The organism is Sphingobacterium zeae, assembly GCF_030818895.1.
GTDB classification, from domain to species: Bacteria; Bacteroidota; Bacteroidia; order Sphingobacteriales; family Sphingobacteriaceae; genus Sphingobacterium; species Sphingobacterium zeae.
The window spans coordinates 3,575,632-3,633,302 of record NZ_JAUTBA010000001.1; the positions used below are offsets into that span (position 1 = coordinate 3,575,632).

The 57,671-nt window shown below is 43.2% G+C and carries 47 protein-coding genes (2 of these 47 only partly in view); 8 read left to right on the forward strand and 39 right to left on the reverse strand.

Annotated features, from left to right (window positions below):
• A protein-coding gene (locus QE382_RS15095) for a DUF6850 family outer membrane beta-barrel protein (RefSeq protein WP_307186629.1) crosses the window boundary here: on the forward strand, nt 1–649 show its 3' portion. It extends 899 nt beyond the left edge of the window; only the last 649 of its 1,548 coding nucleotides appear in the window; the start codon falls outside the window, past its left edge; it ends in the stop codon at nt 647–649.
• Nucleotides 650–731: 82 nt separating this feature from the next.
• Here the strand turns inward: QE382_RS15095 and QE382_RS15100 are convergent, their stop codons facing one another.
• From QE382_RS15100 to QE382_RS15110, 3 genes are all read right to left on the reverse strand, one after another.
• Nucleotides 732–1,841 (reverse strand): glycoside hydrolase family 88/105 protein, encoded by a 1,110-nt coding sequence (locus QE382_RS15100; RefSeq protein WP_307186630.1) that lies wholly within the window; start codon nt 1,839–1,841, stop codon nt 732–734.
• Nucleotides 1,842–1,946: 105 nt separating this feature from the next.
• A complete protein-coding gene (locus tag QE382_RS15105) occupies nt 1,947–3,965 on the reverse strand; it encodes a RagB/SusD family nutrient uptake outer membrane protein (protein ID WP_307186631.1) in 2,019 nt (672 codons plus the stop codon).
• A gap of 20 nt (nt 3,966–3,985) precedes the next feature.
• Nucleotides 3,986–7,342 carry a SusC/RagA family TonB-linked outer membrane protein gene (locus QE382_RS15110; RefSeq protein WP_307186632.1) on the reverse strand — a complete coding sequence of 1,119 codons (3,357 nt, stop codon included), beginning with the start codon at nt 7,340–7,342 and terminating at the stop codon, nt 3,986–3,988.
• A 408-nt stretch (nt 7,343–7,750) separates the two neighbouring features.
• On the opposite strand from QE382_RS15110, the gene QE382_RS15115 reads away from it, so the two are divergent.
• Genes QE382_RS15115 through QE382_RS15125 form a run of 3 tightly spaced genes read left to right on the forward strand, consistent with a single transcriptional unit; the run spans nt 7,751 to nt 11,413 of the window.
• Nucleotides 7,751–8,722: a TolB family protein gene (locus tag QE382_RS15115; protein WP_307186633.1), complete on the forward strand. Its 972-nt coding sequence runs from the start codon at nt 7,751–7,753 to the stop codon at nt 8,720–8,722.
• Between the two features lie 56 nt (nt 8,723–8,778).
• The gene (locus tag QE382_RS15120) at nt 8,779–10,797 is read left to right on the forward strand and encodes a tetratricopeptide repeat-containing sensor histidine kinase (protein WP_307186634.1); all 2,019 of its coding nucleotides are present in this window, start codon (nt 8,779–8,781) and stop codon (nt 10,795–10,797) included.
• Nucleotides 10,790–11,413, forward strand: a complete 624-nt coding sequence (locus QE382_RS15125; RefSeq protein ID WP_307186635.1) for a response regulator transcription factor — start codon at nt 10,790–10,792, stop codon at nt 11,411–11,413. The genes QE382_RS15120 and QE382_RS15125 overlap by 8 nt, the downstream gene beginning before the upstream one ends.
• Before the next feature lie 33 nt (nt 11,414–11,446).
• Here the strand turns inward: QE382_RS15125 and QE382_RS15130 are convergent, their stop codons facing one another.
• From QE382_RS15130 to QE382_RS15150, 5 genes are all read right to left on the reverse strand, one after another.
• Nucleotides 11,447–12,094 carry a hypothetical protein gene (locus QE382_RS15130; RefSeq protein ID WP_307186636.1) on the reverse strand — a complete coding sequence of 216 codons (648 nt, stop codon included), beginning with the start codon at nt 12,092–12,094 and terminating at the stop codon, nt 11,447–11,449.
• A gap of 183 nt (nt 12,095–12,277) precedes the next feature.
• A complete protein-coding gene (locus tag QE382_RS15135) occupies nt 12,278–12,733 on the reverse strand; it encodes a DinB family protein (RefSeq protein WP_307186637.1) in 456 nt (151 codons plus the stop codon).
• Nucleotides 12,734–12,779: 46 nt separating this feature from the next.
• Nucleotides 12,780–13,352: an NAD(P)H-dependent oxidoreductase gene (locus QE382_RS15140; protein WP_307186638.1), complete on the reverse strand. Its 573-nt coding sequence runs from the start codon at nt 13,350–13,352 to the stop codon at nt 12,780–12,782.
• Between the two features lie 58 nt (nt 13,353–13,410).
• Nucleotides 13,411–14,556: a hypothetical protein gene (locus QE382_RS15145; RefSeq protein WP_307186639.1), complete on the reverse strand. Its 1,146-nt coding sequence runs from the start codon at nt 14,554–14,556 to the stop codon at nt 13,411–13,413.
• 10 nt (nt 14,557–14,566) lie between these two features.
• Nucleotides 14,567–15,445, reverse strand: coding sequence for a TssN family type VI secretion system protein (locus tag QE382_RS15150; RefSeq protein ID WP_307186640.1), 879 nt, complete (start codon nt 15,443–15,445; stop codon nt 14,567–14,569).
• Between the two features lie 119 nt (nt 15,446–15,564).
• Here QE382_RS15150 and QE382_RS15155 point away from each other — a divergent pair, with 119 nt between their 5' ends.
• A complete protein-coding gene (locus tag QE382_RS15155) occupies nt 15,565–16,515 on the forward strand; it encodes a hypothetical protein (protein ID WP_307186641.1) in 951 nt (316 codons plus the stop codon).
• Nucleotides 16,516–16,597: 82 nt separating this feature from the next.
• Here QE382_RS15155 and QE382_RS15160 read toward each other — a convergent pair whose 3' ends face one another.
• From QE382_RS15160 to QE382_RS15280, 25 genes are all read right to left on the reverse strand, one after another.
• Nucleotides 16,598–18,457 (reverse strand): hypothetical protein, encoded by a 1,860-nt coding sequence (locus tag QE382_RS15160; protein WP_307186642.1) that lies wholly within the window; start codon nt 18,455–18,457, stop codon nt 16,598–16,600.
• A 14-nt stretch (nt 18,458–18,471) separates the two neighbouring features.
• Nucleotides 18,472–18,903 carry a GPW/gp25 family protein gene (locus QE382_RS15165; RefSeq protein ID WP_307186643.1) on the reverse strand — a complete coding sequence of 144 codons (432 nt, stop codon included), beginning with the start codon at nt 18,901–18,903 and terminating at the stop codon, nt 18,472–18,474.
• 10 nt (nt 18,904–18,913) lie between these two features.
• Nucleotides 18,914–20,299 carry a DUF5458 family protein gene (locus QE382_RS15170; RefSeq protein WP_293880438.1) on the reverse strand — a complete coding sequence of 462 codons (1,386 nt, stop codon included), beginning with the start codon at nt 20,297–20,299 and terminating at the stop codon, nt 18,914–18,916.
• Nucleotides 20,300–20,304: 5 nt separating this feature from the next.
• Nucleotides 20,305–20,751, reverse strand: coding sequence for a hypothetical protein (locus QE382_RS15175; protein WP_293936189.1), 447 nt, complete (start codon nt 20,749–20,751; stop codon nt 20,305–20,307).
• Between the two features lie 120 nt (nt 20,752–20,871).
• Nucleotides 20,872–23,379 carry an ATP-dependent Clp protease ATP-binding subunit gene (locus QE382_RS15180; RefSeq protein WP_307186645.1) on the reverse strand — a complete coding sequence of 836 codons (2,508 nt, stop codon included), beginning with the start codon at nt 23,377–23,379 and terminating at the stop codon, nt 20,872–20,874.
• Nucleotides 23,379–25,772 carry a type VI secretion system protein TssR domain-containing protein gene (gene tssR, locus QE382_RS15185; RefSeq protein WP_307186646.1) on the reverse strand — a complete coding sequence of 798 codons (2,394 nt, stop codon included), beginning with the start codon at nt 25,770–25,772 and terminating at the stop codon, nt 23,379–23,381. Before tssR ends, QE382_RS15180 begins: the two co-directional genes overlap by 1 nt.
• A 13-nt stretch (nt 25,773–25,785) precedes the next feature.
• Nucleotides 25,786–26,742: a PKD domain-containing protein gene (locus tag QE382_RS15190; RefSeq protein ID WP_293952517.1), complete on the reverse strand. Its 957-nt coding sequence runs from the start codon at nt 26,740–26,742 to the stop codon at nt 25,786–25,788.
• Nucleotides 26,743–26,787: 45 nt separating this feature from the next.
• Entirely contained in the window at nt 26,788–27,282 is a 495-nt protein-coding gene (gene tssO / locus QE382_RS15195; RefSeq protein WP_209579778.1) for a type VI secretion system TssO, read from the reverse strand.
• Nucleotides 27,283–27,285: 3 nt separating this feature from the next.
• Nucleotides 27,286–27,813 (reverse strand): hypothetical protein, encoded by a 528-nt coding sequence (locus tag QE382_RS15200; protein WP_293880450.1) that lies wholly within the window; start codon nt 27,811–27,813, stop codon nt 27,286–27,288.
• 479 nt (nt 27,814–28,292) lie between these two features.
• Nucleotides 28,293–28,700 (reverse strand): hypothetical protein, encoded by a 408-nt coding sequence (locus tag QE382_RS15205; protein ID WP_307186647.1) that lies wholly within the window; start codon nt 28,698–28,700, stop codon nt 28,293–28,295.
• Between the two features lie 121 nt (nt 28,701–28,821).
• The gene (locus QE382_RS15210; protein ID WP_293880454.1) at nt 28,822–29,526 is read right to left on the reverse strand and encodes a hypothetical protein; all 705 of its coding nucleotides are present in this window, start codon (nt 29,524–29,526) and stop codon (nt 28,822–28,824) included.
• A gap of 156 nt (nt 29,527–29,682) precedes the next feature.
• Nucleotides 29,683–30,711, reverse strand: coding sequence for a hypothetical protein (locus QE382_RS15215; protein ID WP_307186648.1), 1,029 nt, complete (start codon nt 30,709–30,711; stop codon nt 29,683–29,685).
• Between the two features lie 237 nt (nt 30,712–30,948).
• Complete coding sequence (locus QE382_RS15220) at nt 30,949–31,212, reverse strand: hypothetical protein (protein ID WP_307186649.1); 264 nt, start codon at nt 31,210–31,212, stop codon at nt 30,949–30,951.
• 5 nt (nt 31,213–31,217) lie between these two features.
• Nucleotides 31,218–31,817, reverse strand: a complete 600-nt coding sequence (locus QE382_RS15225; protein ID WP_293952511.1) for an SH2 domain-containing protein — start codon at nt 31,815–31,817, stop codon at nt 31,218–31,220.
• 51 nt (nt 31,818–31,868) lie between these two features.
• Nucleotides 31,869–32,810 (reverse strand): hypothetical protein, encoded by a 942-nt coding sequence (locus tag QE382_RS15230; protein WP_307186650.1) that lies wholly within the window; start codon nt 32,808–32,810, stop codon nt 31,869–31,871.
• Between the two features lie 64 nt (nt 32,811–32,874).
• The gene (locus QE382_RS15235; RefSeq protein ID WP_307186651.1) at nt 32,875–35,856 is read right to left on the reverse strand and encodes an OmpA family protein; all 2,982 of its coding nucleotides are present in this window, start codon (nt 35,854–35,856) and stop codon (nt 32,875–32,877) included.
• Between the two features lie 9 nt (nt 35,857–35,865).
• On the reverse strand, nt 35,866–36,336 hold the full coding sequence (locus tag QE382_RS15240; RefSeq protein ID WP_293880466.1) for a DUF4280 domain-containing protein: 471 nt from the start codon (nt 36,334–36,336) through the stop codon (nt 35,866–35,868).
• 2 nt (nt 36,337–36,338) lie between these two features.
• Nucleotides 36,339–37,349: a hypothetical protein gene (locus QE382_RS15245; protein ID WP_293880468.1), complete on the reverse strand. Its 1,011-nt coding sequence runs from the start codon at nt 37,347–37,349 to the stop codon at nt 36,339–36,341.
• Nucleotides 37,346–37,507 (reverse strand): hypothetical protein, encoded by a 162-nt coding sequence (locus QE382_RS15250; protein ID WP_307186652.1) that lies wholly within the window; start codon nt 37,505–37,507, stop codon nt 37,346–37,348. The genes QE382_RS15245 and QE382_RS15250 overlap by 4 nt, the downstream gene beginning before the upstream one ends.
• A 62-nt stretch (nt 37,508–37,569) precedes the next feature.
• On the reverse strand, nt 37,570–38,904 hold the full coding sequence (locus QE382_RS15255) for a T6SS phospholipase effector Tle1-like catalytic domain-containing protein (protein ID WP_307186653.1): 1,335 nt from the start codon (nt 38,902–38,904) through the stop codon (nt 37,570–37,572).
• 5 nt (nt 38,905–38,909) lie between these two features.
• On the reverse strand, nt 38,910–39,872 hold the full coding sequence (locus QE382_RS15260; RefSeq protein ID WP_307186654.1) for a DUF2931 family protein: 963 nt from the start codon (nt 39,870–39,872) through the stop codon (nt 38,910–38,912).
• Nucleotides 39,873–39,959: 87 nt separating this feature from the next.
• Complete coding sequence (locus QE382_RS15265; RefSeq protein WP_293880476.1) at nt 39,960–41,831, reverse strand: type VI secretion system Vgr family protein; 1,872 nt, start codon at nt 41,829–41,831, stop codon at nt 39,960–39,962.
• Between the two features lie 85 nt (nt 41,832–41,916).
• Nucleotides 41,917–42,312, reverse strand: coding sequence for a type VI secretion system tube protein TssD (tssD, locus tag QE382_RS15270; protein ID WP_209579760.1), 396 nt, complete (start codon nt 42,310–42,312; stop codon nt 41,917–41,919).
• Between the two features lie 82 nt (nt 42,313–42,394).
• Nucleotides 42,395–42,790 (reverse strand): type VI secretion system tube protein TssD, encoded by a 396-nt coding sequence (gene tssD, locus QE382_RS15275; protein ID WP_120257239.1) that lies wholly within the window; start codon nt 42,788–42,790, stop codon nt 42,395–42,397.
• A gap of 273 nt (nt 42,791–43,063) precedes the next feature.
• Nucleotides 43,064–44,170 (reverse strand): FAD-dependent monooxygenase, encoded by a 1,107-nt coding sequence (locus QE382_RS15280; RefSeq protein WP_209579759.1) that lies wholly within the window; start codon nt 44,168–44,170, stop codon nt 43,064–43,066.
• Between the two features lie 109 nt (nt 44,171–44,279).
• Here QE382_RS15280 and QE382_RS15285 point away from each other — a divergent pair, with 109 nt between their 5' ends.
• Entirely contained in the window at nt 44,280–45,236 is a 957-nt protein-coding gene (locus QE382_RS15285; RefSeq protein WP_307186655.1) for a helix-turn-helix domain-containing protein, read from the forward strand.
• A 59-nt stretch (nt 45,237–45,295) separates the two neighbouring features.
• On the opposite strand, the gene QE382_RS15290 is transcribed toward QE382_RS15285, so the two are convergent.
• On the reverse strand, nt 45,296–45,697 hold the full coding sequence (locus tag QE382_RS15290; protein ID WP_307186656.1) for a winged helix-turn-helix transcriptional regulator: 402 nt from the start codon (nt 45,695–45,697) through the stop codon (nt 45,296–45,298).
• A gap of 108 nt (nt 45,698–45,805) precedes the next feature.
• Between QE382_RS15290 and QE382_RS15295 the strand changes: the two genes are divergently transcribed.
• Nucleotides 45,806–46,597, forward strand: coding sequence for an alpha/beta hydrolase (locus QE382_RS15295; protein ID WP_209579755.1), 792 nt, complete (start codon nt 45,806–45,808; stop codon nt 46,595–46,597).
• Between the two features lie 122 nt (nt 46,598–46,719).
• On the opposite strand, the gene QE382_RS15300 is transcribed toward QE382_RS15295, so the two are convergent.
• The 5 genes from QE382_RS15300 to QE382_RS15320 are packed head-to-tail and all read right to left on the reverse strand — an operon-like array spanning nt 46,720 to nt 55,720.
• Nucleotides 46,720–48,891 carry a S9 family peptidase gene (locus tag QE382_RS15300; RefSeq protein ID WP_307186657.1) on the reverse strand — a complete coding sequence of 724 codons (2,172 nt, stop codon included), beginning with the start codon at nt 48,889–48,891 and terminating at the stop codon, nt 46,720–46,722.
• Nucleotides 48,881–50,902 carry a redoxin domain-containing protein gene (locus QE382_RS15305; protein WP_307186658.1) on the reverse strand — a complete coding sequence of 674 codons (2,022 nt, stop codon included), beginning with the start codon at nt 50,900–50,902 and terminating at the stop codon, nt 48,881–48,883. The genes QE382_RS15300 and QE382_RS15305 overlap by 11 nt, the downstream gene beginning before the upstream one ends.
• The gene (locus QE382_RS15310; protein ID WP_307186659.1) at nt 50,874–51,038 is read right to left on the reverse strand and encodes a hypothetical protein; all 165 of its coding nucleotides are present in this window, start codon (nt 51,036–51,038) and stop codon (nt 50,874–50,876) included. Before QE382_RS15310 ends, QE382_RS15305 begins: the two co-directional genes overlap by 29 nt.
• Before the next feature lie 11 nt (nt 51,039–51,049).
• The gene (locus tag QE382_RS15315) at nt 51,050–52,501 is read right to left on the reverse strand and encodes a RagB/SusD family nutrient uptake outer membrane protein (protein WP_307186660.1); all 1,452 of its coding nucleotides are present in this window, start codon (nt 52,499–52,501) and stop codon (nt 51,050–51,052) included.
• A 12-nt stretch (nt 52,502–52,513) separates the two neighbouring features.
• Entirely contained in the window at nt 52,514–55,720 is a 3,207-nt protein-coding gene (locus QE382_RS15320) for a SusC/RagA family TonB-linked outer membrane protein (protein ID WP_307186661.1), read from the reverse strand.
• A gap of 731 nt (nt 55,721–56,451) precedes the next feature.
• Between QE382_RS15320 and QE382_RS15325 the strand changes: the two genes are divergently transcribed.
• Nucleotides 56,452–57,671: the beginning of a SusC/RagA family TonB-linked outer membrane protein gene (locus QE382_RS15325; protein ID WP_307186662.1), read on the forward strand. 2,071 nt of this gene lie beyond the right edge of the window; the window shows 1,220 of its 3,291 coding nt (coding positions 1–1,220); it begins with the start codon at nt 56,452–56,454; its stop codon lies beyond the right edge, outside the window.

A 57,671-nucleotide genomic window follows, 5' to 3' on the forward strand; every position in this document is an offset into this window, starting at 1 on the left:
GTTATCGGCCATTGATCTAAAACGTGGCGATTACAATCATCACTTCGATTTAAACCTGCTGTATTGTGATATTTCCAATACCGAATACCAGCAATTGCAGCGTACGGACGATCGCAGTTATGAAACTATTTTTGAAGGCAGCTTGAATACAGCACTACGCAGCCAGGCTACTTTGGGGTATATATTGGCCAAAGAAACCAGCGCCTATCGCTCAAACTGGTTTGCCAAGGCCACCGTAAGTTATTCCGGCTGGGACAATCGCTATGCCCTACCGCAGGGAAAAGAAATCGTCGACCGCATGGATATTGGCATCCGCTTTAACAAAGCCCTGTCGCGCTGGGTCTTTGATGTGGCATCCAACTACAATTTTGGCGTAAAAAACGAATGGAGTTATACAGATAAAAGCTATTCGAGCAATTTTGTTGCAAACAGCATTGCCCTGCCTATATACCAGTATTTAACACGCGATCGGGTAGTCAATGCCCTGAGCATACAATACCGGCTTGCCCACTTCGGAAAGAAAAGCAATCAACTTTATCTGGAGGGATCGGGCAGCCTGGAAACAGCGCTGTCTACACCGAATGGATACGGTGACAACGGAAAATCCCGTTATGCAGCCAGTTTGACAGTGGGATTATTGACATTTTAGCTCCTTAGAAAATGGCGGAATACCTCCCTGAGGTTCCGCCACTTCTATATTAATTTGCCCCTAAATTTACTGCTTGCCCATCCTATTTGTCGTTTGCGTCCAGTAACGCATTGATACACCACATATAAGCCGCCTGCCCATGATAATCGCCCGTATGTCTAGGACGATCGTAATAATACTGTTTATCGTTCTTTTTGTTGGTACCCACGCAGATTTCCGATACCGCTCCTTGCCCGTCAACATATTTTGCAAGCGCCAGCCAAGCTCTTCGGGCAACGGGACCATATTGCTTTTCCCTTAGCCATCCGTGCTTTACCCCGGTTATGATCGCATAAGCAAACATTGCCGAGCCCGAAGTTTCTGCCCAACAGTCGGCTTCATCAATCAACTGATTCCACATGCCACTTTTGCGCTGCTCTTTTTTCAAACTCTCCATCATGGTAAGATAACCCTTCAAAATACGGGGCCGGTCAGCATGGTCTTTCGGAAGCATACGCAGTAATTCGGTCATACCCGCAGCCATCCAGCCATTACCGCGGCCCCAATAGTAAGGAACATCTGGCGCATGGTAAAACAATCCGTTGGGGCGTTGTAATTTATCTAAATAAAGCACCATTTCTTTCGCCGCGCGGTCGAGATATTTTGATTCACCGGTTGCTTTAAATGCAGCCGTCTGTACAATGGTAATCATATACATATCGTCAATCCACATCCGGGTCTGCCAGGAATATCCCTGCTGCGCCCAGTTTTTAGCCTCCTGCCCCGCATTTTCTGGTACCTGCCATTGCGTATCCGCATAAGGCAAGCCCAAGTCGAGGTAACTTTCCTCCGTGGTCAGTTGGTAAAGACGCAAAGGTAGACTTCCAAACATATTTAAGTCTACGTGATTTTTCGGTGGCAGCAACTGCGGCTCGCTGGATACAAGTTTAGAAAATCGATCTTTCATTGCTTGCATCAGCTTTGCATCATTTGTTACACGGGCATAGTTTATTGCACCCGTCCAATAAAAGGTCTCCGGATAGCTGATCCATTTACCGGCATGTAGCATATGTTTGCCCGCGATAAAACGATGCGCGATGCGATGTCCTACCTCCATTGGATCTGCCTCGGCCGGAAAATTTACCAGATTCGACTGTGCGATTAGCAGTTGAACTGGAAGGATCAATAAAAATAAAAGAGTCTTCTTTATCATATGAATTATTTTTATGTACTTATAAACTGATTTTAATTGTCAAATGGGTATTAAAAAATTCCGAACTTATTGCGCTCATGCACAAACGTCTTGGGCCCTCTGAGTCTATTCCACTTTAGATTCATCCGCAACAGCATCCTCCCATTGATCCCATACTGGCGTAGCCGGATTGTAACCATCGTAGCCATAGTTTTGCTTTAACTGTCCTTTAATATTTGAGGTAATAGCTACATTTGGGATAGGCCAATACATATTCTTTTTATCCATTGTATAGTTGACATCACTTAGGCCTGTTGCATTGACATGAATGATGCCTTTGTTGTATAAGCTATAATGCACAATGCGTTGATACCAGTAGCTACCGCCACTGGCATCTGTACCGCTTTGCTTATCAAAATTATCCAGATGGTATACATTCCCCCATTCATCTGGTTTACCGCTACGTGCCAGGCAAAGCGATACCCGTTTCAATTCCACATTACGCCATTCCTCCCAGTAGAGCTCGCGAGCTCTTTCATTCATGATATCTCCAATGGTCACTGGCCCATCATAGAGCTCGGTACATTTTGCCCGCTTACGTATGGCATTTAAGTCGTCTTTAATTGTCCCGTCAGACGGATTGATATAATATTTGGCTTCGGCACGCAGGAGATAAGCTTCTGCCAGGCGATAGAGGTACCAATCTGCGATGCTACCGTTGGTCGCCCCCCGTGAACCGTCCGAGCCGCTGATATTGGCCTCGCTTACCGGGTCGTCAAGAAAAAATTTATAATGTGGCACATCGTACCAGCGACGGATGGTATCACTACAAAGGAGTTTGCCTGTCGCTGGACCGTTGAGTAAAAGTGGTTTACCAAAATCAGTGGAAGCCTTATTATTGACCTTGTAATCTGCCATGCGTACCCAGTTTCCCACTTTGGAACTGTGGCGCAGGTCGCCCTCATCTTGCTTTCCATTGACAGCCCATACTCCGTGGGACTGGAAAGAAGTGGGGCGAAAAGTTCCAATGCCACGACCAAAGGCCCGCATGTAATCATATTTTGCATTGTAATCCCCACTGTTGCGTTTGATATTCAACAAAGCCTGTTTTCCATCTGTCGTTTGTATTCGCGAGTCGAACACAAAGGGATATAATATTCTCATAGTGAGCATTTTAACGAAAGACTCCGCATCGGCACCACGGTTGGGCATCCCCATGATCACCTCGCGGTTGCTGGCGATCAGTTTGTTTTCGGGGCGGTGCATGTCCCAGATCACGTTGCGCGTAATAGGCCAGGTCTGCGCTTCCCCGCCATCATTAAATGTACCGAAGCTTTCAGTCATCAAAGCATAGCCCGACTGGTCAATCAGGATACCGGTTTGCTCTCTGGCCTTTTGGTACTCCCCTATGGCCAGATAATATTTTGCCAGCAACATGCGGCAGGCCCCTTTGTTGATCATACCGATCAGGCTCATGTTTTTCTGATCCGGTACCCATTGGACGGCAAATTCCATGTCCTTGGTCATCATCTGCAAAATGGCGTCGCGCTTGGTACTTCGGTAATTCTGTTTGGGCACATCTATGATGGTTGTCACCAAAGGGACATCTCCGTACTCAAACACCAATGCCATATAGCGAAAAGCCCTATGGAAATAAGCCCGTCCTTTGTAAGCATTCCGATCTTCCTCGCTCAGGGTTTGAACCTGATCCACGTACTTGATAATGGTATTGGCATAACTGATCCCTTTATACGTTTCCTGCCACAAATACCATAGGCTGTTGGATCGGTCGAGATTCTGTAAGCTGGAGTTGTCACTGGTTGGTGTCAGCATATTGGCAACATCCGCCATCATGCTGCGTTTGTCCGTATTGCTGGCCACCATCAGTTCAGAAAAGATGTATTCTGTGCCAAGCGTCAGCATCTCGTTATGATCTGTGGCCCAATACCCCTTAAGATGGCGGTCGCAGATAGCCATTGCAGAGCGTAAACCTGACTCGGTATTAAACGTTTCGTTTGGTAAATAAATTGACAGCGGGTCGGGCTGCAAAAATTCTTTCGAGCAGCTGCTTATCGCCAGTGTACTGGCAAGCAAAAAGGCAATACTCCTGCCCAGGCTTCTGGATTTGTTTCGTATATCATTCATGTACATTACAATTAATCAGGTTATAAAGATAAATTCACACCGAAAGTAAAGACCCTTGAGGCCCATCCACTCGGGTTGTTGTCGGGATGGAAAGTCTCTGGATCGCCGTATTCCCAGTCCTTTGTCCACGTCGCCACATTCCGCACCGTACCATACAGCTTCACCCGGTTGAGGTTATATTTGGAGGTCAGATGTCTTGGCAATGTATAGCCTACCGAGATGTTGTCGAGCCGGATAAACGAGCGGTCGTATAACTGCGCTGCGCCCTCTGCTCCGATCGGTCCCTTAGCCTCGATACGGCCATAGCGATCGGTCGGATTTTCCGGTGTCCAATATTCCTTTGCGGGCAGATTAGCCAGTCCATAAGCCATACGTCCGCCATCATCATCGTTATTCAGGTAATTGCCCGACAAGCTTTTGTGTCCCATCGCCGAATAGATATTAAAAGAAAAACTAAGGTCGTTCCATAGGATAAACTCGTTGCGCATCGACCAACGGAAACGTGGATCCGTCTGCCCTAAAAAAACCTTGTCATTATTATTATATACAGGTTTCGTTATATCGCCGTTCACAACATCATCTGCGGTATACACATTGGCTACTTTCGGATCACCAGGCGCCTGCCCATATTGAGCAGCCTCGGCCGCCTCATTGGCCTGCCAAATTCCTGTCACCTGATAATTCCAGATAGCACCAATGGGCTGTCCAATAAACCAATTATTCGAAATCTCATCCATTTCCTTACGGCCGATCACATTACCATTGGAATCCAGCACATCTTGGTAGTTTTTATAAAGATGCACGATCAGATTTTTATTGTAGGCGAAATTGAAGGTGGTCGACCACTGTAACTTTTCTTTCCGCAGGTTGACGGTGTTCAAGGTCAGCTCAATTCCTTTGTTGTCCACCTGCCCCAGGTTGGTGGTAATACTTCCAAATCCCGTAAAATTGGGTAGCTTCTGCTCCATGATCATGTCGTGGGTTTGCATCAGATAATACTCCAGTGTTCCTGAGATGCGATTTTTTAAAAATCCGAAGTCCAGACCAAAATTCCAGGCTGTGGTCTTTTCCCACTGCAGATTTGGATTGGCCAGCCGATCCACCATCAGGTAGCGGTATTGAACCAGTTCACCGGCCGAGTTGAGGTAGCCATGCATCTTGCCACTGCCCGAATACAGGTTGGCCAACGCCAGATTCGGATCGGCCAGTTGTCTGTTTCCATTTTTACCATAGGAAACGCGCAACTTACCATAATCCATTACATCGCCCCATTTAAAGAATTTTTCTTTGGTAAAGTTCCAGGCTAAGGCCACGGAAGGAAAAGTCGCATAGGGGTTGGAAGTACCAAAAGCTGAATAACCATCCCGCCGGATGGACGTCGTGAGCATATAGCGGTCATCGTAGGCATAAAATAAACGGGTCAATAACGCATCCGCTGTCTGATGGGTATCGTAGCTATCAAAGCTGCTGTTTTCCTTTGATCCATTTTTGGTGTTGTGAAAGCCCAGCGCATCCGAAGGCAAAATATTGCGCGCTTCAATGCGATCTTTCCAGGACTGCTGTTCTTCTGCTTCTTGCACCAAAGTTACCATCAGGCGATGCTTATCCACAAAAGTCTGTTCCCAGCTGATGGTGTTATTGAGCGACCAGTCGAAGCGCTTGGTCTGCTCGCGGTTTGCACCACGATCGGCCGGATTAGAACCCGGTAGTTCGGCCGACATAAAGTAACGGTCATGGAAATACTGCAAGCGCGGCGAGGCATTAAATGAATACGTGATATTAAAGGGCAGTTTAATTTTAGCGTTGAAAATAGAGTTAAAAACCGTATATCCTTTGTCCAGCTCCAGGTATTTCTTCTGAAAGTCATAATTGTACCCCCGCTGGCTGAACTGTTCGCCAAGCGGATATTGCAGCGGATTGCCGTTGGCATCTGCATAATCTGCGTACGGGCTGTTGCGCAGGATTTGATCCATATCGATATCAATATTCCCGTCCGAGCGGTCCTGGAAATTTACGTTTGCACCCAGCTCCAGCCAGTCGGTCACCTTTGCATTGATTTTCATATTGGCCCGCACAGCCTTGTAGGTATCGCTCACGACAGTACCCTCATTTTTGAGGTAGCCCATAGACAGGTAATAGTTCACCCGGTCGCTTGCTCCGCTGATGCTAGCATTGTAATCCTGGTTAAAGCCAGTACGAAAGGTATGATCGGCCCAGTCGACCGTTTTTCCATCCAGAAAGTTCTGCAGGGCATTTCCTTGCAGCCCCAAACGGCGGCCCCAGATGCTCCGGTCAGACTCGCCACTTTCATTGGTCGATTGCGCACGCCAGGCCCCAAGCGACAAGGAGCCCGGCAGCTGCTCCGGATTGAGATAAAAGCCATAAGGCACCGTCAGGTTACCATTAGCATCCCGGGTCTGATAAGCCTCATATAAGCCCGTGGTTGGGTTAATGCCGTAGGTATTTTTGGTATACCACTCCTCACGGTGCTGCAAATAGGCAGCTGGGCTGAATCTTTTGCGGTATTCACTCAACTGTGTTGCACCAGCATTCATCGTCATATTGATCGTCGGTTTGCCCTGCTTCCCTTTTTTCGTGCTGATGATAATTACGCCACTGGCCGCTTTTGAGCCGTAGATAGCTGCAGCGGAAGCGTCCTTCAGCACATCAATCTGCTCAATGTCATCTGGATTGATTTCAGAAAGTTCGCCATAGAAAATCATCCCATCAAGCACCAGCAGGGGGTTGTTGTGGCCACTGTTGCTATCGTATACCGACCGCTTACCCCTTACCTCAATAGAACCGCCCCCTTTTGCCGAAGCGTCATAGCCGATATTCAGTCCTGCCGATCCACGCAGAATATCCTGTACGGTCTTGGGGTTTTCGTTGGCAATGCGATCCGGATGGATTTGTGTCACCGAGCCCGTTAGGTCTTTTTTCCGCATGGTACCGTAGCCCACTACCACCACTTCATCCAACTCACCCGTGGTAGATTTTAGCTCCACATTGACGACGTTGGTTGCTGTAAGGTCGACCTCCTGGCTCTTGTATCCCAATAACTTAAATACTAACTTTTTGCTTGCGATAGGTATGGTAATGGTATAGGTTCCATCCGCCTTTGAAGCGGTACTTACGTTGCTACCAGCCACATTTACGGTCACGGCAGCGAGCGGCTGGCCGGTATCATCTGTTATTTTACCTGTAATCTCACGATTTTGCATAACCTCGTCCAAGGCCTTTAAAACGGGGACATTGGCCCTTACTATCGCAGCAGGACTCGATAAAGCGACAAGACACCACAGGCAGGAACAGGGTATCCATTTGCTGGTGGCAAAACCATAAAACAGATTTTGTTTTAGTTTACAATTGTTTCTCATAAAGAAATACTCACTTTAGATGAATCAGTAATTTTATAATTGGCTTCCTTTATTCAAGGAATCTTAATTGTAAAAGTGAAGATTAGGAATTAGAAAAACAGGACGATATTGTATCAAAAAATTGCGACTTTGTCTCAATAACGAAAATTTCGATCAAAAAAGTGCCTAGCGGGATACCTGCGACCTTTAGCGATCCATTCCAAGACATCATACTTTGAAGTTATCAACATTTAACTACAACGTTTTCGTTCTTTAACTATAACGTTTTCGTATTTTTCGTATGACAAAATGCTTTTCAAAATTCGGTGACCCTACTTTTTGCTAAAAAATGAATAAAACCCTAGTTTTCGTGGATTGATTTAACATCATCAACCGTGTAATTTTGGATTATACCAAAAGAAAAGAACGATGAAAAAGTTATTTTGCATAGCTGTACAGCTATTTACTTTATTGATTGTCAGCTCTTGCTCAAAGGATAGTGTGGACAATGGTAGCGGATCGAGCACTTACCCCGCTGCATTGAAGGGAACGATTTATTACGATTGGGCGACTGAAGGGGTGCTGAAGATGAGCTTACCCGATGGCATCGGTGGATCTTTTATACCAGACGACTCAAAGCTCAATAATTTTGATATTTCGCGCGATGGAAAATGGAAACTAACCGCAGTAAATGCAAGCAGACTCGGCCAATACGATGTAAAGTTTACGATCAGTGATATGAACAGTGGCAACATCGTTGAAGAATTTATTTATAACAGTCCTGCTGGCAACACCTACTGCAAAGGCTACTTGTCCCCCGACAACAGCTTGATCATGGTTACGTCAAATGACTTTCAGGACGGGGTGACCATTTTAAAGCGAAACGGCGAATTTGTCGCACGTATTGTAGATATCAATGGTGAACGGCTGGGTTTCAACGAATCCCGGGTATGGCTACCAGGAAATAACATTGTCTTGACACATGGAAAGTATATTATAAAAATCGCTCCCCCTTATAACTCTGGAGCCTTGGTGAAGGAAATGAACTATCAGGACTGGGGCAAGCTGACGGTCAACCAGGCGGGAACACAATTTGCGCTTAACATCGGCAATCACATCTACACCATGGATGTAGACGGAAATAACCTCAAGCAGGTCACTTCAAGTAATTTTAAAGAATCGATACCAGAATTCTCACCCGATGGAAAATACCTATTGATTGGTACCAATTATCGGTCTACGGGAACACTTGGATACCTATGGGACCTGAAAATTATTCCGAATGATGGTAAGCAGCACGATGTTGGTTTAGAAATCAATAGTGCTTCCGAAGTCCTTCCTGTCATTTGGAAAGGAAAAGACAGAATTGAAAGCGCTGATGGACAGATGATTTGGCGGTAATAAGAATTATTTTGTATTTTGAGAAATCAATATTCTGTTTCCCGTGCATGCATAAAATGTTACTATTTATCGCAGTGCTCTGTGCACTGCCACGCTTCAATGCCCTTGGCCAGCAAAAGAATCAACTTGAGCACTATAGCGATAGCCTATATCAACAACTACTGCGTGTGGACGATCAGGCGAGCAAGGCCCAAGCCCTGTATGAATTGAGCTTTTTTTGGTGCGATTACGATAGTACCCAAGCGCTCAAGTATATCGCAGAAGCCGAACAGGTATTAGGGCCCATGCGCAAATCCAGCTACTATAGGGGGTTATCTTATTTCTACCGCGCTGCAGTCTACTTTGACTCAGCACCTTTAAAGGCAAAACAGCTTTACTTACAGGCCGAAGATCAGCTTAAAAAGATCGATCAGAAAAATAATGTCTCCGCCCAAAAGCACCGTGCAAGGCTTTGGGGAAGTTATGGCGCATTACTTCAGCGCGAGGGAAAGTCGGACGAATATGTACATGTGCTGCTCAATAAAGTGATACCGATAGCGGAACAGCTTCAGGATAATATCCTGCTTGGCAATAATTACCAGAATATTGCCATGGTGCTGATGAACCTCCAGGCATATGGCAAGGCCGAACAATACTACGAGAAGGCTTTTCATCTGCTACAGGGGAGAAAAGATTCCGATGAACAGCTTTTGACATTATACGTCAATGCTGCCCGCAATGCGTTGTTTCGGCAGGATGGTATAGAAGCCAAAAAACGACTCGATAAAGCTGAGAAAATAAGCGTCCGTATTCCCAATTCATCCTATATACCCATTTACCACACTGTTACAGGAAGCTATTGGGCAGCAAAAAAGAACATGTCCAAGGCTAACATCCATTTTGAGCATGGTCTTGCTGCTGCTAAAAGACAGCAAAATAAGGATATGACGGCATCCATTATTTTTGATCAATTCACTGCGTTAAAAGAAGCGGGACAATATCAGGCTGCCCTGGACAAGCTGTTGGCCGTACTTCCTTATGTACAAAACAAAGAGTCCCTCAGAAACAAGCAAATGGTGTATGATAACCTCGCGACCACAGCCGTTAAATTGGGACGATGGCGAGAAGCTACCCACTGGTACGAAGCGCACAAAAAACTATCCGATACCCTTTATCAGGATAAGGGCAATGCGCGAATCATGGAACTGGAAAAAATATATCAGACGGCAGAAAAAGAAAAGGAACTATTGCGTATAAAAACAGAGAACCAAGGGCATCAGCTCGCCCTTCAAAAGACGCGCTTGTGGGTCGGTGTTCTTGCTTTCGCTATGCTTATTTTATCCTTTTTATCTTTCACCTGGTACACCGCCTTCCTCAACAAGAAAAAGTTGGCCACCCACAAAGAGATGCTTTTAGAGGAGGAAATTAAAAATCGTAAGCAACAAGAAAAATTAAATCTTTATAATGCGATGTTACAGGGACAGGAAAGAGAGCGAAGCCGCATCGCACGGGATCTGCACGACGGATTGGGCGGAATATTGGCGAGTACCAAACTAAAACTTTCGGCGGTTGCGGCAAATGCCAATTCTCAGCAAGAAGCTGCAAAAACGACGGATCTCCATATAATCATTGAACAACTGGATCATTCCGTTGACGAACTCCGGCGGATAGCGCGCAATATGATGCCAGAGTCTTTGCTATATTTGGGTCTGGAAGTCGCCCTCAGGGATCTTTGCAATGCCATGTCACATCCCGACCTTCAGGTCGATTTTCAAGCTTCAAATCTACGAGAACACTACCCGCAAGATTTTCTGATCGCGGCGTACCGGATTTTACAGGAATTACTGACCAATGCTATAAAGCATAGTGGAGCTTCGCAGGTGTGGGTACAATGTAGTCAGGTGGCGGATAAATTCCATATGAACGTAGAGGACAACGGCAAGGGTTTTGATCCCCAGCATGCAACAATGACCAAGGAAGGGATTGGTATTTCCAACATTCGTAACCGGGTCGACATCTTAAATGGACAATTAGAGATTGATGCAGCAGTAGGAAACGGCGCATCATTCCATATTCAACTTAATATACATGGATAAGGTTATTTCAGTTATTATCGTAGACGATCATCCACTCGTATTGAATGGATTTGAATTTATTTTAAAGAACAGCGCAGACATCGTTTTACTGGGCACATTTACCTCGTCGTGTGATGCTTTAGCTTTTCTTCAAACCCAATCTGTCGATATTGTTTTGGTCGACATCAACATGCCCGGCATGAATGGTATCGATACCACTGCAATCATAAAAAAGGATTTTCCCAACACACAGGTTATTGCGATCAGCAACCTAAATGAAGGCAGCATCGCCCTTCGTATGCTGCAGGCGGGAGCCCTGGGGTATCTTCTCAAAAATGTATCTGCCGAAGACTTAATTCAAGGTATACATTCCGTTCATCAGGGTGAACAGGTGCTCAGCCGAGAAATGAACTTCATATTAAAAGGTAATCAGCAAGATTCTGTTCCAAAGATTACAGAAAGAGAGCGCGAGGTACTCAAATGGATGGCGCAAGGTTATACCACACCCAAAATTGGCGAATTGATGTTTATCAGCCCATTGACTGTCGAAAGTCACCGTCGAAATCTGCTACAAAAATTTTCCGTCAGCAATTCGGCTTCCTTGATCCACAAGGCTACTGAAATGAAGTTTATCTAATAAGCAACGCGCTGTCGTTGGACAGCGCAAACATCAGTGGCACACCGGCACATAAATCAGGTCTACACCGCCTTCATAGACATTGAATACCGGCCGTGATTCCCATACAATGGTGCAGCCCTGTTGCCCATTGCCCCCCTGTTGGTCGCCCGATCTAAGAAGCTCAAAATGTGTATTTAAGATAGATTCTGCAGGTACACCGCCACCGGATTTAAGATATTTAATTTTGACGTCCAGCATCAGCTCGTCGTCAAAAAGTCTTCCCTTCCACGTGATCTCCTTAGCACTGGCGGTCAGCGATCCATTGACTTCTCCGTTGTCGGCGACGGATAACTCGCCCGATTTGGCGGTAAACCGCCACGAGCGCCCGGTTTGCTTCCCTGGAATAGCAAAAGAAAATCCCTCTTGGCCAGACAGTTCCATGAGAAGCACCAAGGTGGAGCTATCGCCTTTTATTTTATCGATACTAAAAGACCCTTTTCCCTTTACCGGCGCTAAACGATCGTATCCATGTAAATACATGGTCGACTCGGTACTGCCCAGATAGGCCTGTCTATTCATGCGTTCATTGAACGTCAGCTGATAGGAACCAGAATCTTGGGATTTACCACAAGCTATCGTTGTAAACAATAGCGGGAGGACTAACGCTTTTGTGCTGTATTTCATATCTAAATATTTCATAAAACTTTCGTTCGTTGTAAGCTGATTTGCGAAGAAAAATTCGCTGCATTACTCAGCTCTATTACAAAACTAATCGTTAGTCCATTTGAAGACAATCCACGAAAACCATGAAAATTAAATCATGAATACTGGCACATCAATATGCAAGTTGGCCTGCAAAGCGTTCTAAAATTGGGGACTTCGTTAGATAAACTTCCTAATGCTCATCATATAGCCCATGTGGAGCCCTTCATGGAAATTATTCCATTCGAAGGCATCGTATATTGAAGCGACGTGGAAGCCCGTCCCCGTGGTACGGGAGTTATAGTGAAGAAATATGTTGTTGTTAAAATCCAGGATAGTCGGCTCAATTTGTTCAACAAGCAAACTTTTAAGCAGATCCGCTTCCTGTTGGGATACCGGTACTGTTGGTTTTGTACCCGACTGGTACTTCAGGAAAACTTCTTCTGGAATATGCCCTTTTACATCCGATCCGATATAAATTAATTTATGCTGTGTGGCAATGATGTGACCGATGTTCCAGATCAGGTTGTTTCCAAAGCCAGCAGGAATGAGGTTGAGCTCTTCTAGGGAATAGTGCTCAAAAAATTTGAGGTATGCCATACGGCTCGTTTTCCAGGCATTAAAGAGTGATTCCATGTTGTAAAGCTATTTGTAGTACATTTAAAAGATGATTGTAGCACATTTATACGAGATCAATCCGGCCAAACCGTGCGAGTTTATCTGCCCATTTCGCACTGTAGGAGTTGTTCAGTTGATGCAGTTCGCCCATGGCGGATGTTCGCACAGGCGAAATATGGCAGCGTTCGAAGACATCCTTCTTCACGCTCATAAAATTTGTCTTTTTGTAAAGGTTATATTCAGCAAAGAGATCTTGATCCAATATACTTACTATTCGGGCAGATTTACCATAGAAATTGTTATCAATGCGGTTAACATCCAGACTGCTTTGATAGGGCAAGAACAGGCGATCAAAAAAGCCTTTGATCTTGGAGGGGATATATGAACGGTAAACGGGACAGAACAATACGATATGTTTCGCCCAATGAAGACGACGCAAAGCAAACTGCAGATCGGCTTCCACAGAAGTCCAATGCAACGAAGGAAGTTGAATATTGTAATTAAAAAGTAGATCTGCGATCCGCAGATCATGTACAATGCCATCCGCCTGCATTACACCTGTTCGGTAAGCATCCATCAGGAAGTCAGTAGACGCTGTTTTAAAAAGATCCCCATTGATTAATAAAACGTTCTTCATCTTTTGCTAACATAAGCAAAAAAAATGAAACGCAAACCGATCTCACCCAATAAATCTACTAATCCAGCAAAGACCAGGTTCGCTTCGTCTGTACCTCCTGCACAACTTTTTGCTCAGCAACGACTATATTTTCCCGTCGTTGACCAATATATTCCAACGTCGCCAATTTACCCCATAACGAAACCATTACCTGCATAAAATCAGCCACACATTCCATCGCTTCTGCAATTTCCAGATGATCGTAACGCAATTCAATAAGGTTTGATAAACGTTCCTCAAAATTTCCGGGTGTCACATCTTTCCACTCATAGAAATATTTTAGCATTTCCTCCCGTTCAGCAGATTCGATCAGCCGTACAGCATTAAAAAATACATGCGCAAAATCCGAAAAATATTTTAAAAGATAAATGGGTGCCTTTTGCGGAAGGATAGATCGGTATTCAAAAAATGAAGTGGCCATATACGCTAAGATACGTTCAGTAATAAAGCGGATATTAAGCCCCAGCTCGGTGATCTTAGGTTTGTTCACTGTTTTATCCATGATGCGATATGCGGCTGACTGAAACTCATTCAATGCTCGGTAAAAGCGGTTGTGAAAATCCATCAACTGTGGATGACTTTCGATATAAACGCAAGGCATAATGTATTGCGAAACCAATAAAGTTTCCTGTCCGTCGTTTACAAGCTTGCCGATAGGCAGAAAAGAATTACTCACCTGCCGTTGCTGTACTGCGGACTTCGTCACAATATCGATCGTATATTCTTTTTTTACAAACGGGTAACGAAGGGGTGATTCCTCCGGATTAGGTTCGCCAAAAGCCGATTTTCTAAATGAATGTACATATAAAACTACATAATGCTCGCCGACAGCAATTTTCGACACATCCATAAAGGCACTAAAATTCGCCTCTACCGCACCTTGCTGATAGGCAATATTGATTCGGTTCCCATCGCTGGTGACCGCATTGCAAAACCGAACTTCAACCTCCAGATAATTTGTATTTTTTTTCAGCAGCGAAATATCAAAAGAACGATCATACCCCGCAAAGGCTGGCAACAATCCAAAATTCGCATGATGGAGCCCCACTGATATGCCGTCGCGGACGAGATCTTGGGTATAGAGATCCGTATGAACAAAATCACCACTGGAGAGTTTCATCCCATCCACCCAATTGATACCTTCGTAATTTAATGGTTTTTGCATAAGCTTAATGTTATCCTATCGTTTCTGAAACACGCTTGGCGTGAATAGTCATTTTTTCTGTAATCTGATTGCCTGAAATGTCTGCATTGGGGTCTATATATACATTTCTTCTAAAGATAGACCTCTTCACAACAAATATCCAGCGCTGGTATTCTCCCTGATCGTCCACGAAGCGAACCGGGGCGCTTGGAAATTTGGCATTATAATCTTCAATAAATTTTTGAAACCATAGACCGAAGTTCATTTTTTCTGGCGCTTTAACCTTCACGCGCAACGGCTCCACATCTTTGCTGTCCTTATAGAGTTCCAGTTCCAATACCAATAGCTTATCAAAATCCAAATGATCCAGACTGATTTCTTCTGGAAACCGTGGGTATTCCCATACCCGATGAATTTCCATAGGGATAGATAACAGCGCAATGTACGTCCACCAAAAGAACATAGGAACCATAAAAATGGAAATACTGGTGGCTGCCCACCAGCCCAATCGGAATGGGCTCATCCAGTCGAAAAATAGCTTATAAATATATAGTCCAAGTAAGAGCATGACAAACATGACGAAAAACACGAATAACTTTTTGTTTTCCAAAGTATTTAAATCCCACTTACTCAGCAGATACACCCAAAGCACCCCTAGTCCCAACGCGTACATCATGGTGATAAAATAGCCCCAAGGCATATAGCCAAAGCCCAAAAACCCGAAAAAACCGGGCAATGCCAGCACTAGTCCTCCTATTAGGATCGAAATAATTAACTTCTTATTGCTAAGAAGAGAATTCTTCTTATTCCAGACCGACAATACAATTGTCGAAATAAATACTAATAAAGGCGCAAGTATGTACCTCAAAAAAACTGTTTGTACTTCCATTTCAGCTGTTGCAGTATTCACAAACTAATATACTATCTTTAAATAAACAATTTATAATTAAAATCCCCGGTCAGCGTGAAAACAATCTACTGGGTTAAAACAATCTATTGGGCTTATATGTTCAAGGAAAAATGATTTCTATGAAAAAAAAGGACGGTTTATTCACCAGCAATAGCATGACATCAGATATCAAGGCCAGCCAAAAGGCGGCTGATCTTATTCAGCACGGCGTAGATCCAGATCATATTATCTTTACCTGTGACGGTTCAAGCCGTCGCCCATTCTCCACAGAAATTCAATCTGTCAGCCCTTATATCTCCGAGACGAGCAATGAAGAATTTGTACGCATCCATATGAACCGTGAAGGCTTTTATGACATGCTCCCCGAAGGCCTCTTTCATACCCTACATGCTGGCAGTGAAATTCTTGACGAAGATGTGATGATCCAGGATGTTCGAAACAAGCGTCGCCAGGAGCAAAATGCCCGTCAGTTCTTCGCTCCATTCGAAAACGAACTGTTCTATTTACGGACGCAGCTGGATCAATATGAAAGCCGTCTTGATATGCAGACAATGTATCAGGATATGAGCAACTTACTACTCTCCAATTTTCCCGAACTACACCGCCTGAGCCCGCGCCAGCGTGTGATCTGGATGCATTTTATCCCTGAAATCCACAATCATAAAAACGATATGGCTTATGCTCAACAGCTGTTGCGCAACCTGCTCAACATGCCCATTGAAATCCATCGTGCAACACATGACCGCAAAATCGACTGGCAAGAAATCGGGCTTCCACCCAGTACATTGGGCTATTGCCAGCTCGGAGTCGACAGTTTGACCACGATGAACTTTGAGCGCAATGAGAGCTATCTTAACATCACAATAGGGCCGTCTTATCCCCAACTTTTAAAGAACTATCTGCCCAACGCCAAAGACGAATATATCATTCATCTGGTGCTGGACAACCTTTTCCCGGCTCATTTAAACCGACAATTGCGCTATGACCTCCTTCCAGAGGTGAAACATAGCTATTTAAGCGATGAGCAGGGCAACAACCCCACTGTATTGGGACACACCTCATACCTGTAGTCAATATACCTGTAGTCGACATAACTGTAGTCTACTTTATTGTAGCCTACGCAACAGACCAGCGTACTTGCTATACAATAACTTATAGCATCTTTAGCAGCAGACGATAGTGCACCTCCATGCTGCTTCGCACCTGTAGCTTACTCATCACCTGTTCCAATAACTCATTCCATTCCGACGCTTCCAGATCAAAGCTTCCATCAGGCTCCACATAAATGTCAGTGGTTTTCTGAAATCCTCTTCTTGGATCAGCATCCATCATTACTCCAGACTTAATTTCAATACGTTTAACCACCTGTCCGAGTTCCAATTTAATGAAATTGATAATATCATTCTTACTAACGATGCGATCTCCGGTGGTCACATTGTATTTAAAGGCCTGCAAACTATCCCTTCGGTTAAGACGCGAACGTCCGCCTCTACTTGTGGTAAGAAACACAAGCTGTTCATAATTTTTTACCGCACCCAACTGGATCTGCAAAGGCGTACCGACAGCAATGCCGTTCGCTAGCTCCGCTTGGGTCATCCACATCTTTGTAAAAAGAAGGTCGCCATCATTTTTTGGATTCATCACAATGTACTGCTTGAAATCATTCTGCCGGAGATGCAGGGCCTTTCCCTTCTGCTGTATCATTGCTAAGTTTTTGTCCAAATCACGCAATATAGCATTCAAGAAATCAGCATTATAAGATGCAAAAGCAGCTTTTTCATCCCGTATCAGTTCAAACAGGTAATCCAGCAAATCTTTGGCAGTACGATTATCAAGCCTTTCGACTCCACCCTGCCGCACGGTGTAAAAGCCTGCTTCGGCGTGTACACCAGATCTGTTGTAAGGAACTTCACTATATTTTTCCCCCTCCTGATCCAATACCTCTTCCACCGTCAGTAGTTGTTCAAGCTGCGCGGTTTCGATACCAACAATGTTTTTAAGGGCTTTCACCCGATGCTTACCTTCGACCAAGCGCTTATTGACAACGGGAAATGCATTTATTTGTACATGGAGTTCATCAAGCAGCTGCACCGGCATGGAAGTCGGCATGTCAATACGAATCCAATCCAGATCCTGCTCGAGGCGATCCGTCATCTGCTGTTCAAAATGCGCTACAATTTCCTCCGGTAGCGAACTCGTTTTCCCAAAACAAGCCACATCCGGCTCATCGTCCAAGGTCAGAAAATGCTGCTGATAATAGCCCTCTATGTCCTGGCTTAAGTTAAAGAGGTAATTTTTTCGGTCAAACAGTTCATCCACTAAGCGATCTGACCGTTTTAAAAATCTATTTTGATGGTGTTTTATGGGAATTCCATTCAGGTGCCATTTTCCAAGGTTTAGCACTTTGTAGATCTCCCGGTTGACCTGATAATTGCCCCAGTCGAAATAGAAATTTAAACCCGCAAAGGCTTTCCTACGGTCGTACTCCAAACATTTTATACCCAGAAAGACGGAATGTCCAGTATTGATGTGCAGCGATTTTCCTAATGAACGTTTTACATTGGGCTGTATTTCAAACAGCTGCCTAGGGGTAGCCATATAACGGATCTTTCCATGAAATAGATGCACTTCTTCCAAACTGGAAAAATTCATTTCCACCATTTTTTCCTCTTTTGAAGCGCCTACAGAAGAAATTTTTTTCTTCATGTTCATATGCAGGTAAGGGCTTATACGCGCCTCAGCTTCACTGGGTTGGTACAGCAAGATCGCATGAGCTGGTAGTGGCGCTACCAGATAGTCCGGTGCCAAGAGACGACCGATCTTATCAAAGATCCGATTCTCAAAATCGCGCACATCATTCGACACCTGAAAGATCTCACTGCTCAGCACTTCCATCAATAAAAGGACCACTGGATCAAAGTCAAATACCTTTTGGATTCCCCAAAGCTCCTGGGCCTTCTTAATGATCCTATTGCGAATCTCTTCCTTACTGGAGTAAAAAATATCGTTCATCTGCTCTTTGCTCACTACCTAGCTAAAGGACTTAAAAATAACGAAGTACTGAATGCATAGCGCTCCCCAGTCTCCACCATCTTAGCCTCCACATAAATCATTACTTTCTTTTTGATCTCCGCGACCTTCCGCTTTGGAAAGAATGTTTCCACTTCAGAAATATTGACCTTGACCACCACCTGTGCGATGCGCCACTCATAACGCGTAATGCAATCGAGCAGTGATTTTCTAAACTTTTCTTCCCATAGACTCTCACTGACGATCAATTCAAAATCCAAGTCCCAAATGGCACATCCAAAATCGGCGTTAAAGCGATGCTCTCCCTTTCGGGTAAATATGATCAGCTCCAGATAATTTGAAATGGATTTACCCAGATCAGACTCTTTCAACCGCTGATTCTCCACTGGGAGGTTTAACTGTAAAGGTTTATCCAGGTAAAATTCCATATAAACTCATTTATTGCTGATTGTACTCACTAGCCCATGTTGTGCTTTCATCTTCCCCCTTGTAGCCATCCAATTTGACCATAAAACTTTTGGCAGGAAAGAATGGAGTAATATGGATATCAAGATGAATTTTATCTTTTTGCTGATCATCACGTTCAAATCGCATGATTTTGAAGCGCTCAATCAATCTATCTGGCCCTTGAATACTGTCCAAAAATTTCACAATCTGCGCACGCAAATCTTTTTCCGTCTTGGTCGTCCAATTTTCAAACGCTCTGCGGTTCAGAAAATCAAAAAGGACTTTCGTCACATAATCGAATACACGCACCACAGAGTAAGTCTGCAAGCCAATATTATCACCATTAAATAACGTTTTGGCGGAGAATGCCATCACCTTCCCATATTCATTCACCATTGGAACCAATCCAATACGTTCGAGATGCGAAATTTCACTTTTCTTAAGGTCAAACTTTACGCCATCAACCTCATTGATTGTACCGTGTTTTTTTCCCGCAGTTACCTGCGACATCAATGTATAATACATTTTTCCCGCCAGCGCAGCAGAGCCCGGTACAGTCAGATCTTCCTCCTCGCCTACAGTGGTATTTTTCTCCCGTCCAATCAACCAGTTGGTCGTCATGATGACGTTGGATTTATATGCTTCTGCGCTGGTGTAATTACCAGATGTGAAGAGGTCGATCACATCATCCGGCTGTTCGAGATCCGCAAAATCGGTGACGAGCATCGCTTTATTCGCATTGGCAATCTTTGCCCAACGATCCAACACCTTATTGGACCCCAAGTAGCCCGGTAATACCAATAGCGAATAGTTGTCGCGCAGGTCTAGCCTATCATAATTCTGTTTAAACTCTTCAGACACATATTCGATAAAACGGGGGTTGTCCAGGTCTGTCAGCTGGTCCATACTGGCATTCATGAGGACCACATTATCCACTTTATCAGCTTCTGTGTTCTTATAGAACAAGTGGACAGAGCGATAAGCCTGCTCCAGCTCACGAGTTGCTTCCAGAGCCGTTCCCAAATTGCGGTTTAACGTCTCTTCGGCTACCTTCAGCTTTTCAGCGCTTTTATCTACCATAGAAGCAACGGAATCCGAATTTTCCAACAGATCTACCCAAAGTTCCATCTTCTTCTTAAGTTGTTCACGTTCCTTCTTTTTTTGGTCATCGCTCAAAAAAATCTGCTTGCGTGCCTTACGTTCAGGATTTAAATTTTGGATACCATCCACCGATGCTTCCAATAAATCAAAGCCCCCCACGCGCACCAGCTTATCTAAACTTTCCTGCAAGCTTTCGGTAGCAGCACGGTCCTTTACCTCTTTATATCCGGCAGCGCTACCCGCTTGTGCCGCTTTTTCTTCTTGTGTATTTGCCATAGGTCCTATTTATTAGCTTCTAATTCAGCGATAAAATTTTTAAGCACATTGATGAATGCAGCCTTTGTTTCGGCATTTTCAATGGCAGACTTCAACGTTTTATTCGATTTCAGCTGTTTGATCACACTTGCAGAAAGATCTTTTTGAACACTTAGATTAGACAAAAAATCACTTTGCATCGTTAAATTCTTTGCTGAAAAATCGCCCAAATTCTGAAATTTCAGCTCTTCATGAACGCTGCTACCATCTTCATCCTCAAAGGATACCCCCACACTTGGCTTGAAATGCGCAAATACATCCTCCACTTTCTTAAGTCCTTCTACTTTCTCTGGACGCAAAGGCTCATTATCGGTCAATTTCTGAATAAACATCGTTTTATTGAACGAGATGTCCACAATGGATTCCGAAGTCTCAACTTTCCTTTCGTTTCCACCAATTTCGTACTCAAACATATATCTAAAAATTAAGTTTATACTCTAATTAATTTGTCCTATTCTATCTACAATATACTAAAATATTAGCATAATACCTTCAGCAATTGCGCTAGTACACTGTATTAAAACAACATACAGCTATTTCTGTTTTATTTCCCATGTGAGAATCTCCTGACTTGCATCCCAGCCTACCGTCAATATGTCCCCCTTATTTAGTTCGCCTGCAATAAGCATTTTCGAAATCGGGCGCCGCAGTTCATTACGAATGCCAGCAGCAAGCTGCCTGGCACCGTATTTTGGTGTAAAGCCCTTCATGGCAATAGCTTGTTTGGCTTCGGCAGTTACAACCAGATCAACCCCTTGCTTATCGAGCAGCTGAATGAGTTGTTGCAGTTGAATATCAAAGATCTTAACAATATGATCTGTAGATATTGGCGCGAAGGGCACAATTTCAGCAATACGTGCCAAAAACTCTGGCCTAAAATGGGCGGTCATGATTTCCATCAGCTGATTATGCGTTGGAAAGCCCTTACCTGCATCGATTTGTCCAGCAATCCACTCACTCCCAATGTTAGAGGTAAATAAAATCAGGGAATTGCTAAAATCACCAGCTTTTCCTAATCGGTCGTGCATCATGCCTTCGTCCAGGATCTGTAAGAATGTATCAAACACCGAAGGATGTGCTTTTTCGATTTCGTCAAAAAGTAAAACTGAATAAGGCTGCTGTCTGATTTTGTTGACCAGTAGTCCACCCTCCTCATATCCCACATATCCCGGCGGAGCTCCATAGAGCAATGCTGCACTATGTTCCTCCTTAAATTCCGACATATCAAAGCGGATCATTGCTTTCTCATCATTGAACAGAAACTCCGCTATGGATTTTGCTAGTTCCGTTTTCCCTGTACCTGTAGGGCCCAAAAGAAAGAAAGAGCCAATGGGCTGGCCTTTTTTATTCAAACCACTTCTCGACTCCAGTATGGCCTCCGACACTGCTTTGATCGCCTGATCTTGTCCTACCACACGCTTCTGCAGATAACTTTCAATCTGCAACAGCTTTTCTTTTTCTCCAGCCTGTAGTTTTCCCATCGGAATTCCAGTTTTATGCGCCATCACAGCAACAATATCCTGCTTGGTGAGTATATCGGACAACTGTTCAGCATGCATTTTCAACTGTGGTATGATGTGTACAAGAAAGTCAGCATAGTGTTGAGCAGATTCCAGGTCTTCATAACGTTCCTCTTCATTTAACATTCCCAAGAGAATGGGGCTCAACCTATTAAACAGCGCTTCAGTAAGCCACTTATATGCACCAAACTGCTCCCGCTCGCTCTTCTGTTGCAGTTCAGCTCTGAGATGCTGAAATTCGTCGTCTATCTGCTCAAGGATGCTGAGCGAACCACTTTGCGCAAGCTTTAGTGCCGCCATACTACGGTCCATAAGATCAAATGCCGAATCAGGCAGATGGCGATCCTTTAAGTATCTTTTTGCCAGCGACACTGTTACGGGAAGTGCGGCGCTGTCCACCTTCAATTCATGGTGCTGTTCATACCTATCCAATACCTTTTCAAGCATTTTAATAGCTTTCTCTTCCGTTGGCTCGGCAATTTGCAGCAATTCAAAACGTCTACTGAAGGCCTGTTCAGGCTCAATAATCTTTCGATACTCTTCTAGCGTGGTGGCACCAATTACGGTAATCTCACCACGGGCCAATTCAGGTTTCAGCAAATTTCCCGCGCCAGAACCAATGGGCCCCTTGCTATCCAAAAGCGTATGTATTTCATCAATAAATAAGATCGCCTTATCGAATCGCTTAATTTCTGCGATAATTTTCTTCAGCCGGTCTTCTATCTCACCTTTGTAACTTGCCCCTGCGATGAGAGCTCCGAGGTCAAGCTCAAAAAGTTGTGCTGCCTTGAGCTGTTCAGGCACATGTCCACTCACGATATCGATGGCAAAGCCGTCCACAAGCGCTGTTTTACCCACGCCTGCTTCGCCAGCAATAATTACGTTGGGTTTGTTGCGGCGGCAGAGGATTTCGAGCATCATGCGAATCTCCCGATCGCGACCTACTATCGGATCGGATTTTCCTTCACGCACGAGCTGCAGACGATCAATACAGTACTGATGCAAGGCATTATGCAAGCCGCTTGGCTCGCCGCTCTGGGTGCTACTGCTTTCAGCAGCACCCGATACCGCCTGTGACAGCTGATTTTGATCAATATAAAGATCATAGATCTCCTTTTCTTTGATCGGAAAAGATTTCAACTGATTGACGTCAAAAGCAATACCCGCTTTTGATATGGCAGTCAATACACATATCGGTGTGATAAGATCGAGTCCCAGTTTAATGCGTACCAGGTCGGCTTCGTCCAGCAGCCGCAGCACGGCTTCATTCCCTCTAATTTCCTCGGCAGGTGGCACGTTGCTGGATCGCTCCAGTTCGTCCATACGCACTTCGGCCCATTCGGAGATGTATTGGTCGTCTTTGTCAATCGATTGTACAAATTGTCTCAAGCCGACATCTTTGTGCATTAAAGCTTTTAACAGATGCGCTGGGCCGAACTGGTTTTGATGGTATTCTTCCGCCAAGGCCTGTGCAATATGAATTGCCAATTTTACAGATTCACTAAAATTACTAATCGTCATTAATTTGCCGTTTGAATGGTGTTCATATTAAAAAAGCTGCCACGTACCCGGTAATATTGCTCGCCGTTGGAGAAGAATTTACCTTGATTTTGAGCATAAGTGCGCGTCATGGCCATCACCTTCTGTAAATAGACGATATACTCTTCGAATGAAGGTAGCGACATCTCTTTCTTATTTTTTAATGCTTCCACTTTCATGTCGGTAAATGTATTGTGGAGCAACGGAATTCCCAACATGACGGAGAAGTACTTTCCTAATGTCCATTTGTCTACATCACGGGCAGAATACATCGGCCATTTTTTCTTATATTCGTCGATATAGTTATCATATAGCTTTTTACGGAAAGAATTGTCATCCTTCACTAAGTTATCTCCACTCATAACCGACAGCATACTGCTGAATTCGTTGAACTCGCCTGCGTTCAGGATCAAATCAAAATCGAGCCCTTTGGTAAGCTGATATTGTAAATCCGGACTGAATTTCAGGGTAGACGCAAATTTGAATGCATTGTGCGGCATCCCTTCACCCACATCCCGATTAAATTTTCCTCCTAATAATTTGGCCACGGTCGGATTAACATTCGCATTTTCAATACCTGTCAGTCTAAAAGCACTATCTAAGCTATGGATATGCGAGCGTATATCCTGCCGGGTTTCGTCCATAAAACGATAGAATGCTACATTGAAACTTTTATTATTTAATGCCGAACCCCTTGTAGGGAACACCACGCCACCCTGAATAAGGCTATTTTTCGGAAAATCAAGGTAGTAGGAAATCGAATCTGTCAAGTTAAAATCATAAGACTGATTACCGAAAGCTTCTCCACGTACCAATTGAAATTTTCGCCTTTCAGCCGCATAATAGGCTTCACTGGAGACCAGCTTTCGCGATTGAACAATAAAATCGTTAAATGTTGTCGGTGTGCTATTGTAAGCTTGTAAGATCACCATTCGACCCTCTACATCGGCTACACGGCGTGCTATTGAAGACAGTTGACTGTTGTTTGCACCACCCAAATTACCTGTAGCACCTACAATCACGAAAAGATTTGTTTGTTGCGCCACATCCTTAACCAAGTTGGTGGCCTGTGCGATACCCTCAAAAAGGGGCTGCTCCGCATTTCCACGATCACATTCACTGGTTATTTTGGATTGGTCACGTAAAAATCCTACCAGCTTACGAAAATCATCGGTGAGCTCCAACGAGGCGCTTCGTCCACCACATGACGATGGGTTGCGGAACACCACACTTCCGTATTTTACATTTTGCTTATTAAAGACCTGTTCGACACTATTTTCAAACCCCTGAATGGTATTCGTAAGACTGGCAAAATGGTTACGCATCGCGTTTCCACCATCGATTACAAAAATAATATTGACTTTCGACCTGTTTTTGATCAGGTTGATCAATCCAGGATAAGTCAGTTCAGCCCCGTTAATGGTGAGTACCTTGTTATTCGATTTATTGAACACATCAACCGCATAATGCGTAGCGATGCCCGAATCATCAACGGTACGTACAGGCAAACCGAGCATGGTGATATTCGCTGTATCTATCAGTGGGTCGACCTTATAAGGCTCAAATCCATCGATACGATTCTTATTGATCTTTGCCACCACGGTATCGGCCTGCGGTGATTCAAATGTATAGGGCGCAAAATACAGGCGATGACCCCAATTTTGTACGACCGATGCTGATACCCAGCCTTTGATATATTTTCCTGCCTCACGCGGCACAAACTGATCCGTCGACCCAATCAGAAACTGCTTGCCGTCATCGGACTTCTTGAAGATATACACGTAATTATGCAGGGCAACCTTAGATTTCCCATTTTTAAGGTCAGGTCCGTCAAAAACAAAAATAGAATCTTTTTTATCGAAATAATACTGTCCATTCAGTAAAGGCTCTACATCATTGATAATGGTGAGCGCTTTATTGGGGAATCGGGTTGCTACATCGACAAAAGAACGCTGCCAAAGCAACAACTTATCCTTTGCTATCCAACCCACACTTTCCACACGTTTTTTATCTTTCAGCTTAAGACCGCGTACCATATTATCGCTAAACCGCAGCAGTTTAAGGTAGCCGTCCTTTTCTTCCGACACATAAAATGGCTGCATAAACGAAAGTTTTTCCATCATGAGCGTACCACCCGGCGAAGTGCTGGTATGATTGTCGTTTCTATCCGAAAAAACAATCCAAGGGAGGTTAGATTTATCGAAAGATTCTTTGGTCGATGTCGAAGCATTAGGTTCGAGGTATGGAATAGGCAGTCCCACCACAGATCCGCCGAAGGAGGTCGCAGACTGCGCGAGGAGGTCATTTGCGCTAAGGGCACTCCACAGCAGGCCCAGGCATAAGGTACAAAACCGAAAAGAGTTAACTAAGTTCATACAGCGCTTGGCTTTATTTTGATTGTTTAACTTTAATTAAAGTAGGACATTCTTTTGTGGCGTTTGGCGTCGAAGCGCTTTCCACCGTGACTTCATTGATGGTAACTCCTTTTGAAAAAGTGAGTCCCATCAGATACGCGTAAATATCCATCTGCTTTTTCTGCCCATCCATTTCGACATTCACTTTCACTTTTTCGTCCCCACAGAGGTATTTCGATAAGATGTAACTATATTTTGAATTAAAATCGGCTCCATTGGCGATATCCTGAATTTTTTCTTTTAGATCGTTAAGAGCATCCTGCGCTCCTTTGCCCGGGGTCACCAGCTGATTAATGTCTGCTGCTGGGTCAACAATACGGATGTTGTGTGTAGCAAATTTCGAACTTTTATCCGAGCGCAGCCGCACCTGATAAACACCAGGTTTCGTATAGGTATACAAAGCCGATTTACCGATTGCATCCACCTTTCCGGTTTCACCAAACCACCATTCGAATATTTCACCAGGTCCATTCGCTTCCAAACGGATCTCTTCAAGCACAATGCCGTTTGTAGAACCACTAATAAACAATGTGGTATCCTGTGCTATCGAATGCACCACACTGTCTTTTACCGAAACGAAAAACTGTTCACGCAAATTTTCATTAACGGTGAGTCTGACCACATAAGACCCAACCTTATTAAAGCGGTAAGTACCTTGCTGTTTTGTCGACTTATCGCCGTTCCCAAATTCCCAGACCCACTTTTTAGCGCCATTGGTGTTGTCGGCATAAATCAGATCTTCATTTAGGTAAATTTCAGTTTTATTAATTTTGGCGCTAATCTTCTCTTCCGATCGCGTATAGACCTTGAAGAAATAAATCAACCCTGCTAAAAGAGCGACGACCAAAAAGATAATGATAAACAAGTAAATACGAGGGTTGCTCTTTGAGACATTCCTTTCGTCGCCCTCTTCAATAAAATTCCTATCCATTTAGTTACAATTGATTAATTAAAAAATGACTTTCAAAATTTGCAATTAGCGTGAATTCATCATATTGATCGTTTGCTGCAATTGTTTCCGGTTCACAATGCAGTCGTCGAGATTTTTGGAAATGCGCTCGATATCATTGAGATTACCTTTCAACTCCCGCCTATCGACGTAATAATTCTCGTAAAACAATGCCCCTTGTGCAAAAATACTATATCGACTATCGAAGCTATTTTGTGCGTACAAAGCATTAATGTCCGAGAAGGTCTTTTTAATATCATTTTCAATAAAAACGGCCTGTACGGTCGGATCAAATCTTTTGATCTGCGCCGAAGCGCTATCAACATATTTTAAAGCCAAATTAGCTGATTCCTCAAACTTTTGATCGTCACGTATACGGAGGGCAAGATCTTCTTTAGAGATGGCAAATCGCGGACCGTCGCTGTAAAATAAAACGTATCCTAATAGTGTCATTGCCAATACAAACGCGGCCAGCAGCAGCAAAAAATGTTCACGTCGTTCGACTAAGCTTAGTTTAATCATACCTTATCTTCCTACTATAGAACCTTGGTTTACAACTTTGTTAATCTGATTATTCATGGTAATACAACTTTGAAGCTGCATTCGTTTGCTTTCAATGACGTTTTTAGTGGAAAATAAAGAATCCTGTAGGCGCGATACCAATAGGATATCTTTATTCAATCTGCGATAAAGCTTTAGGCTTGCTCTGCTGCTATCCACTTTCAGGCCATCGATGACCCTTCCGATATGTCCCGATCCTTTTGCAATTTCATTTTGGAGCACCCGCTTTCGTGCTACGGCAGACATATCGGCATCACCTTGACCAATATCTCTGAAATATTGATTGATCTGCGCAAATTGTCTATTGATATCCGTGCGGGCGTTCATTAAATTTTCCACTTCTTCATATTGCTCTTTTAAGATCACATATTCTTTTTCAGAAGCTTTTAAATAGAGAAATAAGCTGGATAATGCTATCAGCAGTAGGAAGGTGAATGAAATGATAAATTTGCGGTATGCCGCATTTATCTCTTTTTGGTTTATAGGCTTCATGAATCACAATTTATTCTAAAATCACATTACTTCACAATTTTGATAATTACTAAAACTATACGAGCATAAGATAATCTTAATGATAAGACCATCTTTTCCAAAGGAATATTCAAACTAGCACGATAGTTAAATTACCCCTGATCATAAAAAGCAAAAAACAGGCCACAAATCTTTAAACTATAGGGGGTAATCGGATTATCGTGACAGCGCTAGGGTTTACTTTCGTTTCATCAAGCGTGTCGCTGTACGCATTCTATATGAGCTAATGAAAAAAATGCGCAATAAAACACTCATTTTCAACAATCTATTTATAATAAGATTTTACATTTGCTATCAGCTATATTTATAACTCTTTGACAGGCAATTCCTCTTAATTCAATATTAAGTTTATATTAATTAGATAACGTATTAACTGCCTTACTAGTTTTCATTGCCTCCTTAGTAAAGTGTTTTAAAAGGGTTACGCCTACCTATTTTCTTTACCAAATTTCAAATGTATCTTTTCCTTTCGGTAGATAAAGTAGTATTCGCAGAAAGCGCACACGTACCCCACCCCCTTCGGAATTATATTTTCCCCAGATGGAAGACCTTCCCTGAAGTCTTGTATCCATTGAGGTATGCTCCAAACATACCAGCTTTCCATTTCCATAGATTTTCATCGCATAATCCGCTAATGGCTCAATCTTAAAAGATGGAGTATTAAAATAGAATAAATCATCATTACCATTTTCTTTCAAATGCTCGGATGTATAGTACGCTGACTGTAATTGCCGCATATCACTATTGAACACCAGTGAAAAGTACTGATCCTTGTTTTTATCGCTTATTAATTTTGCCAAATAGCGGTAGGCCTCCACTGTCTTCTTTTCCAATAGTTCTTTATCCATAGATTTTAAGTCAACAGCTGTTTCGAGCGATGGCGATTGTTCGTAGGGTACGTTGGCATCAAATTATAAAGTGTATTCGTAAAATCAAATTAGTTTAGTATTTGCTATCGCTATATTTGCATTAATAATGGTTATTATACCAATCAAAGGATCGCACACTTATAAATTGTTTTGCAAATTTTTCATCTGGATCTAAAATAGTCAGTTCCGTCACTTTCGCTCCACCGTCGCTGTGCTGTAAAACAAAATAACTTTTTTTATTGTCGCTCTTTTCCCAAACCATAAAGTTTTGCTTGGGATAATTAGCGCTAGAGATTGCGTTTCCATTTTCGTCAACCCCCATTCCATTGTCCTTGTCTGTATTCTGTTCAAAACTTGGTTTTCCGAAACTACGATTTAATGCTACCAATAAAGATTTCCCAATCTTTTCATCACTAATTTTGACTTCAACGAATTTCAAGACAGCAGAGCCTTTTTCAAAATGAAAAATTATTTCAGTTGGATGTTCTGACGAACTCAAAATTACATTATCGAATGTGAAAACAGCATTTGCATTGTACCCAACCGCTTGTAACCCACTCATGGTTTCATATTTCTTCCCATTTGATTTCAGCGTGGAACCATCTGAATTTTTAATATCTTCAAACGGCTCTAACAATTTTATATCAATTAGATCTACTACTTTCAAATCTGTTCTTTCGGGTATACTAACGTTAGTTTTATTCGTGGTGTCTAGAACTCCTTTCGATTGGTTGCTCGAAGGTTTACACGATAACGTTAGCACTAACACGAGAAATAATGCACCTATAAACTTTAGTTGTTTCATCGTTTATTATTATAATTTTCCATCAATTATCCTTTTTTAGCACCGTGATTAAAGACTCTGCAGTCGAAAATTTTTAGATATTTATAGGTCGAAAAGATTACATCACCTAATTTTAATCCTTCCCTTAACATATCCATTACGTCTCCCTATTTTTCTTTACCAAATTTCAAAGGAGTCTTTTCCTTTCGGGATGTATAAATACAGCCTTAAAAAACGCGCAAAGGTACCACCTGTATCTCCTTTATACTTACCCCAAATCGCAGAACCACCCCGGAGGCGTAAGTCCAATGAACTATGCTCCAGGCAAACGAGCTTCCCATCTCCATAAAGTTTTAAGGTAAAATCCTTTATAGGCTCGACTTTAAAAGTAGGGTTGTCAAAATAAAACATATCTTCATTCCCACCTTCACGGACATCATTTTCATCCTGATATAAGCTTACAATCTGCCTCACATCACTATTAAAAACTAGTGCACTATAGACATCTTTATTTTTATTTGCTATCAAATCCCTAAAATAGTTATAAGCTTCAAGTGTTTTCTCTTCAAGCACATCTTTCGATAATTTGCTTAAATCCGTTGCGTTAGCTAGCGCAGGGACTTCATACGGTACTGAAGCATCGAAAGTAACTGTATACTCATAGTATGGTAAACCTGCTCCTATAAAGGTTTTACCATCTTCTTTTTTTAAATTAGCATGGTCTATCAACTGAACTTGGTGATCAAAACCAGCAACTGTATCCCTATTATCTCTCGAGAAAAGTGTCAAATTAAATCGGGTAAACGGTGTCAATTGTTGAAACCCTTCGCCATGTTCACGTTCCGTCTGCGGGTAGAGACGATAAGTTATTTTCTGTTTTCCGGATTTAGCTATATAATTATTCAAAGTTATGGGCGACATAATACCACCATCCTGAAAATATTGAAATGCTGGGATATCATTCACAAGGATCTCGAAAAAACACTGCTCGTGATCGATGTAAATGTAGTATAAAGGCTGTATCGGAAAATGCTTGATCATCTTTTCTTTGACGGACAGGGCATTACCCACCGAAACAGTCGTCGGATTTGATTCTGTAATTGGTGGGTGGGCAATTTTCTCACCAGTACCGACACAAGATATTTCCAGCATGATGGTAAGCAACATAGAAAAACTGAAATTAGTGCTATAATAATTTTTACCCATAATTTTAAACTACCAAAAATTGACGACTAAAAAATACTCAACGTTTTATTCGTATTTTCACAGAGCCAGAGGTCAATGATAAGTTCTTCCTATGTTTTTTTATTTTCCAAAACCATGGCGGAGTTACCATCTAGACGTACCAAACCGCACAAGCGGCCATTAGCAGCTATTTCCAAGATACAATTTTGATCCAGTTCCATCATCTTAAATCCAGCTTCAATATCAGCTTTGATTGAATCAATTCCAATTTGCGGTATTGACGTCAACAGCCTTTACCTGATAATGAAAATTCGCCTGTGGATGGAGCGTTTGCTCACCATCTAATGGTAACGCCCTTATTTCAAGCTGCTGTTCTCCGCTTCCAAATCTCCCACCATTTAGCGGTATTTCAGATGCAACAATACCGTCAATATTCAACATAAAAACCGCAAAATTATTTACCTTATTTTGAAATTCGCACATCGTCGCTCCAAAATCCAAGTTGTAATATGATTTTTGCATACCTTCTAATCTTTAGGATATAAGCCATCTATCTGTTGCCAAATCGTAGGGATTGAACTGTCTTTTGAGTCGTCCAGACGAGTTCCTTTCTTCACATACAGGAAATTTGAATTCAGGAAATCTTTACCATTACCATCAACAGAATGATTCGGATAGTAAAACAACCAGGCATTCAGTGACTTTAAGTCCCACAGATAAACGTCACCTGCAGAATCTTTTCTTTGTTCAAATTCAGGATAATTTTTTTTAAGAGAGGCAATCAATTCCTGAATCTCATCCTGTCTTACTGTTGTATACCTGAAGCCTAAGTATTTCTTGGACGTCCGACTGTCTACATATATTTGTATTCTATTAAAATCTGCTACTGGCCCATTTGGATATTTATAGGTTGAAAGATCTATGTCTGCAATTTTAAAACCATCCAATTGATCTGTTTTATAGGTATAAATCCCATAATTCGGATCTTGAAACTGTTCTAATTTATGTTCGCCGATCAATACAGTTATAGGTTGATCAAAATGCATGGACAATAAATCATTTCTGTTTTGAGAATTACATGATGTAACACCAATAACACATAATAGCATTAATAAATTTATTTTCATAGTTGCATTATTGTGATTCATTATCATAACCATTATGCCTACCTATTTTCTTTACCAAATTTCAAATGTATCTTTTCCTTTCGGTAGGTAAAGTAATATCCGCAGAAAGCGCACACGTACCCCACCCTCTTCCGCATTATATTTTCCCCAGATGGAAGACCTTCCCTGAAGTCTTGTATCCATTGAAGTATGCTCCAAACATACAAGCTTTCCATTTCCATAGATTTTCATCGCATAATCCGCTAATGGCTCGATCTTAAAAGATGGAGTATTAAAATAAAATAAATCATCATTACCATTTTCTTTCAAATGCTCGGATGTATAGTACTCTGACTGTAATTGTCGCATATCACTATTGAACACCAGTGAAAAGTACTGATCCTTGTTTTTATCGCTTATTAATTTTCCCAAATAGCGGTAGGCCTCCACTGTCTTCTTTTCCAATAGTTCTTTATCCATAGATTTTAAGTCAACAGCTGTTTCGAGCGATGGCGATTGTTCGTACGGTACGTTGGCATCAAATTCTAAGGTGTATTCGTAAAATGGTAAACCTGCTCCAATAAAAGTTTTGCCGTCATCCTTTTTTAGATTGGGCTGTTCCAATATTTTCATCCGTTTATCAAAACTCGTCAGGGTATCTGCGTTATCCCGAGAATAAAGTGTTAAATTAAATCGGGTATAAGGTGTTAAAGTCTCAAATCCTTCCCCATTTTCGCGTGACGTCTGTGGGTAAAGGCGATAAGTGATTTTCTGCTTGCCCGATTTAGCGATATAATTGTTTAAAATCACAGGAGACATAATCCCACCATCCTGAAAATAACGAAATGCCGGAATATCATTGACCAATATCTCGAAAAAACACTGCTCATGATCCATGTAGACATAGTATAAAGGTTCTTTCGGAAAATGTTTAATCAATTTTTCTTTTACGGACAGGGCATTATCAGCCGTAATCACCGTTGGATTGGATTCGGTTATGGGTGCTGTAATCATATTATTAACTTTATTTTGGCATGACAAAGTCACAAGGAGGATTAATATAAACAAGTTCTTCATGTTATAAAAATTGAATTTTTGGCATTTTAAATGTGTGTTCACCAAACAAATTAAATTCAGTATTGATGAGATTAGCCTTTTTATTGGCAACATCCCATGTGTCATCATCTCCACGATTGGAATCCACACCCAACTGCACACTGCCTTTAATACCCGAAAAATAAATCGTATCTTGGTAATAAAGCCCCTCGCGATCGCCTGCACTCCAAGTGCGTGTATGATTAAAATGAGATTCCATACTTGCAGAAAGAAAAGCATCGATACGGGTAGCGAAATTCCCAAAATAACGCTGGGCAGAAAAAGGATCTATAGGTACGCAGCCGACCAAGTAAACTCTACCTTTTGCTTCTAATTCGCCTTTCATTTTAATGGAAGATTCACCGATCGACTTACCGGCACTGTTATTAAAACCAGAAACGAGCTGATTTTTCACCTCGACCTTGCCATCATATTGCTCGTAGCTAGCAGGTGCGGACACTTTTAGCTGGTATTCCTGTTTAATTTCTCCTGAAAAGAAAATACTGATTTTAGCGTCTACACCTGCTTCATCTAATAATGTCTGAAATCCTTCACCTATACCATCCGTTAGTTTACCAGCTAATTTATTTCGAGCAGTTTTTTTCAAATTATCTTTTAACAAATCATCGCGATTTATTTTTTCTTTTTCTAAAGAATCGGCTAGATCTTTATCATTTTGTATAAAGGAGTTTGCCAATAAATCTTTTAATTCCAATTTCTTAGCAAACTTTATTCCGATCACAGGGTCTGCTTTGATATTAAATTGTGTGACAAAATGAACAATTTTGTTCACTTTTTCGAGGTATGAGCCATAGGTAAATGCAACTTTCGGAAATATAAAATCAAATCCGAGGTCGGTGACTTTCTTTCCGGCATCTTGCACCTTCTTAATTCCCTTAGCCAATTTTTTAAGCTTTGGAAGTTTTGTCGCTGCAGATTCTCCCATTGTCAATACCGCTATAATTATTTCGACAATCATAACCAAAATGGTGAGCGTCAATATCCCTTTTTCAACCAGATCCTGATTACCTTGCGCATAGCTTTCTTCTTTCCCAAATTTACCTCCGCTAAAATTCCATTTTTTTCCATAGCCTAAACCGTACATCTCAGCCTCGGACTTAAAGTACTCGATCACCAATTTCAAAAGTTCACCATGCAGGGGTCCCATCATTGGAAAATACGCCAGCACCTTAAGATAGAGATCGATATACGGCTGTGCCTTTTCCATCAACCCCGCTACACCAATAACAATCGGCGTATCCACTGCAGTCCCGCGGCAGTTCAAAGGATATTTCCCGGTATAATCATATACTGCGTGTATAATCCATACCGCGTCCGTAAATGCATTTACGACAACAGTAGTCTGCGATTTGTCTGGAAAATAAGCACAGGAATTGATGCGTAATTCATACCGATTTGGAGTCAATGCGATCTGAGTAGGAAACATACCTGCTTCAAACGAAAACACTTTTATATTCAGCTTTTCACCTGAAATACTGATATCCTTAACCGCTTCGCGGCTTTGATTGACGTTGACTAATTCAAGGTATTTGGCTTTATTCTTATCATGCTTTTTATCGCCCTTAAATAAGCATCCCGCCGTATCGAAGCCTTTTATATAAATAGACAGATCGGTCTGCTGCTCCATATTAGGGAGAATAGTATTATAAAAAATACGTTTGAGATTTTTCAGATCAAAGGAAATCGCCGTCTTACGGTTAATTTTATGTATCGGGCGGTCTTCATTCGTCAAATACTGGAACTGTTTGGCTTTTGATTCACCATACGAACCTACTGTCAAACGATTGCTTACTCCATTGGTATACAGGTAGCTCAAGATGCGGTTAGCACGCTTATCGGTTAAGTTTTGATTATATTCATGGGTATTACGTATATCTGCAAAGGACTCAACCTTCGCAGATATCTGGGGATTATTTTTTAAGAATTTTACAATATTATTCAATATAGCTTTTGACTCCTGCGGCACTTCATACTGATCCGTGCCGTAAAAAAGATCAAATGAAAAGCGATAATTCTTTTCCGCTACAGCGAAAGTCTTCGGGTCTTTCTCGTTAAATAAAATCGTCACCTTTTCGCGATCATGAACACTGATTGTCTGAAATTTACAGTGGTCATTCTTCTGCGGCTTGGCTTCATTCTCATTTACTGTGACAACTTTATTGGTCTTTGGCATCACGGGTTCTAGCCAAACGCCGACCTGGTTGAGAATATACAGATGTACTGCATGCCGTATATCTTCTTTAGGTGTGGTATCTTTAATATATCCCTTCTGCCCTTTAACCCTGATCATAATGTAAAAGCGTTCTTTGGGTTTCTTAAATCCCATTTTTGTTTTCCATCGCATGGTTTCCGAAGCAGCAATCTCCAGATTTAACTCGCCATTTTTTACAGTTCGTGTGTAGGTACCTACGAGCTGATCATCGGTGGCTGAAAACAGGTTTGCCTCACAATTATAAATCTCCACGATACATTCATAATCATTGACACCTTCCATAACAAGATTGAGCAGTAGCGGACGGTTGAATTGTGTGGGATTGCCATTATGAATCTGTAGATTGTTGCTCGGTGTGTTTTCCTTCCAATAGGATTTCACCACGCGATAGGGCGCGTAAGCGCGAACAAATACCCCAGTAATTTCCTTATCTTTAAAGCCGGTTAAACTCGCTTCCAAATAAAACCGCGTACCCCCCGCCAAGCTCTTTGGAATTGATAAACTATAGTCGTTGAATTTTTTCTTTTGCTTAAAATAATCCACACCTCTATTTTCCGATTGCCTGATCCAGAATACTTCACCTTTTTTTTCGGCTTCAGATGTTCCCGGAAACCATTCTGCTACCTGAAACTTGATAGCTGTAGCGGCGGGTATCACAATGACCGAACTGTTCTTGCTTATTAGCGGAGTTCCGGGGAGTACATCAATTCTCTTTACACCTTTCTTTGCCATAAATACGAATTAAGCATCAATAACCTCTTCTTGACTTGTTGTAGAAAGCTCATCAGGTATCTCCATTGGATTTAACTGGCTCTGTACATTCTCGTTTGCATTTTTTTTGTTCTCATCAGACGGTTCAGCCTTCTGTCCATGTTGCACAATGGATATACAGTCTTTTCCACCTATAGGGCAAGCCCCTTTGGAATCTTCCAAAAGTATCTTTCCTCCATTTTTTAAAATAATATCTTGGTAATAATTGGACCATTCGGATACCACTGCATTGCAAGGTTTGTTATTCAGCTTGGAACAAGATCCAAACATGTTCTTTTCAAACGTGGCACCTAGATCTACCGTACTCGCGATACTCTTTTTTGTGGCATTTTTATCGTTTACAAATTCCTTGGAATTCTTCAATACTTTTAATTTATCAGGGCTGGTACCGAATTTACACATACATTCGGCACCCTGTACGACTACATGTTTTTCTGCCATAGTTAATCAAATAATTTCTTTAAAAAACTCCCTTGTCTTTCTTTTTCAGGTTCCGCAGCCTGAGATTGATTTGCTATAGTCCAATTATTTTTTGAAAAAAGAGCTGGATTGTCCAATTCAAAATATTTTATTCCTACAGCTATATCTTTATCATGCTCTCTAATGTTCCACTGCCCTTTGTAAGCCACTATATGATTGTGAAAAGGGTTCAATCTGATTAGTGCTTCATAATTACCTTTATATTTCTGAATTGTTAAACCTTCGTCTTCTTTTAGCTCGCCCTGGTGGATTAACTCAATTGCTCCTTGATCGGTTGTGTGTCCGACAATAGTCTGTTGGGTAAAAAATCCCGGATTTGCGAAACTTGCAGGCAACGGAAATTTCAAATAATCCCGCCGCGTTTTATCTTCGCCATAGTTTTTAAAAATCGGAAGAAAATAGCTTTGCATAAACCAGTCCCGATAGAGCACAGCAAAAGTAAAACGGTCGAGATCGAATAAGACAGCTTCAGTTTTGAAAATATATTTGTCAAAAAATTCACCTTCAAAATAACTCGATAGATTCTTTTTCGTCTCTGTCCAGCGTTTAACTATCGCTGGGTGATTTTCTATAGCTATCGCTTCCCCAAGAGCGTTCACCCTTAGCTGAAGTGGGTAAATCACCTTTCCGGTTTCGTGTGCCAATTTGTCCATCACCAAATCGGGTTCCTTCTCATTGATCCATATATCCTCAGAACGGTTGATCTCAACAACACGATCGCCCGTAGAATGGTCATCCAAACGCGTAATTACCGTTTCAAATTTAATTTCGTTTTTTTCATCTCCCTCCGAGAAATCTATTTGCACGCCATATTTTCGCCAACTATTGATCGGCCATTGTAGGTTCAGTTGCTGGAATTTGATTTGCTTCAATATTGGAATACTGTTCTGCTCATTATTAGCTTCCAGCAAAGGCGATTGGTAACCAACGCCCTGGGAATCATCATCAACCAACAAACTGAATCTCTTTGTCATATTTCGCCCTCCTTGTTTCCACGACCATGCACCCTTTTATTACTCGCCAATATCAAATTTCCTTCACGCGCTTCCGCATTGAGCTTATCAGCAAGCTTCTGTACCTTCCCAGTAACCTGTAAGTTATATTTTGCTTGCACATTTATTTTAATATTCATTGCTTGTTTTAAAATTGCCATATTACCTCCTGTCCCGGATTTCAAAAAATGATATAACGTTTCTATTTTAACTCCACCCGTTGCCAGTTGTTATTTGGATCCATTCCGATACCTTCTCTACGCGCCGATCGATGAAAATAACCATAACGCAGGGCTTTTAGTTCATTCAAATTAGCACTTGTTAACTGTTTGCCACCGTACGGATAAGCTGCGCCGTTAAAGACATAAGCACTCAATTTGGACTTTGTGCTCTGCAGTAGCGCATGTCCGCTGATCGAATATTTAGCCTCCATTTTGCCGCGGTCCAACGCTGCACTGTTGTCTTTACCAAACTGTCCCATAAAATGTAGCGGTATAAAGCTATATTCTTTGTGAACCATACGTTTCTCACCCCGCAATGCCCAGTACCAGCCATCGGTAATAGTCAATTCACCGGGCTTATACCAACCGTCGGCAATCAATCTATCGCGCAGTCGCTCCAATGTACCTCTTAACATGGCCGTCTCAATTTCCTGTTTGATTTCTGGCCCACTCAGGTAGCTTCCACCGATATCGGAGTGCACTCCTGGCAGATCCTTTTCAATTCCTTTCGGCGTACGCGTAAGCGAGAAGTTCTCCCGCATCTCATCGCGGGCCGTAAAATGCACCACATGTTGTGCCTTTCCGAGCGTATTGAGATTGAGTTCTGCGATATCGTTAGAAAAGCGCGGTATCGGAAGCTCAGAATAGGAAGCAACCGTATCAAAAATGCCGAGGAAATTAACAATCACATGAGCAGGGTTTAAATTAATCCCTTTAAGCTTCAAGGCATAGCCAAGGTGCCCTCCTGCAGGCATTTCCTCGCGAGCAGGCATATTATCACCGTCGTAATAAGCCGTTATTCCCTCGGCCTCTACCTTTCGGCCCTTATAGGCTGCCTTGCCGATCTCGTAGACAAAATTGCGGGCTGCCGCCGCACCGCGGCTAAAGCCGTACACATTAAAAATAATCTGCCGAAGCACTTTACCCGCATTTGCCTCAAACTCTCTTTTAATGATATCAGCGGATTGTTCACATCCTTTACGCACCTTAAAACGGATACCCGTAAAACCCGAACCAAATGCATAGCCCATAGTCGAGTCCTTTTGGCGGTCGGTGGTTCCTATTCCCTCAATGTAGAGCCGGTTGGCATTGGTACAATTCTCCCAAAGCCGCGCTACATTAGACCAGTCATTCTGGTAGCTGGACTCATCGTCTGACTTTCCATATTTGGCGAAGGAACTATGCCCCGTCCGGCGAGCATCCGTATTGTTTTTGTTATTTTTTGTGCCGTCAAAAAATATATCAATCGTCACGCTGTATTGCTTAGGCGTATTCCTTGGCGGTGGATTATATTCCTTAAATTCAACGTTTGCCATACGATCTAATTATCGACCCGGACCAATGCCGGTTCGTAGCCCACAATTTTTATCTTTTTGGAAGATGAGCGCAAATAGGTATTCAATACATTGGCAGAAGGATCTATCTCAAACAGCAAGTCGATCTTTTCTGTCGGCTCAAATTCCTCAAATGCTTTTTTGAGGATCTCATACTTAAATTTTACGTCAGCCACCCCATACTTTTTATCCCCATCTGCCCATTTTACATATACATGCTCCGGAATCGCTTTCGGCAGATTCGTATTCGCACTGTCGGTGTTCAAAGGCATATCCCTTTCTCCATTGAAGCACTGATAAAAAAAATAATCTTTAGGGCCTATTTTAATGCCCTCTACAGCAAATTTCCATGCATATTTTTTATTGTACTCCATATACAGCTGTGGCTTTGGCCAACCCTGGCCTTCCAAAGTGGCATACAGTTCATCACCATATAATTTTTGAGGTTTATAGGCTGCGTCGCGATATTCCTTCCTGAAGAAGTGTTCGAAATCCTCATGTGCCGTTTCTTGTGTTATGGTGGTGTCATGTGCCTGAAACATGGCTAACAATACCTGCCGCTGCCCGTCCGCCCAAAGAGCTAGTCTACCTTCAGGAGCGAGACCAACGATGAAGGTCTTAAAGTCATCTTTTTTTTGTGTGCGGACGTCTACTGCTCCTTCTTCCCAGATGGTGGTAAGCTGCTGCTTATCCAGCTTCCATTTTCCAGTATAGAATTTTTCCTCCTGAATAGCATACCAGGTCATCTGCAGTTCGTCCGGAAGCGCTACAGGCTCATCCGGCGATCCCATCCCCTTAGACTGTACGCTCCAGCCTTGCTGTATAATTCCATAGATCGGACCAAAACGGTAGGTATAATCTTCACTAATCAAAGCCCCATCATATATTTCCACCGGGTATTCTCTGGGCGCAACAAGTGCCCCACTCCATATGTATTTTTTTTCACTCATTTTTAATTCCTGACAACTCGAAATAATACTCATCAGCATGAACAGGAGTAAAAAGATCTTATCTATGTCGTTCCTTTTACGCATGTGCTAAAAAAGTTTAGATTTCTCGACACTGTTTATCTCAATTGTTTTTCCGCTCTGCAAGGTCATGTTTTCCTTATTGCTAAAGATCGTCATTTCCGATGCCAGCTCGTTTGATGTTTCGGATTGTCGATTAAAATCTTTGCTGGCAATCTCGGTACGATTGTCCGAATCTTCACTAATATCTCCGGTAGCGGTGAGCGAATAGTTATTGCCTGCAGTAGTTGCGATATCTTTAGACACAGATACGGTCTGATTGTTGCCAACAGCCGTACTTTGGTCATTACCTACCTGCACATCCATATTTTCAGTGACGTTAATCTGCATATTCTTACAGTTCAACGTCATATTTTCCAGTGCGGTGATCGTTACATTGCTACCCTGGCTATCGATATGAACAATATTTCCTTTAATATCCGTTATCTTAATACCCTGTGTAGACTGGCTATCGTCAAACTCGATCAGATGACCCGACCGCGTAGTGATGCTCTTAAGGTGGTTCTGAATCTGCGGTGTACTATCGGCCGTGCTCTGGTTGTATAAGCTCCCCATTACCACGGGCCGTGCTACGCTGCCCTCTTCAAAAGCCACAATGACGTGATCACCAATTTCGGGTATCGAAAGGAACCCCCTATTGACACCCCGGTCACCCGTACCTGCATTTGGGGTGATGATGCGCAACCATTCTGTTTCGTCATTATTGGCACACTGCCACTTGAAACGCACCCGTATCCTTCCCTGACCACTGGGGTCGTTGTTGTCCACGACATCTGCCATCTGCATATCTGGCTGTGGCCGTATATATTCGCGCACCGGTATACGTTCTGTACTCGCTAAAATGCCATTAAACCGATTGGTATAGCGGCCCACATCATCAAAGTGGTGTTCCACTTCGGTAATCAGGAATTTACCGAGGGTATCGGTTACAAAGCTCAGGTCCTGACGCAGGCTTGTCTCAATTTCTATCTGCGCACCAAGACGGATAGCCGGTGAATCACTGTCGCACGACACCTGGAGCAGCTGCCCTACATTGGCCTCTTCCTGATGTTGCACGATACGCTGCAGTTCACCCTGTGTATCCACACGGATGTCCAGGGGTTGACTAAACACTTTACTAAAGGTTTCGGAAGCCCGCTGCATGGCAAAAACCTGATCCGGATGACCATCCGATTTGACGTTGCTCGTACTTTCCAACAACTGGTCATGCTGCGGCAAATAGCTAAAGCGGCGGTGGTTTACAGGGCGGATCTGTATACCATAATCAAGCCGGCTCACCTCACGTCCATAGGTCACCTTTCCAGTGGGCAAGTCCGATGGTTTGCCAAAATGAAGGCGCTCACCATCGTAGTAAAACCATTCGAGGTACTCTGCAGATAGGCGGTTGAGAAATTCAAAATCGCTTTCACGGTATTGGATCAGGTAATCAATCGGTTCAGATCGACTCGGGTTAACATGCATATGTAGATCGTTCTGTACGACATCCTGGGTTGCCAGCTTGACAATATCGCCGAGCGATTTTCCATAATAAGACCCCAGGTCTTTGCCACGATCGATCAATATGGTAGGACTGTAGCCTTTAATTTGCAACACCCCTTGGTAACCATGGTTTTGCGTCAAGGAGACTTCGGTAATGATGCCCGAAAAATTTTGCATGTTTCCCTGCGCATAGCCAAAAGAAATCGCCAGTGTACGCCCTACATAAGCGCGGCTATCCTGTAAATTAATCAACCCCGGAATACCGAGTTTACCGTGCTCTATTCGGAGTTCAAACTCGTGGTGGGCATTAAAACGCTGACGAATATTGAACGAAAGGAAATGCGACACTTCCTTTCCGTCAATATGCATCTCAATCAATAATTTTGGCTTATCAAAATACATAAATTAGCTGTTCATAGAGTTTACAAAAAAGACGGTCTTTCCTGCGATAGACCGTCTTTCCAAATTTCATGGTCTATTGCAGCTTTTAAGCCTTAGGCCAATCATTTTCCAGTGATGCATTTTGCATTTCCAGTACCCGCGATGACAGTACCAGGGATAGTGTCATGGGTTTATCGTTGGTGACCGAAATTCCTTCATTGTATTGGATGATATAGGCGTCCTGAAATTTGAGTTCTTTCATAGTCGCATCTTCCTCACTCTTTTTAAACGTGATCTTGCCGTTTACAGTTTTATACTGATTGTTTACCATCGCTTCAATGACCGAGGTATCTTCGGTCGATTCGACCTCAACCGTAATTGTACCGCCATATACAGACGATGACGGACGTCCTTTAGAGTCCACATCACGGTGCAGGGAAAACCTGCACTGGATCACATCGTATTCTTTACTTCCTAATGTTAATCTTGTTTTAAATGACATAATCGTAATTTTTAATGGTTTAAAATTTAATTTTACTTACCTAAGCGTGCCTTATCAATACACCTACGGATGTTTATAAGAGTTACGCTTTTGGCCAGTCTTGTTCGCTTGTCGCTTCACCAATGCTGATGGAGCGCGCAGAAATCACAAATTTGTAGGTCATTGCATGCGATCCTACTATGTTGATTCCTTCCTCGTAGCGAATAATGTAACCATCTTCAAATCTGATTTCTTTCATTTTGGCATCTTCGTCTGGTTTTTTGATCAGCAATGTACCTGCAATAGGCTTGTATTGGTTGTTGACCATAGCTTCGATGACGGAAGTATCTTCTGTAGATTCTACTTCGACATTGATTGTACCACCATAAACTGAAGATGAAGGACGTCCCTTTGAATCGACGTCGCGGGTGAAGGAGTAGTCAGCATTCAGCACGTCATATTCGTTGCCTGAAAACTGAAGTCTTGCTTTGAAAGCCATAACTTTTGGTTTTAAGTTTAAAATAAATGTTGCGGTCTCTCCATGACCGTATGTCTCTAATTTACATCAAACTAAATACCAATTGAAAAAATTTCGAATTAATAAATTGTTAAATACCGCAAAACAATCCCGTCAACAGTGTTTTAAAAGCAAAAAAAACGTATAAATACTGAAATTATTTTTTACACACAAAACAAACAAAATGTAACAAAAGCAATACACAGTAGATAATGTACTTTGAAAACTGACACTCACTTCGGTCGCACTCGTCTTCTATGAATTGCTCAATGCGGTAATCGATGCCGCTAGTTCCGCTTCCGTTTCTGGTAACTGAATTTTTAATGAATGCTCAACCCGTGCCTGAATATTCTCTACGAACGGCCTGAAGCGCGCATTGTAATTTGCAAAAGCAGTTTGATAATCGCTATTGCCTTGCAGTTCTTTAGCTAATAAGGTTGCCCCCTGCATTGCCAAGCTTGTCCCCATGCCTGTAAAGAAGCTAGGCGCATAGGCTGCGTCACCTATCAGGGCAACGCGCCCTTTGGTCCAGGAGGGCATTTTGATCTGACAGGCTTCATCAAAATAGAGTTCATCGGTTTGGAGCATGGCTTCCATTATTTGCGGAATTTTCCAATTCCCGTTTTCCCCAAAGTAGTCATTTAAAATTTCCTTTGGTTGTTGGCGATCCCGGTAATTCCAAGTTAACTTTGGCGCACGAAACAGAAGTATTGCGGTCGCAGCATCTTTAAACTGGTAGATGACGGCCTGTTTGCCAAGTTCGCGGTAGACAATACCAGTAGACTTGGGCCTTCCTGTCTGAATTTGATCAACATTCGCAAATGCGAAATAGACGCCCAGAAACTTCTTAAAATCCTCTTCCGGTCCGAAAACAAGCTTTCTCACGATCGAATGGGTTCCATCTGCGCCAAAGACAAAATCGTAAGACTGCGGACTTCCTTTTTCAAACGCTACATCTACCCGGTCATCGTGTTGAACCACTGCGGATATACTGTCGCCAAAAACAATGTTCACATCCTTTTTGGGAATAATTTCATACATGATCTTCACCAGATCGCCGCGATGAATCTCAATATCGCCTAAATATTCAGACAAGGTATTTATGGAGAAAGTCGCCAACGTTTGGTCGTTTGCATCCACAACTTCATCCGTATGCACAAATTCATTTTGTTTGATCTGATCAAAAATAGCCATCTCACGCGCAATGTCCAACGCCTCACCACGCACATCAATAGGTGAGCCACCTGTCCGGAGATCTTTCCCCAATTCCACCATAGTTACGGAGTAACCAAATTTATTCAACCAGTAGGCTAATGTTAAACCTGCAAAACTGGCACCTGAAATCAATACTCTTTTTTTCATCTTACACTATATTCAATGGGTTAACTTTATTAATAACGCAAATTTAGTTGTAGCTTTACAAGTAAAATATTCGAAAAAAAACTATTAATGTTCGAAAAAAATAACTCATATGGACACTCCTGTCGAAAATGACGCTACCCGGTTTGCCAATAAGCTGGGTGTAATTTTTAAAAATGTCTTGCAGCATTTCGATGTGGTCTCTTTCAAAGGCGTTACCTTTCTGCCCGATATGGCTATGCATATTGGATCATTCGATGTAAAAAATGATTTTACCCGTATGACAAGCCAGTCTGACATCAGCGACGGCATAGGATTTATTTTTTACAATATAGTTGAATACGATATCGAGCGCAAAGATGCGAAGACAAGAGCGCGAAACACGGCCGGGCCGCCCTTTGTGCGTATATTTCCATACAACATAGGCCAGACATTACATTTTAAAAAAGGTACACGCCTGTCTTATGTTTCCATCAGTGTGAGCGCGGCTTACCTGAAAACATTTTTACAGGAAGAAGAGTCAACATTTAAATTCGTGTTTGACAGTGCAAACAATTTTTGGATCGAAGAACTGATGACCGATGATATCTTGCAGACGATCAATGAACTGGTAAAAAAAACCGAACCGTCTAGCATGAAAAGCTTCTACTACAAGATGAAAGCGATGGAACTGCTCTTTTACCTGTTCGAAAGCTTAAAAAAGCGTGGCAGGGTGCCTGAGCAGAAAATCAGTAAGTTTGATATTGATGCGGTTTATAAAGTTAGGGACAAAATTGTTTCGTCTTTAAGCGAGTCAAGCAGCATTGCCGAATTAAAACAGATAGCAGGTATGAACGAACTAAAGCTTCGAAAAATCTTTAAACAGATATTTGGTATGGGCATCTACGATTACTATCAGCTCATGCGCATGAGAGAAGCCGCGCGGCTTATACGCGACGAAAAACTGACCGTTACCGAAGCCGGCTATCAAATGGGCTTCGAAAACCTCGGTCATTTCAGTAAAATATTTGAAAAGCATATAGGCAAAAAACCCAAAAAATATATGCAGAGTTTAGTGAATCGTCCCTAGATCCATTCTCGCGTCAACAGCAAAAAGTAACCTAAGAATAGGGGCAACGAAAGTAAACCTTAGATCTTTGTGTTTACCACATTCAGTTGACAATAGTCATTTTCCGTCATTTTCCATTTGAGCCCCCAGTGGTGCAGATCAAGGATAATCTTCAACAGCTCCTTCCCTTTTTCTGTTGGGCTATAGCGAATCTGCGGAGGTATGGTATTTTCAATATTTTCGGTAACGACAAGCGATTCCTCTTTCAACTCCTTTAAACGTTTGCTCAGTACCTGATCGGAAAGCGTAGGAAACATTTTTTTTAAGGTGCTAAATTGAGATACATCTTCTGCAATACAATATAAGATCTGCATTTTCCAACGCAATGCTATTTGCAGCAATACTTCGTTCACATCGCATGCCTGTGCTAAAGTCTCTAGATTCTCCGTGTTAGTCGATTGTTCTTTTCGAGGTGTTGCCATTTTCAATAAAAATTTCTAGCCACTCACTTCAGGATGAGTTATTGTGGGGAAAAAAGCTTGATTTTACCTTTGTAAGGTATTACAAAAACAATATAAAATTATAAAAAAATGAAACAACTGAGAATTTTATTTCTGCTTATCCTGCTATGCTACGGTATGTTAAGTGGATACGCTCAACATCAAGATCATCGGCCTACCTATGTGCTGGTTCACGGGGCCTGGCATGGAGGCTGGTGCTGGCAGGACGTCGCACAGAAACTTACTGATGCACACTACAAAGTCTATTCACCAACACTAACGGGACTTGGCGAACGCAAACATCTGATCGATCCATCGGTCGATATCGACACTCATATTCAAGACATTGTCAACTTGATCGAGATGGAAGATCTAAATGATGTGTATCTTGTAGGGCACAGCTACGCCGGTGCCGTGATTGCCGGAGTTGCCGATCGCATTCCGTCACGATTGCACAAATTGATCTTTCTGGACGCTATGATCATTGAAGATGGGCAGAGCGCCATTTCTTTGCAACCGAAGGCTGTGCAAGAAGTTCAACTTAAAAACATTCAGCGAAAAGAAAATTTCGTTCCTTTTGATGTTACTTTGTTTGGTGTTACAGTGCCCAGCATGATATCTTGGGTCAAGGAAAGGCTCAGCCCACAACCTTTTGGCACATTCGCACAGCGTTTGCGGCTAAAAAATCCATATGGCAATGGATTACCCTTGGTGTATATCGCATGCACGGATCCACAACTGCCCATTATGAAGGAGATGAGTGAAAAAGTGCAAAGCGACCACAAGCTCAACTGGCACTATCGGGAGATTGCTACGGGTCACGATGCCATGCTCACAGCGCCAAAAAAATTGGCGGATATGTTGGTGACACTTGTAGATTAAATTTTGCTTGATTGCCAAGGCTATTTCTTGGCAATCAAGCAAGTTTAGCGAGCGTTGCTCTAACCCTTTGACTTCAGTATAACCTATCGGATGAATCGTAGCAGTTTAAGAAGTCGAAGAAATCAATGCCGATAACGTTCGAAGAATTCATACGTTCGCAACAGCTGATCGAGGCGTTGGCCGACATCTCCAGAGCGTGTGATCTCATGATCTGCGCGTGGATGCCGGACGTATTCCGTATCGCGTCCCAAATATTTAAGCTGTTTATATAAAAAGTCGCTCTGTACAGGGCCTGTACGATTATCCTGCTCCCCATGGAATATCAGTAAAGGTGTTTTTATATTCTCCGCATACGTTGTCGGCGATTGCGCCAAAAGAATATCGCGCATACCCTTTTCCCATGGAAATCCATCAAAGTAACGTTTCAGCATTGGCCACACATTGGCGCTACCAAAAAAGACATACAGATCATATACCCCACGTTGGCTGGATGCAGCACGGAATCGACTGTCATGTGCCAATATCCAGGCGGTTAAATACGCACCGTAAGATCCACCCGTGATAAATAGCTGCGCGCTGTCGACGATACCGGTGGCAAGCGACAGATCCACGGCTTCAAGCACATCACGCGATGGCCCCGCCCCCCAGTCATTAAAGTTTGCTTTTAAAAATTGCTCCCCGTAGCCGCTCGATCCGCGTGGATTCGAAAACAATACCGCATAGCCTCGTGCGCGAAAATACTGGTATTCGTGCCACATACTGGCATCCGCGGGACCGAACATTGAAGCTGGGCCACCGTGAATCTCTACCAGTAGCGGACAACGTTTGTCCTTCTGGTAATGTGCAGGCTTCAAGAGCCAATAGTCTACTTCCAGTCCTTTTTCATTTCGGAAACTGCTTTTCTGTGCAATTCCAATATTTTTTCCCGAGAGCCAAGCTGAATTGATTGCCGTAATGGCGGTCCCCGCTTTAAAGTTGGGGTCTGCGCGGTACAGTTCTGATGGGTTTGCAAAGGTGGTTTTTGTATAGAACGCTTTCTGCCCATTTACCCAATAATCGCCAATCCCCTCTTCCACCGAACTCAAGGTTTGTATAGTTCGGCTTTTTATATCCGCACGATTCAGGGTGCGCCCGCCTCTATCCGACGCAATAAAGTAGACAGATTTTTCATCTGCCGCAAACTGTACATTGCTCAAGCTACGGTCCACGCCCAAGCTATTCCCTTTCCAATTTTGGGTATCATAGATAAACAATCCACCTACCGTCAATGAATTCTGCAGACTTCGATTCACGGCCACCCATTTTCCCGATGCAGATACCGCAGCCACCTGAAAACGATGTATGCTATCACCCAAAATAACCTGTCTTTTGTTGTTGGACAGATCAAATAGAACAAGATCGGTCGATCCTACACGATCCGGATGAAGACCATTTTCGGTCTCTACGCTTAAAAGAACCCTGTTATTCCCTACAAATTCCGCTCCTGTATGACTTCGAAAGCCCTGGGTTAATGCGACGGGCGGTGTTTTAGCAGCGAGGTCCAAGACGTACCACTGCGTAAAGCGGATTTCGCCCGTCGTAGAATTTTCTGTCTGAAACTGCAATTTGTTGGTCAACTTGGCGATATCCTGCTGTTCATCATGTTTTAGGTAGGCAATTATTTGGGGCAGGCTACCATCGCGATCTTTTTGTGCAGGCTCGGCTAATAAGGATGCATTGCCCTTATCTGCAGGTTTTTCCAAAGACCATGCCGGTACTTGGCCAGCCGGATTGAAATCTTTACTTTTTACCAGCTCGCCAAGCGTAAAGCTACTTGATATAAGAACCTTTGAACCATCAGGACTGAATCGTACAGTACCCACCCCCTGCTCGAGCTTGGTTAGCTGTTGAGGTTGCTGACCGTCTGATGGAAATAAAAAAAGCTGCGAACGTTTGTTGCTTCCCTTGCCAACAGCCCACCGGCGTCCATCCGGACTGTATAATATTTGCGTAAACTGCTGGTCCACCTGCTGCGGATCAAGCTTTGCTGCCGATGCTGTCCTGTTTACATACCAGAGCGTTTCATAGCGAAAAACGGCATGCTTGGTCGTATCGGCAACAATACCGCGCACAGCATAAGCCAGTTCGCTGCCGTCAGGTTTCACCTGTAGATCAATGATATTTTTTATTCGAACCAAATCACTAGCCACGATCAAACTATCCGTAGCTGACCCCTGGGCGAAAGCTGGAGCAATCCCCACCAGCAACAGACCAATGAGCTTGTGTTTCCAATATTTGTATGAACTAGCTTTCATTGAGTTTCTCGATTAGTTTTTGTGCAGAAATACGGGCTTTACGCTGAATAAAATCAGCGTCGGTATTGTCGCCAATTTCATAGACCAATGCTTCGGCCTGATACGTTTTATACAAGTAGCTGTAAGCCGTGTAGGTCGGTCCACCTAAATACAAGGGCTTTACCAGCGGTTCATACCCAGGAATAGCTTGTTTGACTGTGCTTATCCAATTGGATACAAAGCCCGGAAACCGACTTGGCAAGGCAGGATCCACCGTGTAATAAATATCGCTTCCCGTAGAATGGAAATCGATGGCAAAATAAAGCTCGCGGCCCTGCTGCTCTATTTCCCGTTTAAAATAATCGCGCAGCGCAACGGTCTCGGGCTGGTTAAATTCGGCCCAGTCACGATTGAGGTCAACACCATTGGCATTGGCACGCCAATGCCCTAGATCCACTCCATCGGGATTAACGATGGGGGTCAGGTAAATACGATATTTCTCACGAAACCGCTTTGCATCTTCGCTGTTGCCCAAAAGATATTCGACAAAGCTGGCATAGGCATAATGCCCTGTAATTTCGGGCGGATGCTGCCTCCCAAGGACCGCAATAGCCTTTTTACTTTGTGGATTGCCCGCTACATATACATTAACAGGTTTACCAAGCGCCGTTTTACCCACTTCCTGTTTTTGTATTTGAACAGCAGGATTAACCTGTTCAATCCAGCTATATACTGCTTTCGACGGAATATTTGCCTGTGCCGAGATCCATGTTCTCTTACTGGAAATCGGCAGGTCAAAAGAAGCTCCGCTGAGCTTATTCCAGTTCGTTCCGTCCGTACTCACTTTCGGGTCATAGCGATGACGTACGCCATCGGGATAGTCAAGCTGGATTTTTATCGTCGTATCGCGGGCGGACCAGACCTGAAAACCATACCAGGGACTAGGATTGATCGGAGCTCGTTCCGGTGCGACCTGCAGGTGGTATATACCGTCACTGGATTTTGTTAGTCCATTCAGTCTGGCACCGTCATAGTCATTGCTGAAAAAGACCCGTTGATCTACAGTAAACGTCCCCCGCTCCTGTTGGCTGATCGCCTGGGATTGGGTCGATTCATAACTGATCGGATTCTGCCCTTTGAAATCCTTTTTCAGTCCACCGATCTCGGTTTTCCCTTGATTAAACAAACTGTCCAACACCTTCCCCAGTTCTTCACCACGGACATTCTTGGCAATGATTGTCCCCTTATCATCCACCAAAAAATTGGCCGGAATGGCACGAACAGCATAGGCAGCGGCAATTTCGCTATTCCAGTAGTTTAGTTCGGAGACATGCTGCCAGGTCAGTTGGTCGTCCGCAATACCTTTGAGCCAAGCTTCTTTCTTCTTGTCCAGCGAAACGGCATAGATTTCAAAACCCTGGCCTTTATATTTTTGATAATTGGCCACAATATTAGGATTCTCCTTACGGCAAGGAGGACACCAGGACGCCCAAAAATCAATCAATGTATATTTCCCCAAATGATCGTAGAGAGCCTGCGGTTTGCCAGCAGTGTCATTGGCGACAATGGCCGGGGCTTTCTTCCCTATGCTAACCTGCCGTGTGACGGCAATAATTTTTCGGAGCTCCTGTATATAACGCGATTGCTGCTGCGGCCCAGAAAGCAGGGCAATATGAGCTTCCAGCTCATCCGGAGACAAGCGATAGGACCATTCTCTGTAAAGGAGGTAACTGGAAACGATATTATCCGGATACTTTTGGATGAAGGCCCGTATATCGGGTTTACGTTGCGCCCGATATTCTTCAAAGAGTAGCTGGCTTTTCGACCCCGATAAAGACAGCAGCTGTCTGTTGTCATCTTTTGCATCGATCGTTAATTTATTGTCGCCGACATCCAAAAAAACATAGTTTGGAATGACATCCCGCTGTGTGGAAATACCATACAGGTCGGGAAGCGGAAGTTGCTTGCGAAAGGAAAAGGATCCCTTTTTCACCAGAGCAGAATCAATAACCGTAACATATTTTATTTTCAAAACGTTGCAGATAAACAACAGACACATCGCCATTTTTGACCGTTCCTTGGAGTGATAAGGTCTGTTGTTGTGCCAGTAAAGATCCTCCACTGGCCAGCAGTAAAGGAATAAGGAGTTTGCTTGTCTTATTATTCATAGTAGATTAATTTAGTTAAAAAGTTTGTTGACCGCCAATTCCGTGTTAGGCGCCGGAAAAATATAGTTCTGTGCAGTTGTAGGTACAGAGGGTGTCTGTATATTCGCATCACCTTTGCCGGGCAGCTCCTTCAGTTGACGGAGCAAATCTTGACCCCGCAAGCCCTCACCTAACAATTCTATTCGTCGTTCTTTGGCAATGGCTTCCAAGATGGCCGTTTTGCTTGTCAGAGCGGCAACAGGAAATTCAAAACTCCCGTCAGAACGCTGGTGTACAGCCTTTAAGAGTGCGGATGCGATCGTTAGCTGTTCGGCCTGCGCAGCCGCTTCGGCATAATTTAACAGAACCTCAGCATATCGAATCACCGGAATATAATCTACGTAAGGTGAAGCCTTAGCATACTTTTTCAAGTACTGTTTGTCCCCATTGGCCTGAAGGAGGCTACGTCTTTTATCTGCCGCCCGCCACTGCGTGTCGTTCAGAATACCATTTGGATTAAGGTAATATTCTTTATTGACCAGGTAGATGTATCCTATCGCAGACTGCCCCGAAAGCGCATCCGTTGTGCCTGCCGGCATACTTAAAATAGATTCCGTTGTGGTAAAATTGCCACCAAAAACCGTCGTAATATCTGATTGTAACTCATGTGCAACACCTTGCTGCGCCTTAAATGGTGCGATTTGCTGCGGGACGATCTTTTTGGCTTCCTCCAGTACCTTGGCATAATTGTTTATCGTCAGGTACACCCTGGTTTTGAATGCCCGAGCGCTATTTTTATGCGCCCGCGTCGTATTGAGCAGTGCGGTTGCATAGTTTTCCGGCAGGTCTTTTTCAGCTTCATCAAGATCGCTCAAGATCTGTTTGTACACCTGAGCAACGGTGCTGCGCGCCAGATCGTTATTCTTTCCGTCCCCTTCCGCCTGCAGACGTAAAGGTAAGCCCGGCGATGCCCCCTGATCCTTGTTGTAGGGTTGCGCAAATACCGTCACCAAACTAAAATAAGATACCGCACGCAAGAACTTAGCTTCCGCAACATACGCTTTGGAAAGTTCAGCACTGATGACATCAGTGCCCGGACTAAGCGCGGCAATCAGGATATTTGCGCCGTTAATGGTGGTATAAGCCGCAGACCAGAGGTTGTTGATATCATTGGATCCCGAACTATAGGAATTATTCCAGCTTTCATAAGCTGTGTAGCTGTTGGCCGTTACATTGATAAAATCTTCGCCACGGACATCCTGGTAAAGAAGATAACGGCCACCATACAAGCTGGCCCCCTTTAAACTTTTATAAATGCCATTTACGACGCCTTCAATGCGAGCAGGCGTGTCGAAAACATTTTTATCCGATATCGCGGTCGTCGGCACAGGAAATAATCCGTCATCCCTTTTGCAGGAATTCAGGGTTGACACCAGTAATAAAGCGCTGATCAAGTAGATATTTCTTTTCGTATTAATTTTCATGTTTTCAGATTTTTAAAATGATACATTTAAACCAGCTGTCCAGGTGCGTCCCTGTCCGATCGAGTTCTTTTCCACACCGATGGAAGTATTGGAATTTCCATTGGAGGAGGACTCCGGATCCGTACCCGAATATCCCGTGATTAAGAAAAGATTCGATGCCTGACCATAGATGCGAATACTGGAAAGACCGATCTTATTAAACAGGTTACCACGTAAGGTGTAGCCCAGAGTGAGCTGTTGCAAACGTAAGAAATCAGCTTTCTCGGCATTTTGGTCGATGGAAAATCCGGCAGAACCGTTTGAGATCACATCATTATAGACCAGCCGAGGTATATCCGTTTCTTGTCCCGGTGTAGTCCATCGATTGAGTACGTCGACTGAATTGTTGTAAAACCGCTGATCCAGCAGTGTACCTCGAGTACCATTCATGACTTTGTTGCCACCTGCAAAGGTGAAATTGACCGCAGCATCAAAAGCTTTATAACGAAATGCATTATTAAAGCCGCCATAATACGTTGGCAATGCCGTCCCTAAGACCTGGTAGTCGGCTACTGTAATCGGATTGGCCGTGCGGCCATCCAGGTAGGTCCAATTGCTCTGACCAGAAGCTACCGCAGCACTGTATTGTACACGTTCGCCACTTTTATTGATAAATATGCGCCGCCCATTTTCAGGATTTACGCCATCGGTTACTGCACCGTATAAGCTGCCCACAGCATAGCCCACCCGTGTAATGTTGTTGGCTTCAGTCGTGGTATGCGTGTAACCGATAATATCAGCATTGCCACCAGAAAGCGCTGTAACCTTATTTTTTACATGTGTCAAATTAAGCGATGCATTCCAGGTAAAATCTTTCTTTTTGACAACATCACCACTGATCGCAAATTCGATCCCGCGGTTATACATGCTGCCAACATTTTTAAGGATACTATTCCCGGGGATACCCTTGGATGGCGACTGCGGTACATCCAAAATAAGTCCATTCACATTGTTTCTAAAGTAATCGACATCCACATGCAAGCGCTTGTGGGCCAGGTCCAAGCTTAAGCCCAAATTGGTCTGTTCGGAAGTCTCCCAGCCCAGATTGGGATCGCCCGCTTGCGACATGCTCCAGGTAGGCACCGTGCCATAGAGCGAGGAACTATACAAGTTGAGCGATTCATAAGCCGATAGATTGCCATTGCCGACTTTACCCCAACTGCCACGGAAACGTAGATCGCCCAAGAGGTTTGCCAAGCGACTATTCTTGTAGAAACCTTCTTCAAAAACAGACCAGCCCAGGGACACGCCACCAAAATCACCATATTTGCTGTTCGCTCCCAAAGCCGAATTACCATCCCTTCTAAAATTGGCCGTCAGGAAATAACGCTTGTTGTAGTTGTATGTTGTACGCACAAAGGTAGAGCGGTAAAAGCGTTCCGTAACACTCCCGCCGGCTCCCGATAGTGTTGTCCAATTGCCTTGGAAATTTTCAAAAAACGGATCAGATGCATTGTTTTGCGATGCATTCCAGCTATCGTTGTCGTATTTTTGAATATCGTAACCGACTAAGAGCGTCAGCGCATGTTTTTCGGCAAACACCTGATCATAAGTGAGGCTGTTGGTAAAATTCCAGTTGTTGCGCAGACTGCTTACATTGGTAACCGAGCCACCATTTGTGTAGCCCGATGAACCCAAGCTGGGGCTCAAATACGTCTTTGTCGTCGATAGATTGCGGTCTACCGCATAAGTGGTGGTGAATTTTAAGTTTTTCAACAGATTGAGCGAAGCATGCAGGTTCCCGAAGATATGATCGTTACCGGTCGTGTATTTGCTGTAGGCAAATAATGCTTCCGGATTGTATAACGTGTTCGTAAATAAGTTGGCTCCAGGTCCCAACAAACCTGTGCTGCTTAAATTGTAGCTCCCGTCATCCTTAAATGCTGAGACATTCGGTGGCAATACCAGCGCCAGTCGAGCGCCGCCGATCAACAGCAGCTGGCTGCTGGGCAAGGAACCCGAATTTTTAGCATCGTTGAAGGTATTGTTATACGTCAGGTTACTCCCCAGCGAAAACCAATCGTTCACTTTATGCTCGATATTAAAGCGGAGGCCTTTGCGATCGAAACTGTTTTTTGCAAAAAAACCTTCTTGGTCCGAGTAATTTCCCGAAAAATAATACTGTGTATTGGCGTTGGCACCACTTACGGCGAGGCTATGGTTGTGGCTATAGCCGGTGTTATAGACATGATCGTACCAGTTGGTTTCAACCAACTTACCATTGGCATCATACTGCGGAAAGAATAGCTCACTTGCCACCTTATCGTTGCTGGCATTTCCCGACAAGATCTTGTTGTTCAGGACGGCTTCATTTTTAATAGCTATATACTGACTGGCATTCAGCAGCTTAGGCAAACGTGTCGCGGATACCGCAGAACCCCAGACATCGTAGGTGACTTTTGCACGGCCCTGCTTACCTTTTTTGGTTGTTACGATCAGTACACCGCCCGCTGCCCTTGAACCATAAATTGAAGTAGAAGCCGCATCTTTCAAGACATCAATCGATTCGATATCTGAGGGATTGATATCTGCGAGCGGATTATTAGCCACATTGGAAGAACCAATATTACCCGTATTAACGGGAATACCATCGATGACAATTAAAGGGTACGAACTGAGGGATATCGAATTTAAGCCCCGCACCCGGATGACAGGCGGATTGTTGAGCAAGCCATTGGGCAAAGATATACTCACCCCCGAGGCTTTACCCGCCAGGGCCTGGTCAAAACTTTGTACCGGGATATCTTTGATCGCATCGGCCGAAATCGTGGCTGCCGCACCTGTGAAGTCTTTTCGTTTTTGCGTTCCATAACCCACGACGACGACTTCTTCCAGCGTGCGGTCTTCAGGCACCAAGCGCACGGTATCCCCCTGTTCATTGATCAGGGCGATCTGCTCCTTATAGCCGACGGATGATACGACCACGCGTGCCGGAAGCTTTTGTCCCGTGACAAAAGCAAAATTGCCCTTCCGGTCTGTGGTCACCGCATGCGTAACGCCATAAAGCTTGACCGTAGCTCCTTCAATAGGCTGGCCATTTTCGGCATCAATCACCTGCCCCCGGAAGGATGCATTTATAATCGTTTTTGGTGTTTCTTGTGCGTAAGTTAACAAGGGCTGTTCTGCCAGACCCGCCAATAATAGATAGGCCGAATAGCGTCGTATTCTTCTCTTATTCATAGGTAGAATCGTTTAGTTTAAAAAATAGATGTACTAGCCATAAACATGTTTATAGCAAAAGGATAGCGAGCAATACCCGAATTATTGCCCTAATTATCTCAAGAGTTGGAGAATTTTATTAGCTACACATTCGAGGCGCAGAGAACGCCTTATGTGCTTTTGGAAAAGATTTCGTTTTTACTTGGAAAAGGTGGTTTAGATAATGCTGTTTCATTTTTTACTTTGTTTAAATAGTGATTAACTCGTCGCCAACGCCAATTGAAACTACGATAAGACAAATGTAAGTATAAAAACAAAATAATGTATACCAATTTAGTAGTTTTTTTTAAATATTTATTGCTAAATCAGCTTTTTCGGTTCCTACCCTATTTTTTTGAGCCTTCCACAATACTGCTGTCGCAGTTATTGAAAACCTTTTTTTTGCTTTGAAACGGTCCATATACAATGAAATAAAAAAATCTACAAAAACAGTAGACTTTATTGTTTTCTATTTTCTATATTTGCTTACCGTTTCTCAATTGGCGTTGGTAACGTTTTTTTTAAATGTAGTTTTAACAATTTAAATTCCTATGAGCAAGTATTATTTTAGACAAGCGACCTTTCCAAAAAACAGTCCCCTATTGAATACCTTATTTTTTAAGAAAGAACGAATGTGCATGGCATGATGCACACTAGCTGAAAAGCTTCCGTTTTTTTAGAATTCAAAATCAACCTAATCTACTGTTTTAATCATGAGCATAAACAATTGGAAACGATTGTCTGTGGCGCTATTTGCCTCATTTCAGGCAAGTGTAGTTGTTGCACAGCAACCCGTTTCACCTATTATCAATGCAGATCTTATTGGTACACTACTTGATGCACGAACCAATAGACCCATCGCTGGGGCAACGGTGCAATTAGACGCCGTCACACACAGCGTACAAACCGATACCTGGGGCCGTTTTTCTTTCCGAACTGGCCAAAAATTACCTTTTAAAATTATTGTGAGCCACCTGGGGTATGTCTCGGATACCCTCGTTGTGCAACGCTCGCCCGTAGAGATCAAATTGCAACCCAATGACCGTCAACTCGACGAAATTGTCGTCGTCGGATACGGAACGACAAAAAAAGGCGATATTACAGGTGCCCTCTCCCAGATCAAAGGGCAAGATCTCAATGATCGTCCCATAGCAAATATCGTTCAAGGGATACAGGGTAAAGCAAGCGGCGTGGACATTACCTCAAATAACCGTCCCGGTGGCATAGGTACCATACGCATTCGCGGTAACCGCTCCATAAATGCCTCCAATGAGCCCCTATATGTGGTCGACGGAATTCCGATATCCGCAAGTGAAGCAGCGATTATTAATCCCAAAGACATTGCCTCGATTGAAATTCTCAAAGACGCCTCTGCAACGGCAATATACGGTTCACGTGGCGCAAATGGCGTGATACTGGTTTCACTTTTGGAAGGAAAAAAAGGACAGGTCGCTGTGCAGTACAATGGGTCAATATCTTTCGATCAGATCCATTCTACCACAGATTGGATGGATTCAAAGGCACTTTTGGACTGGCAACGGCAGAGCCACATCAACGGGGGGACCTATACGGGAAAATATGGCACAGCCCCCGATCCTGATTTTTATATTCAAAATTTTGGTGGCGGCGAAACTTATGGTATCGAGTCAATCCGAAATGCCTTCAGCTGGGGAACAGACGGCAAACCGCTACTCCGTGATGCAACAGCGGAGGAAATTGCCAAGGGATATGCCGCGCAAGTGCCTCTATATAACGGCGACAATATCCTCAACCAGGGTTGGACAGATTTAGTGACACGCCTGGCAAAAACCAATAATCATAGCCTCTCCCTCTCTTCGGGCAATGAAAAATCGAGTCTTTATCTCTCGGCAGGACTGCTCGATCAGCAGGGTGCAATGATCGATCAGGATTATAAACGGTATACCACAACATT

Bases quoted from the DNA above. Each gene is read 5' to 3' on its own strand.
- QE382_RS15100 (WP_307186630.1), bottom strand. From the start codon at position 1,841: ATGATAAAGAAGACTCTTTTATTTTTATTGATCCTTCCAGTTCAACTG.
- QE382_RS15105 (WP_307186631.1), bottom strand. From the start codon at position 3,965: ATGAATGATATACGAAACAAATCCAGAAGCCTGGGCAGGAGTATTGCC.
- QE382_RS15110 (WP_307186632.1), bottom strand. From the start codon at position 7,342: ATGAGAAACAATTGTAAACTAAAACAAAATCTGTTTTATGGTTTTGCC.
- QE382_RS15115 (WP_307186633.1), top strand. From the start codon at position 7,751: ATGAAAAAGTTATTTTGCATAGCTGTACAGCTATTTACTTTATTGATT.
- QE382_RS15120 (WP_307186634.1), top strand. From the start codon at position 8,779: ATGTTACTATTTATCGCAGTGCTCTGTGCACTGCCACGCTTCAATGCC.
- QE382_RS15125 (WP_307186635.1), top strand. From the start codon at position 10,790: ATGGATAAGGTTATTTCAGTTATTATCGTAGACGATCATCCACTCGTA.
- QE382_RS15130 (WP_307186636.1), bottom strand. From the start codon at position 12,094: ATGAAATATTTAGATATGAAATACAGCACAAAAGCGTTAGTCCTCCCG.
- QE382_RS15135 (WP_307186637.1), bottom strand. From the start codon at position 12,733: ATGGAATCACTCTTTAATGCCTGGAAAACGAGCCGTATGGCATACCTC.
- QE382_RS15140 (WP_307186638.1), bottom strand. From the start codon at position 13,352: ATGAAGAACGTTTTATTAATCAATGGGGATCTTTTTAAAACAGCGTCT.
- QE382_RS15145 (WP_307186639.1), bottom strand. From the start codon at position 14,556: ATGCAAAAACCATTAAATTACGAAGGTATCAATTGGGTGGATGGGATG.
- QE382_RS15155 (WP_307186641.1), top strand. From the start codon at position 15,565: ATGAAAAAAAAGGACGGTTTATTCACCAGCAATAGCATGACATCAGAT.
- QE382_RS15160 (WP_307186642.1), bottom strand. From the start codon at position 18,457: ATGAACGATATTTTTTACTCCAGTAAGGAAGAGATTCGCAATAGGATC.
- QE382_RS15165 (WP_307186643.1), bottom strand. From the start codon at position 18,903: ATGGAATTTTACCTGGATAAACCTTTACAGTTAAACCTCCCAGTGGAG.
- QE382_RS15170 (WP_293880438.1), bottom strand. From the start codon at position 20,299: ATGGCAAATACACAAGAAGAAAAAGCGGCACAAGCGGGTAGCGCTGCC.
- QE382_RS15175 (WP_293936189.1), bottom strand. From the start codon at position 20,751: ATGTTTGAGTACGAAATTGGTGGAAACGAAAGGAAAGTTGAGACTTCG.
- QE382_RS15180 (WP_307186645.1), bottom strand. From the start codon at position 23,379: ATGACGATTAGTAATTTTAGTGAATCTGTAAAATTGGCAATTCATATT.
- tssR (WP_307186646.1), bottom strand. From the start codon at position 25,772: ATGAACTTAGTTAACTCTTTTCGGTTTTGTACCTTATGCCTGGGCCTG.
- QE382_RS15190 (WP_293952517.1), bottom strand. From the start codon at position 26,742: ATGGATAGGAATTTTATTGAAGAGGGCGACGAAAGGAATGTCTCAAAG.
- tssO (WP_209579778.1), bottom strand. From the start codon at position 27,282: ATGATTAAACTAAGCTTAGTCGAACGACGTGAACATTTTTTGCTGCTG.
- QE382_RS15200 (WP_293880450.1), bottom strand. From the start codon at position 27,813: ATGAAGCCTATAAACCAAAAAGAGATAAATGCGGCATACCGCAAATTT.
- QE382_RS15205 (WP_307186647.1), bottom strand. From the start codon at position 28,700: ATGGATAAAGAACTATTGGAAAAGAAGACAGTGGAGGCCTACCGCTAT.
- QE382_RS15210 (WP_293880454.1), bottom strand. From the start codon at position 29,526: ATGAAACAACTAAAGTTTATAGGTGCATTATTTCTCGTGTTAGTGCTA.
- QE382_RS15215 (WP_307186648.1), bottom strand. From the start codon at position 30,711: ATGGGTAAAAATTATTATAGCACTAATTTCAGTTTTTCTATGTTGCTT.
- QE382_RS15220 (WP_307186649.1), bottom strand. From the start codon at position 31,212: ATGCAAAAATCATATTACAACTTGGATTTTGGAGCGACGATGTGCGAA.
- QE382_RS15225 (WP_293952511.1), bottom strand. From the start codon at position 31,817: ATGAAAATAAATTTATTAATGCTATTATGTGTTATTGGTGTTACATCA.
- QE382_RS15230 (WP_307186650.1), bottom strand. From the start codon at position 32,810: ATGATTACAGCACCCATAACCGAATCCAATCCAACGGTGATTACGGCT.
- QE382_RS15235 (WP_307186651.1), bottom strand. From the start codon at position 35,856: ATGGCAAAGAAAGGTGTAAAGAGAATTGATGTACTCCCCGGAACTCCG.
- QE382_RS15240 (WP_293880466.1), bottom strand. From the start codon at position 36,336: ATGGCAGAAAAACATGTAGTCGTACAGGGTGCCGAATGTATGTGTAAA.
- QE382_RS15245 (WP_293880468.1), bottom strand. From the start codon at position 37,349: ATGACAAAGAGATTCAGTTTGTTGGTTGATGATGATTCCCAGGGCGTT.
- QE382_RS15250 (WP_307186652.1), bottom strand. From the start codon at position 37,507: ATGAATATTAAAATAAATGTGCAAGCAAAATATAACTTACAGGTTACT.
- QE382_RS15255 (WP_307186653.1), bottom strand. From the start codon at position 38,904: ATGGCAAACGTTGAATTTAAGGAATATAATCCACCGCCAAGGAATACG.
- QE382_RS15260 (WP_307186654.1), bottom strand. From the start codon at position 39,872: ATGAGTGAAAAAAAATACATATGGAGTGGGGCACTTGTTGCGCCCAGA.
- QE382_RS15265 (WP_293880476.1), bottom strand. From the start codon at position 41,831: ATGTATTTTGATAAGCCAAAATTATTGATTGAGATGCATATTGACGGA.
- tssD (WP_209579760.1), bottom strand. From the start codon at position 42,312: ATGTCATTTAAAACAAGATTAACATTAGGAAGTAAAGAATACGATGTG.
- tssD (WP_120257239.1), bottom strand. From the start codon at position 42,790: ATGGCTTTCAAAGCAAGACTTCAGTTTTCAGGCAACGAATATGACGTG.
- QE382_RS15280 (WP_209579759.1), bottom strand. From the start codon at position 44,170: ATGAAAAAAAGAGTATTGATTTCAGGTGCCAGTTTTGCAGGTTTAACA.
- QE382_RS15285 (WP_307186655.1), top strand. From the start codon at position 44,280: ATGGACACTCCTGTCGAAAATGACGCTACCCGGTTTGCCAATAAGCTG.
- QE382_RS15290 (WP_307186656.1), bottom strand. From the start codon at position 45,697: ATGGCAACACCTCGAAAAGAACAATCGACTAACACGGAGAATCTAGAG.
- QE382_RS15295 (WP_209579755.1), top strand. From the start codon at position 45,806: ATGAAACAACTGAGAATTTTATTTCTGCTTATCCTGCTATGCTACGGT.
- QE382_RS15300 (WP_307186657.1), bottom strand. From the start codon at position 48,891: ATGAAAGCTAGTTCATACAAATATTGGAAACACAAGCTCATTGGTCTG.
- QE382_RS15310 (WP_307186659.1), bottom strand. From the start codon at position 51,038: ATGAATAATAAGACAAGCAAACTCCTTATTCCTTTACTGCTGGCCAGT.
- QE382_RS15315 (WP_307186660.1), bottom strand. From the start codon at position 52,501: ATGAAAATTAATACGAAAAGAAATATCTACTTGATCAGCGCTTTATTA.
- QE382_RS15320 (WP_307186661.1), bottom strand. From the start codon at position 55,720: ATGAATAAGAGAAGAATACGACGCTATTCGGCCTATCTATTATTGGCG.